Raw genomic sequence first — 57,671 nt, 5'->3', positions numbered from 1 at the left:
GCGCCTCAAGGACCACCCGGAGTTGCTGGAGCAGGTTGTGGAATGCCAGTCACCTTTGTTCCTCACGATCGAATCCGAGAAAAACAAGGACAATGCCGAAGGCCCCCGCGCCTACCGGTTGTTTTTCAAAGCGCCTCCGGAGGCTCCCACCACGCGTGGATTCGCCGGGGTACTGCACGAAGGACTCGATGGGTTGACGGCCCGGGAAATTCTGGACGTACCGGATGACATGCCGGAGTTGCTGGGATTGACCAGGGCCATCACTCCCCTGCGTATGCGCGGCATGACCGCCATGCTGGGCAGGATCAAGCGGAAAGTGGCGGCAGCAAGCCGTTTGGAACGCTAAGCCTTTCTGCAAGGCAAAGCCACTTTCTGCACAGCAAAGGTGAGAGGCGTCCTGGCACATGGCCAAGAAGATGGCATCACAGGGAACGCCGGCCACTGCAGCACTAGCTGCGGCCGGCGTTCCCTTCGTGCTGCACCCGTATTCCCATGATCCATCGGCCGCAAGTTATGGGCTGGAAGCTGCCGAAGTCCTGGGCATCGATCCCAAGCGGGTTTTCAAGACTTTGATGGTTGAAGTCGAAGGCAAACTCGCCGTCGGCATCGTCCCCGTTTCAGGAACCCTGGACCTCAAGTCCGTGGCGGCAGCCCTGGGTTCGAAGAAGGCAGCCATGGCGGACCCCAAGGCGGCCGAGCGCCGGACCGGCTACGTCTTGGGCGGAATCTCCCCTTTGGGCCAGCGCCAGCCCTCCCCTACAGTCCTGGATGATTCCGCGTTGTCCTTTGACACCATCCTGGTGTCCGGCGGGCGACGCGGTCTCGACATCGAACTTGCCCCAAAGGACCTGGTCCGGCTGACCAAGGCCGTGACCGCCCCGATCGGCGCCAAGGGCTAGCGTCACCTTGGGGTGACGTCACCCTCTGATTGCCCAGCACCCTCGGGCTGACCACCAACCTCTGTTTGCCCGGGATTGTTCCGTGGAGCCAATTGACGCTGAAGCCACGAGCGAACCAGCCGCTCCCATTTCTCCGGGTCAACATTCCACTCCTTCGTGTGCCGCGCGCCGTGGAACGGTTCGAACGTCACCATTTCCGGGTTCTTCTCCGCAAGGCTGGCAGAAGGCTCAAAGGGGACGTAGTCATCATCGACACTGTGGATCAGCAAGGTTGGGGTTCGTAGCTCAACGGCTCGTGCTTCCCAGTCCATCGCTTTGAAATCCAAGGGAGCGGATAGCCCGGTGAGCCGGCGGCCCAGTGGATGTCCGAGCATCAGCTGTCCGTATCGGCCTACGTTGTACGGGATCCTGTTCATCTCTGCATGGTGGGCCATCACGTTGACCCAATTGATCACTGGCGCGTCCAGCACCAATGCACGGATCAGGTGCCTGTGCTTGGACAGATCGGCTGTTTGGAGGCTGATGGCTCCACCCATGGACCACCCGAACAGGACCACTTCCCGGGCGCCGTGTGCCATCGCATATTCGATGGCGGCTTCCACGTCGCGCCACTCCGTGGAGCCCAGGCCGTACCGCCCGTCAAGTGCCGAGGGCGCAAGTCCGTCATTGCGGTATGAAATCAGCAGGCTGTCCAGTCCCAACTCCCGCGCGGTCCGTACAGCCCTGAGGCCTTCAAGCCTGGTGGCACCGCGGCCGTGCACCATGATCGCCCAGATTGGAGCGTGGGTAGCTGCATCCGCCCGGACCAACCACGCTGGCGCCTTTCCGACGTCGAGGTCAATCTCCACGTCCTCGGCGGTCAGGCCGATGGCAGCGGGATCCGGGTAGGTCGCGCCGCTCCACCATCCCCGGCGGGCTTCAGCCAGATTGCCGCTGTAGACCTCTTCGACCTCGCGCAGCACCGTTTGTTCAGCCGGTGAGTAGGACACGATCCTGCCAATCCTGGCATGGCCTTTACCGCCCTCGAAGAAGAGGCTGAACACGCCGTCGATGGTGGTGTCCGGGGTGGCCGCAAGGATGACCTGCAGTCCTTTGTCTCCACGGATGACGGCGAGAACCTCCTGGTCCTCATGACGGGCAGCGGGCGTAATGACGCGCCGGGCAAAATACACTGCGAGCGCTGAAGATCCGGCACCGACGAATCCTGCGAGTGTCCCTCCGGTGAGGATTCCTGCGATGGCCCATTTAGTGCGCAGGGACATTTTCTTCTCTGCAGCGTCGCTCGCTGACCGGGTATTCAATGCCATGGCTCCATTGTCGCCGTTCAGTGGCCGTGGTCCATGCACGTGGAGGCAGCGCGGCGGATTGCTTGCGGGAATGGGCTGGGAGAATTGAGGGCCGAAAATCTGCGTCGTGCTGTTCGGCGGGACTACGCTGTAGCCATGAGCGATCCCATCGTCATCCTGACAGAAGAGCCCCTTGGTCCCGACGACCGCGTCAACATCGCCAAATTGGTCGACGGCGGCGACGCACCCTTGGTTGTCCTGGTCCCGGCCAATACCGAGCGACATCTCCTGGTTGATTTCCTGGAGAACCTTTCCATGCTCGATATTGCCAAAGCGTTCCGGGAACTTGGTGGCCAGTCCCCCAACCCGGATGCTGAGAGGGCGGAGGCGTCGGAAACACTGGCCACTTCGTTGGCTGCGCTGGAAGGTTTGGGCGGGGGTGTCACGGGCGAGATCGTCGACGGCGGTGCCGTGGCCGGCTTGGTAGCGAAGGTCCGGGCACTGGATGCCGCGCAAGCTGTGGTGGTAACACGTCCGCACGCAATCGCGGATACTTTCCACACGGATTGGGCCAACAAGGCGCAGGACCAGTTGGGGCTTCCAGTTCTTCACTTGTATGCGGGTTCGGGATTTATCGGCGACTCGTGAGCGTTGCATAAGACATGAACACTCCTGAGAACACCAGCAAGACCACGGCCGTGCCCATGGAGAAGTCCGATGCCCAGTGGCGTGAAGAGCTGACTCCGGATGAGTACCGCGTGCTGCGCCAGGCCGGTACTGAGCGGCCTTACACCGGCGAGTACTGGGACACTCATACCGAAGGCGTTTATCAGTGCCGCGCTTGTGGCAGCCAGTTGTTCACCAGCCACGAAAAGTTTGATTCCCATTGTGGTTGGCCGTCCTTCTGGGCACCGTTGGCCGAGGGCACGGTGCGTTACCTCCATGACCGCACGATGGGGATGGACCGGGTGGAAGTCCGGTGTGCCAACTGCGACTCGCATTTGGGCCACGTGTTTGAAGGTGAGGGCTACGGCACTCCCACGGACCAGCGCTTCTGCATCAACTCGATCTCGCTGCGGCTTGTGGAGTCGAAAGAGCCGGCTGGACCCGAAAAGAAGTAGGCCCTTCCGGGGCGGTCTCGCGTGCGATGCCCGTCCCGGAAAGCGCAGCTGCTGCATCTCGGACGCTTTGAAACAACCGTTTCCACCAGAGTTTCTTATGCTCAACCGTTTTTTGGATTAGCTAAACTTTTCGGTTGCTACGCTCACATCAGAAGCATGAACGACTTCTGAAAGGACGAGCATCAATGACTATCACCGCCACCGCCGCCCTCCCGCGTGTCACTGCCGACAACGCGGAGTGGACTGCACTCAAGGCCGCTGCCACCGCACTCCAGGCCTACCAGGAGCAGGACGGTTCCATTAAGGATCCGGCTGCCCACGCTGAAGCCGCCCAACTGGTGGCAAGGATTTCGGACGCCATCAACACGCTGGCCCCTCATTTCCCCCACGACGCCCGATACCTTGAATTGTTGGTGGAAGACTTCAGCCGCTGGGTTCAGGACGGCTTTGGAGTTCCGGATTTCCTGGACTCCCTCCAGGCCTTCCAGCCGCAGGAACAGCGGGTGGATGGACTCCAGCATCTGGTGGTTTTCCCGATGTACACCCAGAACGGCAGCACCAACCGGCTGGTGGAGGCTGTCTTGATCGAGGTTATTTGGCCGGAGTTCATTGGGGGACTGGAAGCTGGCGAGTACTCCAACAAGCTGTTCGTTCCGATCCGTTTTGTGGATTTCACACCGGGCTACGACACCAACTCGGCAGTCCTCTTCCCGGAGACAGTGGCTGTCCGGGAGACGCCGACATTCACGTGGGGCGCCATCTTTGCAGACCGCGAAGCGGCCCGCTTCCGGCGCGTACTCAAGGCTGCGGCGGCCACCACGTCACTTGAGCTCCCTGCGGACGCCGCGGAGCTCCTTGAAGACCAGGAACTCACCCAGCGCACCTTCGTCATGTGGGATTTGATCCACGACCGCACGCACATGCGCGGCGACCTTCCCTTTGATCCGTTCATGATCAAGCAGCGCATGCCGTTCTTCCTCTACTCTTTGGAGGAGCTCCGATGCGACCTGACGGCCTTCCGGGAGTCCGTTCGCATCGAAAAGGACGAGAACGCCGATCCTGATGCCCGCAAGCACGCCAAGCTCGTGCAGTACGCGGTGATTTTTGACCGGATCTTCCGGTTCGCGATCACAGGCAGCCGGGTCCGCAATTACGACGGCCTTGGTGGCCAGCTCCTGTTCGCGTGGATGCACCAACACCACGTGCTGCACTGGACGGACAGCAAGCTCCGCATCGACTGGGACGAAGCGGCAGATGTAGTCATCGAACTCGGTGCCAGGATCGAAGAGCTGTACTGGCGTTCCATCGACCGCCCGAAGGCTGCCCACTGGCTTGCGGCCTACGAACTCATTTCCGGTACAGTGACTCCACACCCGGCATCGATCTGGGCCAAGGGCCCTGATGCCTTGCCTTTGAACGGTGCCCCCCGCGCCCTTACCGATCAAGTCCTGGACGATGAGTTCCCGCTGTCCATGTTCTACGAAGCATTGGAGAAGAAAATGCGCCCTGTTATCGAATCCACTACCGGCATCACTGGCGCGATGGCGGCCTGATGAGCCCACTGACAGTCCTCGTGACCGGCGGCAGCAGCGCGTCCGGCGTCGCCGCGGCGCGCGCTTTGGCGGCTGCCGGTCACAGGGTTTTCACCATCGGTTCAGACGACGTCCGCATCAAGACCGCAGCTTTGGAGGCCGGAGATGGCGTGACTCCGCTGGTTTGCGACCTCGCGAGCCTTGACGCCGTCCGCGAACTTGCAGAGACGATTCGTCAGCTCGGCATCGACCGGGTAGACGGCGTCATCCATCTTGTGGGTGGCTGGCGCAGTGCGACCGGCATCGAGGACCAGTCCGACGACGACTGGGCCTCCCTTGAAGAGGGCGCGATCACCACCCTGCGCAATGTCTCCCGCGTCTTCTATCGCCAGTTGGAAGAATCACCATATGGCCGTTTTGCCATGGTCTCGTCCACTACTGCGTCTGCTCCCACAGCCGCTACCGCCAGCTATGCGGCTGCCAAGGCCGCTGCGGAAGCCTGGACACTCGCGGTAGCGGACGGTTTCCGGCAAGCGCAGGCCGGAGACGCGCAAGACCCCGCACCGCAGCAAGCCGCCGCACCGCAGCAACACAGCGCCGCTGTTATCTTCGTGGTCAAATCCCTCGTCGATGCCGGAATGCGGCGCGAGCATCCGGAGCGGCGTTTCCCCGGCTATACCGACGTCGAAGAACTGGCCGCTGCCGTCGTCGGGCTCTTCGACAAACCTGCGGCCACCATCAACGGCCAGCGCATCGTGTTGGCCAAATAGACTTGAAAGCGTGAACGAACCAGTGACGAGCACAACAGAGGCAATCCCCAGCGCCACCGCAGCATCGGGGCAACTCCACGATCCTTCGGTCCGGGGGTTTGCCTCGGACAATTACTCCGGGGTCCACCCGGAGATCCTCTCTGCCCTGGCTACAGCCAACGGAGGCCACCAGGTCTCTTATGGTGAGGACGTTTACACCGCCCGGCTCCAGGAGGTCCTGGAACAGCAGTTCGGCAGTGGCATCGAAACCTTCCCGGTCTTCAATGGCACAGGGGCCAACGTCCTGTCCCTGCAGTCTCTCCTCCCCCGCTGGGGCGCCGTCATTTGCGCTTCCACGGCGCACATCAACATGGACGAGAATGGGGCGCCCGAGCGCGTGGGCGGCATCAAGCTCCTGCAGGTTCCCACGGAAGACGGAAAGCTCACGCCCGCGTTGATCGACCGTGAAGCCTGGGGCTGGGGCGATGAGCATCGCGCGCAACCCTTGGTTGTCTCCATCACCCAGACCACCGAGTTGGGCACCTGCTACACGCCTGAAGAAGTGCGCGCCATCGCCGATCACGCCCATGCCAAGGGCATGAAGTTGCACATGGACGGAGCGCGGCTGGCAAACGCTGCAGCTCACCTTGGCGTCCCCCTGCGTACGTTCACGCGCGACGCCGGTGTGGACATCCTGTCATTCGGCGGTACCAAGAACGGACTGCTTTTTGGTGAAGTCGTGGTTGCCCTCAACCCTGAAGCCGCCGACGGCCTGAAATTCCTTCGGAAAATGAACATGCAGCTGGCTTCGAAGATGCGCTTCATTTCGGCGCAGTTCATAGCCTTGCTGGAGGACGGACTGTGGCTGCGGTCAGCGGCCCACGCCAACGCGATGGCGGCACGCCTGCGCTCGGCGATCGAGGGTATCGACGGCGTGGAGCCCACCCAGGCGACACAATCGAACGGCGTCTTTGCGATCCTGCCCGCCGGAGTCGCAGACCGCCTGCGCTCATCCTTCGCCTTTTACGATTGGGACGCTGCCCGTGGTGAAGTCAGGTGGATGTGTTCCTTCGATACCACGGAGGAAGATATCGATGCCTTCGTCGCCGCCATTAAGCGGGAGCTGGCCAGCGATTTGGCGGCCAGCTAACAAGTGAACAAGGAATTGTCCGGGGCGGCGAGCCTACAGGGATTCGCCGCCCCGGACGCATAATCTGCGATGGTGAACGCCCTCGCCCAGGTTCCCTCGGAATTTCTTTTCGCCTTGGGAACGCTACGAAAAGCACAATGCCGCAGCGAACTGCGGTTGGACGAAATCCCCGCGCCTGCCCGTCTGGCACCATATGCCGTGGCCCTTGGAGCGGAAGTCTTCAGCCCCACGGCCGCCACCCGGCAGGTACCGGTCCACGGCCCTGCAGCCAAAGCCTTCGCCGAAAAGCAGAACGCCGGCATTCCGGATGAAGAGGACGAGGAATTGGCGACGGGCCGTTTCATCCTGCTGTACGATCCCGATGGATCCGCCGTATGGGAAGGCGAATTCAGGATTGTCACCTATATCCGCGCCCAGATGGATGCCGAAATGGGAAACGACACCATGCTGGGTTCCGTCGCCTGGACCTGGCTGGTGGAAGCCCTTGAAAACCATGCTGCCCAGTACCGCGCTGCCGGAGGGACCGCCACGAGGATTCTCTCCGAGAGCTTCGGCACCCTCTCCGATCGCCCCGACACAATAGATATCGAATTGCGGGCCTCCTGGACGCCTGCCACGGCCAATGTGCAAGCACACCTGGAAGCCTGGTCTGACATGGTTTGTACGTTCGCCGGACTGCCGCCCCTTCCACCAGGCGTCACTGGACTACCCAACAGGAGGCTCAATTGAATGCCCTGAATTCGTCCGCGAGGGCCTGCAGCAGCAGGAATCGGTAAGCTTAAGCCACCATGACCCCTGAAAACCTGGATAAAACCACAACCGGCGATCCGGTTGCTGATCCCACGACCCACATCAAAGTTGAAGGCTTCGACAGCCACATCCCTGAAGTCATCGATCTCGATACCCCGCGCGAAGGCGTGCCGCTGGTCATCGATACCTTGGCAGGACTGGAGCGCTGCGCCGCGGCCATCGCCGCCGGAACAGGGCCCGCCGGTGTCGACGCTGAACGCGCTTCCGGATTCCGCTACGGCCAACGCGCTTTCCTGGTCCAAATCCGGCGCGAAGGAGCCGGCACCTGGTTGATCGACCCCGAGCCCTTTGACAACCTGGACATCGTCAATGACGCCCTGCGGGGCGTCGAATGGATCCTGCATGCTGCCACCCAGGACCTGCCGTGCCTTTCCGAACTGGGCATGTGGCCGGACAAACTCTTCGATACCGAACTCGCGGCCCGTCTCGCCGGGCTTCCCCGCGTGGGGCTCGCTGCCGTCATCGAACAACTCCTTGGGTTCGGTCTCGCCAAAGAACATTCCGCCGCAGACTGGTCCACCCGGCCGTTGCCGGAACCCTGGCTGCGCTACGCTGCCCTCGACGTCGAAGTCCTGGCCGAACTACGCGAGGAACTTATCGAACTTCTGGAGGCCGACGGCAAGCTCGGATTCGCCGAGGAAGAATTCGCGGGAATCCTGGCTGCGGGCATCGCACCCCCGCGGGTGGATCCATGGCGGAAGACATCCGGACTCCACCAGATCCGTGACCGCCGCCAGCTGGCCGCCGTTCGGGAACTGTGGCAGGAACGGGATCAACTAGCTCGCAAGCGAGATGTCGCTCCCGGCCGGCTCATCCCGGATTCCGCCCTCGTCGCAGCAGCCAAGGCTCTTCCCACGACCGTTCCACAGCTCCTGGCCACCAAGGGCTTCCATGGCAGGTCCGCCCAGCGCGAAGCCCCCAGATGGCTGCGGTGCATAACGACTGCCCGCACGCTCACCGAACTGCCTCCCCTGCACTTGGCTACCAACGCCCCACCCCCGCCACGCGTGTGGGTGGACCGGGATCCGGCCGCTGCGGCACGCCTCGCCACGGCCCGCCCCGCGCTGCAGGAAAAGGCCGACGAACTGAAACTTCCCATTGAGAACCTGCTCACCCCGGACTACCTGCGGCGCGTGGCGTGGCGCCCGCCGTCGGACGTTTCTTTGGAATCAGTGGCCGAAGAGCTACGCACCCTTGGTGCGCGGGAATGGCAAATCTCCTTCGCCGCACCCATCCTGACCGAGGCGTGCCTGAACCCAAAGCCACTCCCCGGCAAGGAGTCCAAGCCGAGGGAAGCACAGCAGTCCAAGGACTCTGACTGAACCACTACCTTGCCTCCGGGCCCGTCACGCGAACTCCGGTTCGAGGTGGCGGGCCTTTTGCGTCCCAGGACCCCCTGGCATTCCCTTGCATATTCCAAGCCCAGCACCTTGCAGACCCAGCACCTTGCAGACTCAGCACCTTGCACCCTAAGTTACTGGCGAGTAACATTGCATCAATGCCAGCCGGAGATCCGCTCTGCGGGATCCGGCACCATGTCTCAACGAGGAGTTAACACATGAGTCCATCACGCAACGCCCAGAGGAGCGTCCGCGACGTCGTGTTCGTGGATGGTGTGCGGACACCCTTCGGTAAAGCCGGCGAGAAAGGCATCTATGCGGGTACGCGGGCTGATGACCTGGTAGTGAAATGCATCCGGGAACTGATGCGCCGCAATCCGTCATTGCCTGCTGACCGCATTGATGAGGTAGCCATCGCCGCAACAACCCAGACAGGCGATCAAGGGCTAACCATCGGCAGGACGGCTGCCCTCCTGGCGGGCCTTCCCCGCACGGTGCCCGGCTTCGCAATAGACCGTATGTGCGCCGGAGCCATGACGGCAGTGACGACGACGGCGAGTGGCATCGGCTTTGGCGCGTACGACGTCGTCATTGCCGGCGGCGTGGAGCACATGGGCAACCACCCCATGGGCTCAGGCGCTGATCCCAATCCTCGGTTCATGTCCGAGCGGCTCGTAGATCCAGCAGCGCTGAACATGGGCAACACGGCCGAGAATTTGCACGACCGCTTCCCGGCCATCACCAAGGACCGAACGGACGCCTACGCGGCCGCGTCGCAGGCGAAACTGGCCGAAGCCTATTCCCGCCAGCAGATCCAGGACGACCTCGTCCCGGTCGCCACCATGAAGCCAGGGCAGGGTTGGGCACTTCACACCCAGGATGAGCCGCCCCGCCCGGGAACCACAGTGGAGGATCTCGCCGAACTGCGTACGCCCTTCCGGGCCCATGGGCGGGTTACGGCGGGCAACGCAGCAGGCTTGAACGACGGCGCGACGGCTGCGGTGCTCGCTTCGGCAGAAGCCGCGGCGGAATTGGGCCTACCGGTCAAGATGCGTTTGGTTTCCTATGCCTTCGCGGGAGTAGAACCTGAAGTCATGGGAATCGGTCCCGTGCCAGCCACGGAAAAGGCCCTCAAGAACGCGGGCCTCGCTATCGAAGACATCGGGTTGTTCGAGATCAACGAGGCCTTCGCCGTGCAGGTCCTGAGCTTCCTTGACCACTTCGGCATCGCGGATGACGACACCCGGGTCAACCGCTACGGCGGGGCGATCGCCGTCGGACATCCGCTCGCTTCCTCGGGCGTTCGGTTGATGAACCAACTGGCGCGGCAATTCCAGGAAGACCCCACTGTCCGTTATGGCATCACCACCATGTGCATCGGCCTGGGCATGGGTGCCACAGTGATCTGGGAGAATCCGAACCACGCTGATTTCGAATCCTCCGTCCCGGCTTCAAGCCACGCCACCACAGAAGGAGCCGCCGCATGAGCGCCGCAGAATTCCAGAAGCTCGCCTCCCTCTTCCCTGACGAGATCGTGACGCATTCCTATGTCCAGGACATCCAGCTTCCAGGCGGTGCAGGCACCTTCGCCCTCATCACCCTGGACAACGGACTGGACCACTCCAAACCCACCACCCTGGGTCCAAACACCCTGGTGGAATTGGGACAGGTCCTGGAAGGGCTCAAGGACCGCGCCGCCAAGGGCGAGATCGTCGGCGTCGGCGTAACCGGCAAACCCTACTTCCTGGTGGCCGGCGCAGACCTCTCTGCAGTGAAGACCCTCAAGGAACGCGAACATGGCTTGTGGATGGCCCAGCTTGGACACGCGGTGTACTCCACCCTGGCCAACCTCGGGGTGCCCAGCTTCGCCTTCATCAATGGCCTGGCCCTTGGCGGAGGACTGGAGATCGCCCTGCAATCCACCTATCGGACCGTCTCCACCGGCGCCGGCGCCCTCGCACTGCCTGAGGCGTTTATTGGCCTTGTTCCGGGCTGGGGCGGCGTATACATTCTCCCCCGCTTGATCGGACCCGAAAATGCCGTCAAGGTAATGATCGAGAACCCGCTCAGCAACAACCGCACACTCACCGGCCCGGAGGCCTTTGAGCTCGGCATTGCCGATGCCCTCTTCGAGCCGGCCGACTTCGTGGAGCAGTCTCTGGCATGGGCTGCCCGTGTCATTGCCGGCGAAGAAACACCAGCACGGAAGAACGCCGTCGACCCCTCGGACGAGGACACCGCCCGCCGCTGGGCTGAAGCGGTCTCAGCAGGCCGTGCGTTTGTGGAGGCGAAGACGTCCAATGCCTCTCCCGCGCCTGCCAAGGTGCTGGACATCATGGAAGCAAACCGCACCATGAGCCAAGGCGAATCGGCCGAACTGGAATGTGAAACCCTTGCCGGCCTGATGCAGACGGATGAGTTCCGCTCCACCGTGTACGCCTTCCTGGACCTCGTCCAGAAGCGCTCCAAGCGGCCTGCAGGCGCACCGGACCGCAAGCTGGCGCGACCGGTCACCAAAGTGGGCGTGGTAGGTGCAGGGCTCATGGCAAGCCAGTTGGCGCTACTTTTCGCGCGCCAACTCAAGGTGCCTGTCGTGATGACAGACATCGATCAGGCCAGGGTGGACAAGGGCGTTGCGTACGTCCACGCAGAAGTCGACAAATTGCTGGCAAAGAAGCGGATCAAGGCCGACGCCGCCAACCGGACCAAGGCGCTGGTCACCGGTTCGGTATCCAAGGAAGTCTTCGCTGATGCGGACTTCGTCATCGAAGCCGTGTTTGAAGAACTGAACATCAAGAAGCAGGTATTCGCGGAAGTCGAAGAGATCGTCTCCCCCGAGTGCATCCTCGCCACCAACACTTCCTCGCTGTCTGTTACCGCCATGGCCGAGGACCTCCGTTACCCGGAGCGGCTGGTGGGCTTCCATTTCTTCAACCCTGTTGCCGTCATGCCCCTCGTGGAAATTGTCAGGGCGCCGAAGACTGACGACGCCGTTCTTGCCACGGCTTTTGAACTCGCCAAGGGCCTGAAGAAGACCGCGGTCCTCGTTAAGGACGCGCCGGCGTTCGTCGTGAACCGCATCCTGCTCCGCCTCATGGGCGAAGTTATCGCGGCCTTCGACGAAGGCACCCCCGCCGAAGTGGCAGACACCGCTTTGCGGCCCATGGGTCTGCCGATGACTCCCTTCACCTTGAGCGCCATGGTGGGACTGCCGGTCGCACAGCATGTGCAGGAGTCCCTCCACAATGCCTTCGGAGACCGTTTCCCCGTTTCACAGAACCTGCAGAAGCTCATCGACAACGGCGTAAAGTCCCTCTGGGTCCCAGGTCCGGATGGACAGCCAATCATCCCGGCTGAGACCCTGGCCATCATGTCCTTCGGCAACACTCCCTCCACACGCGAGGACGTGCTGCGGCGAACCCAGGATGCACTGGCCGAAGAAATCGGACTGATGCTCGAGGAAGGCGTAGTTGCCGGGCCTGAGGACATCGACCTCTGCGTCATCCTGGGAGCGGGCTGGCCCATGTTCCTGGGTGGCATCACTCCATATCTGGACCGTGTTGGTGCCTCCGAACGCGTCAATGGCAAGCGTTTCCTGGCACCGGGCGTCGCCTCCGCCCCAGCCTAAATCGGCATCGGGGCCCCAGCCTGAATCGGCATCAGGGAGGGCAGTGGCCGGAGCGAAAGCCCCCGCCACTGCCCTTTCCTGTTTGAGCCTTTTGCCGTCTAGAAGAGTGCCACTTTGGGAGCACGCGGGAAGATGTCGTCCAGTTCCTCGCGCTCCTCCTGGCTCGGGACCCAGCACACTGCTTCAGCGTTCTCACGAATCTGCTCCGGACGCGTCGCCCCGGCAATAACACTGCTGACGCCGGGTTGGGCTGCCAACCACGAGAATGCCAGCTGGAGTTCGGTGATGCCCCGCTCCTTGGCGAACTGGCCAAAGCGGCCCAGCTGCTGCCAGTCGGCGTCATGCACCAGATTGGTTCGCGTGTGGCTCAGGCGGGAGCCCTTGGGGGCATGACCGGCGGAGTACTTGCCGGTGAGCAGGCCGTTGGCCAGGGGGAAGTAAGGAAGCACGCCAAGCGAGAAGGCGCCCGCGGCAGGAAGTACTTCGAGCTCGGCGCGGCGGTCCAGGAGGTTGTAGTGGTTCTGGGTTGAAATGAAGCGAACCCCTCCAGACTGCCGCCCAACGTACTCGGCCTCGGCGATCTGCCATCCGGCGAAGTTCGAGTGTCCGATGTAGCGGACCTTGCCGCTGCTGACCAGGACATCCAGCGCTGCAAGGGTTTCCTCGATGGGCGTCTGTGGGTCCGGGGTGTGGAACTGGTAGAGGTCGATCCACTCCGTGCCCAGCCTGCGTAGCGAGGCTTCCACCGCGTTGAGGATGTAGCGCCTGGAACCGCGCGCGCCAAAGTCATTGCCATTGGCCCCGCGCATATCCATACCAAACTTGGTACCGATGACGACGTCGTCGCGATGCCCCTTCAGCGCTTTGCCAAGCATGGTCTCGCTGAGGCCAGGTTCCCGGCCGTAGACATCCGCGACGTCGAAGAACGTCACCCCGGCATCGATCGCGGCGTGGACAACGGCATCCGTGCCTTCCTGCGACTCCGTGGGAGTGTTGGCGCGCCCCAGATTGTTACAACCCAGCCCTACAGCTGAGACGGTCAGTCCGGAATGGCCAAGGCGTCGATATTCAGTCATGGAACCCAGCCTATAACGCCACTCCGGGGCCCATGGCCGACGTTTAGCGCAAGCCGAAAGTGATGCCGGATTCCTCCATTGCCTCCTCGAGCTGGGCTATGGCCACCGGTCCCATGCCGTGGAGCTTGGAGGCTTTCTGTTCGCCGAACTCGGCCAGCTGTTCCAAAGTTTCGATGCCTTCGTGGGCCAGGGCGCGTTTTGCCGGCGCCGCAAGACCCTTGGGCAGCGGCGTATGTCCGGGCCAGTTGCTCTTGGACGACATGGAACATCCCTCCTGAGTGCGTTAGGTCCTACTTAGAGGGTAAAGCCCACACCTTGCTTGGGCGAGTGCTTCAGGCGGAATGCCGTGGGGTCGCTGTGCGGAGCCGCTGCGATGGAGAGCTTGGTGAAATCCAGGTCCTCATTGCGAACGCAGATCTTGATGGCATTGACGGCCTTGTTGACATCCGGGCAAAGGCAAAAGACGTTCAGGCGCGAGTTCCCAATCTCCGTGCGGTCCACGATTCCCAGTCCCCGCCAAGCCAGTTCACCGGTCAGGGCCGCCTTGGCCTTGCGCTCGAAGTGACGGTCACGTTCTGTGCCGTCCTTGGTCTTCAGAGCGAATTGTGCCACTACCCAAAACTGCTCGGACTCGGGGATCTCAGCGAATCCGTCCTCTTCACACTGGGCAGCGAAAGCCGCCATCAAGCCGTCTACGGAAGAGTCGTCGTCGACCCCTGTTTCATCAGTCTTGCTTTGATGGCCCACCACCCCGTGATTGATCACGAACTGGTGGTCGTCGTCGTCGTACCAGGCTTCACGGAAGTGAAGTACTCCCTCGTCGTCGCGCTTGTATGCGCGGATAATGCCGCTCATGTTCGTCCTTTCCTGAACCACTCTGCACTGGTGTTGCTGGTGCCCTCGACGTCGAATGGAGCCTTCATGGCGTCCACTGCTTCACGAAGGGCTGCGCACTCCGCACGCATGGTTTCCACGGTTTCTGCGGGATATCCCATGCTTACCCTGTGGTCCTCAAACTCATCCTCGTCATCGACGAACACACCGTGAAGGGTGGATCGGATGACGTCCAGGTCCATATCGATCATGTGGAACTCGGTGACGCCTGGCCTGATCGTGTTCCACCCATGGCCGGTTGCCAGGTCTACGTAGATCCGGAAGTCACCCGGGTAGGTGTCGTCATAGAACGTGGCTACGAATTCGCCGGTCCGCGGTACCAGCAGGACGGCATCCGAAGCTGTGTAGAAGGCAGCACCGGGACGCGAACAGAACTCGCCCGCGCCCTGGAAAATCCACCACCCGTGGATGTCCTCACCCAGGTAGCGGCCGGGCACAACCCAGTGGGCCTTGCCGTTCCATTTCCTGTTTCTCGCCACCACGAGGTCACCGGGCTGCAGGGAGCCCGGCTCGCGATCGGGACTCACAGCTTGGGCAGACTGCCGGTGGTGGGGTGTTCCTGACCTGGCAGGGGTCGCGCAAAGGGGACCTTTGTACCCAGGACCTGGGCTACGACGTCGTGGGCTATTTTCTGGGCCGTCAGTCCGACGCGTTCCAGGACCTGGCTCCTGGATCCGTGCACCAGGAACTCAACAGGCAAGCCCACCTCGTTCAAAGCCGTATCAACACCGGCTGCGCGCATTTCCTGGCGGATGCGCGAACCCACGCCGCCGGCCCGGACGCCGTCTTCGATGCAGATGACCAGACGATGCCTGGCGGCAAGGGCGATGATTGACCTGCGGACAGGCAGGAGCCAACGGGGATCAACCACCGTTGAGCTGATTCCCTGGGCGCCAAGCCGGCCGGCGACATCCAGGGCGAGTTCGGACATGGCGCCAACGCTGATGATGAGGACGTCGTTTTCGCTGGAACCCTCGGGACGTCGTGCGAGGATATCCACGCCATCGTGGAGCCGCTCAATAGCCTCCACTTCAGAACCGACGCTGCCCTTGGAGAAACGCACCACCGTGGGGGCGTCATTGATGGCGACCGCCTCGCGCAGTTCTTCCCTGAGCCGGGTGGCGTCGCGCGGTGCGGCCAAATGGAGTCCGGGGACAATCTGGACCATTGCCATGTCCCACATACCGTGATGGCTGGGACCGTCCGGCCCTGTAACGCCTGCACGGTCCAGGACGATCGTGACCCCTGCCTTGTGGAGTGCCACATCCATCAGGAGCTGATCGAAGGCACGGTTCAGGAAGGTTGCGTAAACCGCCACCACCGGGTGCAGGCCACCGTAGGCCATCCCCGCAGCAGACGTGAGTGCATGCTGTTCGGCGATACCGACGTCGATAACGCGTTCAGGATGGCGCTCCGCGAATTTATGCAGACCGACCGGTATCAGCATTGCCCCGGTGATACCGACAATGTCAGGACGCTCGTCAGCGATGTCGGCGATTTCCTCGGCGAAGACCGAGGTCCAGGATCTGGCACCGGGCCTTTCGGTCGGCTCACCCGTCTCTGGATCAATGATTCCCACAGCGTGGAATTGATCGGCCTCGTTGGCAAGGGCGGGGGCATAGCCGTGGCCCTTTTCGGTCATCGCATGCACGATCACGGGGCCACCGTAGGCCTTGGCCGTTGTGAGGGCGTGCTCCATGGCCTGGAGGTTGTGGCCGTCCACCGGACCGATGTACTTCATGCCCAGGTCTTCAAACATTCCCTGGGGCGCCCACCAGTCCTTGATGCCCTTCTTCATGGCGTGCAGGCTCTTGTAGGTGAACTGGCCTACGGGACCACCGTTCTGGAGCTTCTTCTTCCACCAGTCAAGCATCCGCTCATAGGCCGGCGTCGTCCGCAAAGTGTCGATGGTGGGACGCAGCGATGCCAGATAGTCGGCAAAACCGCCCACAGTAGGTGCATAGGAGCGGCCGTTGTCGTTGACAACAATCACCACGCGGCGCCGCTTATCAGCGGCAATATTATTGATTGCTTCCCAGGTCATGCCACCCGTGAGGGCACCGTCCCCTACAACCGCGACGACGAACCGGTCGCCTTCGCCGGTCAGCTGCCGGGCGCGGGAAATGCCGTCCGCCCAGGACAAAGACGACGATGCATGGGAGCTTTCGACGATGTCATGCTCGGATTCGGCGCGGTCAGGGTAACCGGAGAGGCCACCCTGCTGCCGGAGCGTACTGAAGTCCTGCCTGCCCGTGAGGAGCTTGTGGACATAGGACTGGTGCCCGGTGTCAAAGACAATGCTGTCCCGGGGAGACTCGAAGATGCGATGCACGGCAAGCGTGAGCTCGACGACGCCGAGGTTGGGACCCAGGTGTCCACCCGTAGCGGCGACGTTGGTAATCAGGAAATTCCTGATCTCGCCGGCCAGCTGTTCCAGCTCTTGGCCGGACAGTTTTGCCAGGTCCTGTGGATCCTTGATGGTTTCCAAGAGTCCCAACGGCCCTCCTTAGGGTGAATGACGTGCTTGTTAACTCTAGCGCGTGCCCGGGGCAGGCGTTTTCGCGCCTGTGGAGGATGAATAGTCATCCACAGACGCAGCAGCCCCGGCTGGTCGGGCGACCAGCCGGGGCTGCCTGCATTGGAGAATCAGCTGGAAACCAGCAGGTTCACTATGCTGCGGAGATCTGACGCAGGACGTACTGCAGGATGCCGCCGTTGCGGTAGTAGTCCGCTTCACCCGGGGTATCGATGCGCAGGACAGCGTCGAAGGACTTGGACGTGCCGTCCTCGGCCTTTGCCGTGACCTTGAGCGTCTTGGGCGTGGTGCCGTTGTTCAGCGCCGTGACGCCTTCAACCGAGAACGTCTCCGTACCGGTCAGGCCCAGGGTTGCCGCAGACTCGCCAGCGGGGAACTGCAGGGGAAGAACGCCCATGCCGATGAGGTTGGAGCGGTGGATGCGCTCGTAGCTCTCGGCAATGACGGCCTTGACACCCAGGAGGGCCGTGCCCTTGGCTGCCCAGTCACGGGATGATCCGGAACCGTATTCCTTGCCTGCAAGGACAACCAGCGGCGTTCCCGCAGCCTGGTAGTTCTGCGCAGCATCGTAAACGTACGCCTGGGGTGCACCTTCCTGGCTGAAGTCGCGGGTGAAGCCACCTTCGACGCCGTCCAGGAGCTGGTTCTTGATGCGGATGTTGGCAAACGTACCGCGGATCATGACTTCGTGGTTGCCACGGCGCGAGCCGTAGGAGTTGAAGTCCTTGCGCTCCACGCCATTGGACAGGAGGTACTGCCCTGCCGGCGTGTCGGACTTGAAGGAGCCGGCTGGCGAGATGTGGTCGGTGGTGACGGAATCGCCGAGCTTGAGCAACACGCGGGCACCCTGGATGTCCTTGACGGGGTCCGGCTGTGCCTTCATGCCCTCGAAGTATGGGGGCTTGCGGACATACGTGGAGTCCTCGGCCCAGGCGAAGGTGTCGCCTGCAGGAGTGTCCAGTGCCTTCCAGCGCTCGTCGCCGTCGAAGACGCCCTCGTAACCCTTGGCGAACATGGCCTTGTCGATGGAGGAGTCAATGACTTCCTGCACCTCGATGGGGTTGGGCCAGATGTCCTTCAGGAAGACTTCGTTGCCCTCGGAGTCCGTGCCCAGGGCATCGGTATCGAAATCGAAGTCCATGGAACCGGCCAGGGCGTAAGCGATGACCAACGGCGGGGAGGCCAGGTAGTTCATCTTGACGTCCGGGTTGATACGGCCTTCGAAGTTGCGGTTGCCCGAGAGGACAGCCGTCACGGAGAGGTCGTTGGCCTGGATGGCTTCCGAGATTTCCGGCTCCAGAGGGCCGGAGTTGCCGATGCACGTCGCGCAGCCGTAGCCAACGATGTAGAACCCCAGCTTTTCCAGGTACGGGGTCAGGCCGGACTTCTCGTAGTAGTCCGTAACGACCTTCGAACCCGGAGCCACGGAAGTCTTGACCCACGGCTTGGACGTCAGGCCCTTGTCAACGGCGTTGCGTGCAAGGAGGGCTGCAGCCAACATGACGGACGGGTTGGAGGTGTTGGTGCAGGAAGTGATCGAGGCGATCGATACTGCACCGTGGTCCAACTCAAACTCACGGCCGTCAGCGGTCTTGATGTGCACCGGAGCGGACGGGCGGCCCTGCGCGCCGTTGGCGGCGGAAGCAACGCGTGCGGTCTCCGTGGTGTGCGAATCCGCGTGCGTGAAGGAAGGAGCATCCGAAGCCGGGAACGATTCGTCCAATGCCTCGTCAACGCTGCCGTCTTCAATGGCGACGTAGTTGTGGATGTCCTTGCGGAACTGCTCCTTGGCATCGGTCAGCTCGATGCGGTCCTGGGGACGCTTCGGGCCGGAGATGGAGGGAACAACCGTTGAAAGGTCCAGCTCGAGGAACTCGGAGAAGCGCAGCTCGCGGGAAGGATCGTGCCAGAGGCCCTGTTCCTTGGTGTATGCCTCCACCAGGGCGACATTCTCTTCGGAACGGCCGGTCAGGCGCAGGTAGTCCAAGGTGACATCGTCAATCGGGAACATGGCAGCCGTGGAACCGAACTCCGGGCTCATGTTTCCGATGGTTGCACGGTTTGCCAGCGGCACAGCGGCAACGCCTTCACCGTAGAATTCGACGAACTTGCCAACAACACCGTGCTTGCGCAGCATCTCGGTGATGGTCAGCACAACGTCCGTTGCGGTGGCACCGGCCGGGATGCTGCCGTTGAGCTTGAAGCCCACCACGCGGGGAATCAGCATGGAGACGGGCTGGCCAAGCATGGCAGCCTCGGCTTCGATGCCGCCGACGCCCCAGCCCAGGATGCCCAGACCGTTGACCATGGTGGTGTGGGAGTCGGTTCCGACGCAGGTGTCCGGGTAGGCACGAAGCACGCCGTCGACCTCACGGGTCATGACTGTGCGGGCCAAGTACTCGATGTTGACCTGGTGGACAATGCCGGTTCCCGGAGGAACAACCTTGAAGTCATCGAAGGCCGTCTGGCCCCACCGCAGGAATTGGTAGCGCTCACCATTGCGCTGGTATTCGATCTCCATGTTGCGCTCCAGTGCGCCGGAGTTACCGAAGGCGTCGATCTGGACGGAGTGGTCGATGACCATTTCGGCGGGTGCCAGGGGGTTGACGCGCTTGGGGTCGCCGCCAAGTTCTTTCACGGCCTCGCGCATGGTGGCGAGGTCTACAACGCAGGGTACGCCGGTGAAGTCCTGCATGATGACCCGGGCAGGGGTGAACTGGATTTCCGTGTCGGGCTCCGCATTGGGGTCCCAACCGGCCAGGGCGCGGACGTGGTCAGCCGTTATATTGGCGCCATCCTCAGTCCGCAGGAGGTTTTCAAGCAATACCTTGAGGCTGAACGGAAGGCTGTCTGCGCCCTCTACGGAGTTCAACCGGAAAATTTCATAATCGGTGCCGGCTACATTCAGTACGCCTTTGGAACCGAAGCTGTCCACAGTGCTCATGGCAGGACTCCTCTCGCAACAGTTTCATCTTTGTCGCGTGGTTGGCCGCTAGCCAGTTAGGCGCACCTTACTTAGCCGGGCGGCACTCTCAGTTGGTCAACCCCTGCCCCCGCGCGGAACTATGCGGAGCGGGGCTGCTATGTGGGACTACTATGCCCATCGTAGTGGCATCGATCACGTTCAAGCACCGCTGTCAGGCAGCTCCATCAAACGCGGCAACCCACGCATCGCCCGCCATCGGTGGCGTGACGGGCGATAACCGGCCTAACCGGCGGGAACGATGAGGCTGACGGTTTCCAGGTGATGGGTGTGGGGGTACAGGTCAAAGGCCCTCAATGACTCCAAGCGCCAACCCCCTTGCTGGAAGTAACCCAGATCACGTGCAAAAGAAGCCGGATCACAGGACACATAGGCAATTGCCCTGGGATGTGAGGCCATGAGTTGGTTTACCACTGCTTTTCCAGCACCCACGCGCGGTGGGTCCAGGACCAGGGAATCGAAGTTCCGTGGTCGCTGGTGCAATACCCGCTCCACTCGTCCCTGGACGATCTCGACATGGGATTCTCCATGCAGGTTCTTGCGCGCATCACGGCTGGTGCCAGGTGATCCTTCAACGGACAAAACCGAACCAGTAACGCCCACCGCATCAGCCAAAGGAGCAGTAAAAAGTCCGGCACCGGCATAGAGGTCGGCCACCGCCGCACCGGGTTGGAGATACCCTCCGCCTGCGAGGTAGCCGGTCACCGCGTCCACAAGGGTATCGGGCGCGTCCTTATGAATCTGCCAGAACCCTTCGCCCGTCACACGGTATTCATGCCCTGCCGCCGATTCCTGCACCCAGGTCCTCCCCCGAAGCTGCAGCACCTGGCCCTTGCCGGGATCGAAGCTGGCTACGGAGACATCATGCGGCAACTGCGAAAGGACGCTGTGTAGCCGCTTGGGACTGGTCGTTTCCTCCGGCGCCAGCAACACCAGCGGCCTGGAGCCATTGGCAGGTGTCGCCACTTCCACACGCGCTATCCCGCTGAGATCGAGGTCCCACAACCTGAGGTCGTTGATTCCGGGAAGTGCCAAGGGCATCTCCCGGATCGGCACCACGACGTCGGAACGGTGGGCATGCATACCCAGCCGCCCCTTGGAGGTCACGGCAAAGCTGGCGCGCGTACGCCAGCCGAGTCCGCCGTCGTCGTTGGCACCTACGCCCTCAACCTCGACCGCAAGGTCCAGGCCGGCGAGTCTCTTGAGCTGCTCCGACAACACTTCAGCCTTCAGGGCGCGCTGCCGCTGCAGGGAAATGTGGCCGAGCTCGGCACCTCCCACGGGCGGATTTCCGTGCTGCCAGGCCGCCAGCGAATCTGCCGGCTTCCAGAAGTGCGGCACGCGGTCCGGCGAGGCTTCCAGGACCTCCACGACGTCGGCACGCCAGAAGCGCGACGAGTCGCCGGAGTCGGTCAACCGGATCCCGACCTTCTCCCCCGGAATGCCGTGGCGTACGAAGATGACGCGGCCCTCATGGCGTGCGACGAAATGCCCGCCATGCGCGACGGGGCCAACGTCAACGGTCAGTTCGGTGCCGGCTGTACCTTGGCCTCCGCTGTTGTCAGTAAGGGGTGAAATGCTGTGGGAGGTCATTGGGTATCCTGCAGTGCCTTTGCTTCTTCGGAGGACTTCAGCTGCCACGGAACGCTGGCAACCATGACTCCAGGTTCAAAGTGGAGCCGCGTCTTGATTCTGAGGGCCGTCTGGTTGTGGACCAACTGCTCCCACCATTTGCCCACGACGTACTCGGGGATGTACACCACGATCAAGTCGCGGGGAGAGTCGCGTCTCATGTTCTTGATGTACTCCATGATGGGAGTCACGGTCTCACGGTAGGGGCTGGCCAGTACGGTGAGGGGTACTGGAATTTCCAGCTTCTCCCAATCCCGGACGGTATGTTCTGTCTCTTCGGAGTTGATATCCACGGTGACCGCGTCGAGTCGCGAAGGCCGCGACGCCCGGGCGTAGGCCAGGGCACGCAATACAGGCTTGCGGACGTGGGACACAAGCAAAACGGCGTGGACCCGGGTGGGCAATGCGCGCGGCGATGAATCCTCGTCAACTGCCAACTCCTTGGCAACATTGTCATAGTGCGCCCGGATACTCCACATGATGAGGAACAGCACGAACATTGCCAGGAGTGCGATCCAGGCACCTTGCTCGAACTTGGTGATGAGGACGATGACCAAGACCAACCCCGTCATGCCGAAGCCCACCATGTTGATGGTCCGGGACTTGATGATCCTGCGGCGTACCGACTTGTCCCTGGCCAGTTTCAGTTCCCGGCCCCAGTGGCGGACCATGCCGAGTTGGCTGGCGGTGAAGGAAATGAAGACACCCACGATGTACAGCTGGATGAGCTTGGTGACGTCGGCGTTGAACGAAAGGATGAGGACCAGCGCTCCGGCGGCCAGGGCCAGCACGCCGTTGCTGAAGGCCAACCTGTCGCCGCGGGTTCGGAGCTGGCGGGGCAGGTAGCCGTCCTGCGCAAGGATGGATCCCAGCACGGGGAAGCCGTTGAAGGCGGTGTTGGAAGCGAAGACAAGGATGACGCCAGTGGCGGCCACCACCACGTAAAAGGGAATGGAACCGGCCCCAAAAATGGTGTCTGCGATCTGGCTGATGGCCGGGTTCTGGATATAGCCCTCGGGCAACGGCTTGCCGTCAAGTAGGAATTCCTTGGCGGGATCCAGAACAATGTGGACCTTGGTGGCGTTGGCGAGGTAAAGGATGCCGGCCAGCATGGCCGCCGCGATCGCGCCCAGCAACAGCAGTGTTGTGGCAGCGTTCTTGCTCTTGGGCTTCTGGAAATTGGGCACCCCGTTGCTGATCGCCTCCACACCCGTCAATGCCGCGGCGCCCGAGGAAAAGGCACGCAGCAACAGGAATGCACCGGCAAGTCCAACGAGGCCTTCATCGAAGCCGGCTTCGGGCACGATGGTGAAGTTGGCGGATGGCGCCTGGCCAAGTTGTCCCGTCAGCGCCTGGAAGATGCCCACGAGGGTCATGCCCAGGATGGACGCCATGAAGATATAGGTGGGAACGGCGAAGACCGTGCCGGCCTCCTTGATGCCCCGCAGGTTGACCAGGGCGAGAATGATCACGCCCACAGTCGCGATCATCGCCTGTTGGCCGTGCAATGAAGGGATCGCCGTGGTGAGGTAGGCGGCTGCGGAAGACATCGATACCGCAACGGTCAGGACGTAGTCCACCAAGAGCGCGGAAGCAACGGTGAGCCCGGCATATTTGCCCAGGTTGACGTTGGCGATCTCATAGTCGCCCCCGCCCGATGGGTAGGCGTGCACATTCTGCCGATAGGAGGCAACCACTGTGAGCAAAACCACCATCACGGCCAAGCCGACGAACGGGGAGAAGGCCACGGCGCTGACACCGGCGAGAGCCAGGGTCAGCAGGATTTCATCCGGCGCGTAGGCCACTGAAGACAGGGCGTCCGAGGCGAAGATCGGCAAAGCGATGCGTTTGGGCAAGAGGGTGTGGGATAAGCGGTCATTCCGGACTGGCCGGCCCACAACCACACGCTTCGCAGCATTCAGTATTGTCAACACTTTCGCAAAACTACTCTGAATCCCCGGCGATGTCATGACGGCGGTCGCCGCCTTACGTCCGCCGCACCGGTAAAGTCATACGCAGCGGCACGGTAAACACACATAAGGAGACACGGTGGCTCACTTCGTGATCATGGGTTGCGGCCGTGTTGGCGCAACCCTGGCACACACTTTGGAAGACGCCGGCCATTCGGTGGCCATCATCGACCAGGACGAGCGGGCGTTCCGTCGGCTTCGCAACACGTTTACCGGCCGCAAGGTCACCGGCGTAGGTTTCGACAGGGACACGCTCAAGCAGGCCGGAGTGGAAGAGGCTTACGCCTTCGCCGCAGTTTCCAGTGGTGACAATTCCAATATCCTGGCCACCCGGGTAGCACGTGAGACATTCCATGTGGCACACGTCGTGGCCCGTATTTACGATCCCGGACGCGCCGAAATTTACCAACGCCTCGGCATTCCCACCGTGGCCGCCGTGCGCTGGAGCGCCGACCAGGTCCTCAGGCGCATTCTCCCCGAACAGCATCTCGCCGGCGATTACCGGGAGCCATCAGGGCGGCTCGTCCTGGCAGAAGTGGACCTGCATGAAGGATGGATTGGCCACAGCCTGACGTCCATTGAAGCTGCCGCGGGCATTCGCATAGCCTTCCTGACGCGTTTTGGTGAAGGCCTCCTGCCCCTGCCGGGAACGGCGTACCAGGAAGGCGATACCGTCCACGCAATGTTGAGCCTGGACAGGACCTCGGAGATCAGCCGGGTCCTCGCCAAAGCACCGGCCAAGGAGTCTTAGTGAAAGTTGTCATCGTTGGCGCAGGCAGCGTCGGCTCGTCCATTGCCCGTGAGCTCCTGGCCCACAACCATCAAATCCTGCTCATCGACCTCAAGCCTGAAGTCATTGGCCGCAGCGGCCTTCGGGGTGCGCGCTGGCTGGTGGGCGATGCCTGCGAACTCAGCACGCTGCAGGACGCCAAACTTGAGGATGCCGACGTCGTGGTTTCAGCGACGGGTGATGACAAAGTGAACCTGGTGGTTTCCCTGCTGGCCAAGACGGAATTCGCCGTGGGCCGCACTGTTGGGCGCGTCAACAACCCCAAGAACGACTGGATGTTCAACGACTCGTGGGGTGTGGACGTCGCCGTCAACACTCCCCAACTCATGACTGCGCTGGTTGAGGAAGCCGTAGAAATCGGCGACATCGTCCGGCTGTTGACCTTGCAGACCGGCGTCGCCTCGATCGTGGAATTTACCGTTCCGCACGACTCCCACGTCATTGGGAGCACAGTGGGCGCCATTGAGTGGCCGGAAGACGCCACCTTGGTAGCCATCCTGCGCGACCAGGCACCCATCACCCCAAGCCGGGACGATGTCCTCGATGGTGGCGACGAACTGTTCTTCGTCACCACCATCCAGGCAGAGGACGGCCTGCGGGCACTGTTGTCGCCGGCGTCGATGGCAGGCCAGGGACCCCGCGACGGCGATGCCGGCGTTGCGGATCAGGCCGAGGACGACGGCTTCGACGGCTGAGGTGCCGGCTTGGTCACAAGCCAGGCCACCCAAAGGCCAAGGATGTACAGCGGTGCACCCATGAGGAGCCGGGTAGTCGCCAACGCCGTCAAGCCTGGTTCACCCAGGAAGTACAGGGGCACCTGCACCACCAGCCGCAGCGCAAGCACGGCCACAACAATCCAAGTACCAAGCTGGTACGCCCGCAGGCGTTCGGGATCCTTGCGCCATTCGAGACCCTCGTTGCGGACGAATCCGAACAGCAACCCTGCAATGGGCCATTTGAGGACGATGGAAAGTACCATGCCCGCGATGTAGGCAATGTTGGTGAAGAAGCCGAGAACGTAGAAGTCCTCGGCCTTCCCTGTGGTGTTGGCCAACCAAGCAGAAATCCCGACGCCGACCACACCGGCAAGTGCCTGCGTCAACGGGCGTCGTTGGATCAGGCGGACAACAGTGAAGATTGCTGCCGTCGCCAACGCCGCGACCAGGGAAACCGTCAAGTCCCGGCTTATGGTGAAGGCCACGAGGAAAACGAGGCCCGGCAGGATACTCTCCGCGATGCCTTGCACTCCCCCGGCAGACTTCAACATGTCTACATGGCCGGCACTGTTGCGCTGAAGCCCTGCCTTTTCTGCATAGCCCGCAGCCAACTCCGCCACCCCCGGGGTTTCGGCTGCCGGGGTCTTGGCTGACCCAGTGGCCGGGGTTTCAGTCCCGCCTGGCTTCGGCTGTGCGGAATCCTTCGGCTCTGATCCGTTGGCCACGGTCATAGGTGCTCCTGACGGGAAAGTATTTCGTAGCGTGGATTGAACATCGCAGGCAAGCCGTCCAGTTGCGTCACCATGCCGTTCAGGCGCAGCTCAACTCCTGCTTCAATCCCAGGTACACGGTTCCTGCCCAACCAGATGACGCGCAACCGCGCATAGGGCCTTTTCACTCCCCCGCCACCAACCGACGGCTGGAAACTGTGCTCCAACGCGTCCACCACCACTGCTGAAAAGAAAGGTTGCTCACTTGGCGGCTGATGCGTGACGGACTCGATGAACCCAGTGCAGGTGGCCCTGCCGCGGGAAGGGAGATCACGGATAGCGACTTGCTGGGACTGCTGGCTGGACGGTCCTGTAGAGCCGGGCGTATCAGCCAATCTGGGTGATCTCCGGTCCCCGCTCCGGCTGCTGCATGGCAGGACCGGCCTGCTGCGCATCGGGATCGGGAACCTGGGCTTGGGCTGGGGCTTGGGCGGCAGCGTCCTTGGGCAGGCGCAGCTGCAACAGTTCCCGCGGCGGCATCGGGTTGTCGCCGCGGACAACAACTACGCGCCGGAAGAGCTCCTCCAGGGCGGCGGCGGCCTCCCGGTCCAGTGCGGCTTCGCCACCGAGGACTCCCCGCAGGAACCAGCGGGGGCCGTCCACACCCATGAAGCGGGCGGCGCGGAAACCCCGGCTGCCGTCGGTAGCTTCCGCGGGAAGCTTGGCGATGAGCTCTGTGCCAAATGTTCCGGATACTTCTTCTGTCTCGCCACCCTGGCTGGCTACCGATTGGCCGATCTGCTCGCGGATCTCGTCCCACAGGCCCTCCGAACGCGGAGCGGCGAACGCCTGGAGCTGAAGGCTTGAGCCAGCCAGGTCCATGGTCACTGCCACCACGCGCTGGGTAGCTTCTTCCACTTCCAGCCGCAGCTGGAGTCCGTGGGCAGGTGCGATCAGCAGTGCGCCGAGATCCACATATCCGTCGCGGTCCTCGATCTCATCGATGTCCCAGGGACCTTTGCCAAGCCGGAAATCACCCTTGGTACCGGACGCGCCGGTTGCAGGGGCTGTTGCCTCAACGGCGTCGTTTTCCTCGACGGTGCCAGCGGTTTCCAGCCGCTCGGCCTTGGACTTTTTGCCGCGCCCAAAAAGCATTGGGTTGTCTCCTTAGTAGTGGTCTATCCCCAAGTAAACCGCAACCCCGTGGGTTATCAGGCCACCGGTGCGTTGAATCCGCCAGTGGAACCAAAGCCGCCCGTACCGCGGGCGGAGTCGGATAGATCATCAACCATCACGAAGCGCGCGTACTCGACGCGCTGAATCACCATTTGGGCAATTCTATCGCCGCGCTTGAGCTCAATGGCGTGGTTCAGGTCAGTGTTCAACAAGGTGACCGCGATTTCGCCGCGGTAACCTGCGTCCACAGTCCCGGGTGCATTGACAACGGTGAGGCCATGTTTGGTGGCGAGCCCGGACCGCGGGTGGATCAGTGCCACAAAGCCATCCGGGAGGGCAATCGAAACGCCCGTAGGAACCAATTTCCGTTCACCCGGGGCAAGTTTCACGTCCTCGCGGGCCCGCAGGTCCGCGCCGGCATCGCCCGGGTGCGCGTAGGACGGTGCTTCCAGCCCGGCGTCGAGCATTTTCAGCTGAACGTCCAAAGTGGGCGCGCCATACGCTGCGGTGGTGTCATTACTGAATACTGCGGTCTCGTTGCTCACAGTGGACCATTCTACGTGGGGCACATCCCTGCGGGCACTCCGGGCAGTTAGCCGGCCCAAGGGCCGATAAGCTGGACCCATGCCTACGCCTGACCAGTCCGTCCCCATGCCTGCCCGGAACAGTCCCTCCGCCTCCGAGGTGCTTTTCACCGAGAAATTATGGCCGACCATCTGGATCTGGGTTGTCGTCGTGGGCCTCTCGAGCGCCGGAATCCTGATGTTCGCACCCATCAGTGCCGCCGCGGGCATCACCGCCGCCCTGGTGCTTCTGGCCGTCATGACCACCCTGCTGGTGGTTTCAACACCCACCATCACCGTTACGCGGGACAGCCTTAGGGTGGGACGGGCAACTATCGACCGTAAATTTGTCGGCAGCGTCGAGGCCTTCAAAAAAGAGGCGGCCACCGCCGAACGTGGAACCCGCCTCAATGGCCTCGCCTACATGTGCTTCCGCGGGTGGATCGATGCCGTCGTGAAAATCGAGATCACCGATCCCGCCGATCGAACACCCTACTGGCTGGTGTCTTCGCGCCGCCCGGACGAACTCGTCGCTGCGCTGGGCGCGCGCTAGCTGCTAGCTCTCGCATTCCGTGCAGTACAGGTGCCCGTTCCTCTCAGCTGCAATCTGGGAGCGGTGCTTCACAAGGAAGCAGTTGTAGCACGTGAATTCGTCAGGCTGTGGTGGCATGACTTGAATAAGGAGCTCTTCTCCGGAGAGGTCCGCTCCGGGGAGCTCGAAGCCATCGGCAAGATCGGTCTCATCGACATCCACCGCAGAGGATTGCTTCCCCGACTGGCGCGTCTTGAGTTCCTCAATCGAGTCCTCACTGACGTCTTCCTCGGTCTTTCGAGGGGCATCGTAATCCGTGGCCATGGTCCTTCTTCGTCCTGTCGTACTTGCTCCGGGTAGGATTCCGGCCTGGCGGATTTCCTGCCCGCCGCCGGTCTAAGGGTGTAACGCCGGACGCCCCGGATTTGTGCCCGATATCGGCCAGATTGTCCTCCCCTGTCCAGCGATTGTCCAGAGGCAGCAATTTGAGCTCGGATTGCAGGGACGGAACCGGCCGGCATTCTGCCATTTTCGCCGGAATATCACGGCACGCCCTTTGTCCTAGTAGGAAAAGGGCAACGGGGGTGGCAGAGTTTCGAATGTCAGTTATGCCATGTGGTGGAGGGTGTTATGCAGGATCTACGGCTGGTAGGCGTCCACGACGACGGCGGGCATCTGCTCCTGAGCGGACCCGGCGGTGCGATGTTCCAGCTTCCGATCGACGAGGCACTTCGTGCCGCGACGAGCAGGACCCCCGCCCAGGTTGCTGCGCGGGCGTCAAACACCCCGATTGCCATGTCCCCCAGGGATATTCAGTCCAGAATCCGCAGTGGAGCGACGGCGGCCGAGGTAGCGGAGCTGTCCGGGCTGCCCCTTGCCAACGTGCAACGCTACGAGGGCCCGGTCCTGGCCGAGCGTGAGTACGTTGCGCAGCAGGCCAGGAACATTGAAGTAGCTTCCCCGGCCCCGGGCCAGGACATCTATCGTTCCGCCTTTGGCGACAATCCGGCGACACTCGGCGAAATGGTAGCCCACCGCCTGTCCGCGCACGGCATCGATTCTTCAACGGTTGAATGGGACTCGTGGCGCCGTTCGGATGGTTCCTGGACCGTCGTCGCGCGCTTTGAGGCGGTCCCCGGTACGCACGGCAGCATCGGCGAGGAGCCGCCCGCGATGTGGACGTTCAGTCCGCAGCGGAAATCCCTGCAGAACGCCAACCGCTGGGCCCAGCAGCTCAGTGAACTGGAGCCCCTGGACGGGCCCGTTCCTACGCGCCGGCTTGCCGCCGTCTCGGATCGTCCTTTCGACTTTGAGACGGACGCCGAAACCGCGGCACGCGCGTCTGCGAAAGAGTCCGACAGCCTCCTGGAAATGCTCCGCTCACGCCGCGGGCAGCGCCTGGGCGTGGACGAAGACGGCGATGACGCCCTGGCCGTCCTGCTCAGCAACGTCCCCGCAGCCCACCCGCGTTCAGCCGGTGAAGATCAACACCCGGCCGAGGAACCCGCCGCAGATCAACCGGAACCGGAAGCTTCCCCCGTTGCCGAGCCTGCGCGCAAGGACGGACGCCCGTCCATGCTGTCCCGGCTTAGCCTCGCGCCCCGGAACCATGACTCAAACGACGACGACTCACTGAAGCTCCACGATGGCGTCAGCACGGAGACGCGGGAAATAACCGTTGTCGCCAGCCCACTGAGGCCCGTGACGTCCTTAACCGACCGCAAGCCGGGGGCGGCCGGCGCTCATGATCCCAAGGATGCGGATCGAATTGATTCCGGGGCCAACCAAACGCAACGGGCGGGGCTGGACGAACTGCTTGGCGGCGCCACGACCCCCCAAACACAGTCCGATCGTGCTGCCTCGCGCCCAGAGACAGCCGCGCAGGACAAGGCAAGCGTTGAGGCCGGGGACCATAACACCCACAAGGATGCTGAGGCACCCGTAGAGCGCCAGCCCTCCCGTCCAAAACGGTCAAGCATCCCCAGTTGGGACGAGATCGTCTTCGGCGCCCGCGGCGACTAGCATCCAGCGCGGCAACTAGCACCCAGCGCGGCGACCAGCATCCAGCGCGGCGACCAGCACTTAGCTTGGCTTCAGGCCGGAGCCAGTGCCGGAGCCCGCTCCGGGCCACAGGCAGGCATCGACGTCGAACGGCAAAGTTTGGTCTCCGCCGGCCATCAGGTTGGCCCCGTGGGCTGTCACGCGGCGCATGTAATGGCGTCGGCACAACGTCTCATAGCCAACCACCGGTTCATGGCCGGCAGCTTCCCCTGTCCGAACTTCATTGCTCATGGCCTGGGCGTCGCCGGCGGTCTGGGGAGCGACATCGCCAACCATGACCTGGTCCCCTTCCACCACCATGATGCCGTCCACGGTTCGGGCATTTTGAGTTGCCCGGCGCCCGCACCAGCACAATGCCTCGACCTGTAGCACCTGTACTTTGTCAGCGAGTTCGATCAGACGTTGGGAGCCGGGAAACAGGGTGGTTCGAAAGTCCGAGGTGATCCCGAACGCGAAGACGTCCACCTCCATCTCATCCACCAGGCGTGCCAGTTGCTCCACCTGGGCAGCGGAATAGAACTGGGCTTCATCGCAGATCAGATAGTCCACACGGAGCCCACTGGTCCGGCGTACAACCACTTCGTCCCAGAAGTCCGTGTCCGTACGGACTTCAACGGCGTCTGTCCGGAGGCCCAACCTGCTGGAAATCGTCGAATCACCTGCGCGGTCGTTGCAGCTGAAACGTACCCCGCCCCTGCCCCGCGCGCGGTGGTTGTAGTCCATTTGCAAAGCCAAGGTGGACTTACCGCAGTCCATGGTGCCCGGGAAGAAGACGAGTTCAGCCACGTTTGCCCTTTTTGCCGGCCGCCGGGAAGTAAAGGAATGGCACTTCGCGCTCCGCCTTCGTCAAGGACCCATGTTGGCCGACTACTTCCAACGATGCCGGACGGACCCTGCGGGTGTCGTAAAGGGCAAGGGTATCCCGGGCGGCGATCATGACATCGCCGATGCGCGGCGCCACCTCCGGCTGGACGTCACCGAACAACCCGGCGCCTATCGCCTGCTCACGGGTGAAAGCCCAGATGCGTTCGCCAAACCTTGCCCGCCAGGCAGAGATCAGTAGCTCGCGCTGGGTTTCAGGAAGGCCGGGCTCAAGGTAGAGATGCACCATGCGGGGCTCGCCTGCAGTGTGGCGGACCCCGGCGACGAGTGAGGCATCAGCTGAGAAGTCAATGCGCTGGGACTCGGGGACGTCCAGCATTCCGTGATCCCCGGTCAGCACGATAGTGGTTCCCGGGGGCAGCGTTGCGGACAGCCTCTTGACGGTGGCGTCGAGCTCTTCAAGTTGGTGTTCCCAGCGGTCGGACTGGCAGCCGTAGCGGTGACCGGCTTTGTCCAACTCGTTGACGTAGAAGTACATCAGGGATGGGCCGCCGCCGGACATTGCCTCTGCTGCGGCGGCTGTGCGCGCATGCAGGCTTGTGCCGCCCACGAAACGGCTGCCCCGGAGGGCTGCTTGGGTCATGGGGGAATTGCCGAACTGCGGGAGGCTCACGGTAACGACGTCGGCTTCGGCACCAATGCGTTCGAACACGGTAGCGTGCGGCTGCCAAAGCGCAGGGTCCACGTGGGCGTCCCAGTTGCCAAGCAGGTTCACTACTTTGTCCTGGGAAGGATCCAGGACGTCATAGCCCACCATGCCGTGCTGCCCGGCAGGCAGCCCGGTGCCCAGGCTGGCGAGGGAAGCCGCTGTGGTGCTGGGAAAAGCGGAATCAATCCAGTTGGGGACGCTGCCCTGTCCGCTGGACAGGATGGACCGCAGGAACGGCGTGTGCGAGGCCTTTTGTTTGAGCAGACTGCGGCCCAGCCCATCGGCGAGGACCACACAGACACGCTGCGCGGCAGGCAGGTGAAGCTGGTTGGCAAATCCGGGGATGCCCATGCTCGCGGCCGCACTGGTGAAGACTTCGGCGATCGATCTGCTCCCAAAGAGCGGGGGCGAAGGGAGGTCCAGGGCCGGGGCCGTACCGGACGTTGGCTGCGTGTGCTCCTGTGCAGTCACCCTCAACGCTGGTGTCCGCGGCTCAAGCGGTTGCTGAAGACCCCCGAACGTGGCCGCGGCGCGGGGATGCCGGTGTGTGGGACGGGTGTGGGATTTGCCGTGTTCACGGCACGAAGGGCGCGTGCGAAGACCTTGGCATCCTGGACCGCTTGGAGGCCGTCCGCTTCGGCACTGATGCGCAGGACGATGTCCTCCTGGGCAATGGTTCCGCTGTAGCCGTGGTCCGCTTCGCACTGCGGATCACCGCAGCTTGCCGGGCCCATATCCAGGCGCTGTCCGCCGGACCAGGCAATGGACACCGTCATTTCCCGAACGGGATCCGACGGCTTGTAGTCCTGCGGCTGCGAATACATGTAACTAAGGACCACGGAACGGATCTGTGCCACGGGTACGGACTCCGTGGAAATCTGGGCGACGATCTGCTCCCCGGCTTCATCCAGTTGCTGATCGTCAACGTGGGTGATCACCAGCATGTCTTCGGTGAGCACCAGCACTGTGATGTGGCGGCGAACCTCGGCGCGATCGAAGTGCGTCTCAAGGTGCACCAGGTGTGACAGGCAGTCGCGGCCATCCAAGGCGTCATCCACGACGTCGGCCACCAGCCGGGGGTAGAAACCAGCCTGTTGCAGCGCCTGGTCCAGGCTCTGTCCCTGCAAGCTGTGGTTATGGGCGCTGTGGTGCCCGGCGTTGGACGGACGGGACTGAGGCGTCGGAGACTGGGTGCTCATTCCCCCATTTTCACAGATCCACTGGGGACTTCCTAACTGCGTGCCCGGCCACTGGGCCTGTCGCCGGCGTGCACGAAGCGCCTAACCGCGCATTGCCCTGCGAGCGCTGTCGGTGCGCCTGGCCGCGTTACCGATCCACACATCGGCACCCAGAATCGTTGCACCTTCAGGGCCTCCGAGCACAGGGTTGAACTCCACCAGGGCAATTCCGGGGTGGTCATCCTTGAGTTTGGCCAGCCTGGCGGCGATGTCCTCAAGGGCAGGAACATCCACGGCGGGGAGCCCCTGATAGCCGAACAGTTTCCTCGAAGCCCGCGGTGAGCGGATGAGGTCGTGCAGGTCTGCCGCGGACAACGGGGGGACCCGGTGTGCCCAATCGTCCAGCAGATTCACTGCGTCCCCTGCCAAGCCGAAGGACACCACTGGACCCAGCAAGGGGTCCTCCATTGCGCGGAAGGTGCACGCCTGGCCTACCGGGGCCATTGCCTGGACTTCGAGGGACGGCGAACCGTAGGGTTCCAGTGCCCGCTTCATTTGCGCGATGTTCTGCAGCAAGGACTCCGCATCCTGGATGTCCAGCCGGACGCCGCCAAGGTCCAGGCGGTGCCTCAGGGTGGGGTCAGTGGTCTTCAGAACCACTGGCCAGCCCACGCGTTCGGCTGCTTCAACAGCTTCCTCCGGTGTCCCGAAGCCGATTGTCGGCACCACGGCGATACCGTAGCCGGCGAGTAGTTCCGCGGCAGCACCGGCGTCGAGCTTGCGGAGTTTCTCGCCCGTCACGCCGGTCAGCATCCTGGCCAGTGTTGCCTTGGTCCCTTCGACGTCGCAGCCACCGGGCTCGACGAAAAGACCTTGGTCGCGATCCAGCCATTGGGCGTAGCGGACGATCGCGGCCAGGGCGCTGACTGCGGCACCTGCATTGGAATAGCAGGGCAGTAACGGACCATCGGAGCCGCCTACCATTCCTTCCACGGGGATGGAGGGGTCCAGAATGCCTGTGAATACAGCTACCACGGGCTTGCCGGCCTCCGCCGCACACTCGGCCAGGACACCGGCGAGCGCTTCTACCGTGAGTCCGCGTGCAGGCAGGAGTGCGGCCACGATGGCGTTGACGGATTCGTCCGCGAGGCTTGCCTGCAGGCTGGCCCGAAGCGCTGGAAGGGCGATTGACATGCCGGCGTCGAGGTCGACGTCCGTTACCAACCGGTTGACATCCAGCCCAAGGGGCCCGGCACTGTCCGCGACGACTTTCGCCAAGGCGACTGAGTTGGAGTAGACAGCCAGGCCGGGGCCTGCGGGCAATGCCTGGGAGGAGACGATCTGGGCGATGTCCATCAATTGCTCAATGGTTCCCACCCTGATGACCCCTGCCTGCCTCATCATTGCGTCCACTGCTGCGGCGGGTGCTTGGGTGGTCCGGACTTCATGTCCGGGCGGAAGGCGGAGGCCCGTGACGTCGGATTTGGCGACGATCACCGGTTTGCTCCGGGACAACCTGCGGGCAAGCCGGGAGAATTTACGGGGATTCCCGATTGACTCCAGGTAGAGCCCTACGGCGGAAGTATCGGCGTCGTCCTCCCAGTACTGCATGGCGTCGTTGCCCGAGACATCTGCGCGGTTCCCGGCGGAGAGAAATGTGGACAGGCCCAACCGGCGCCGCCTGGCCGCGGCATAGACGGCCACGCCCACGGCCGCTGACTGGCTGAAAAGGCCCAGGCCTCCTCGGGGCGGCATGCTCGGCGCCATGGAGGCGTTGAGGGATACGGCTGGATGGGTGTTCAGTATTCCCAGTGACTCTGGCCCGATAACCCGCATGCCATTGGCCCGGGCGCGCCGCACCAACTCGTGTTGGCGCGCGAGGCCCCTTTCGCCGTCGTCGGCAAATCCGGCGGTTGCCACCACGATGCCCTTGACGCCTGCTGCTGCGCAGTCATCCACTACTTTGGGCACTTCCTCGTAAGGCACTGCGATGATCGCCAGTTGAACGGGCCCGGGGATTTCCGATAAGCGGGCAAAGGAGATCATGCCGGCGAGCTCGAAGGCCTCAGGGTTCACCGCATAGACCGGGCCCTCAAAGCCACCCTCAATAATGTGTTCCAGGAGTTGGTAGCCTACTGTCCCCCATTTGCGGCTGGCACCGATCACCGCCACCGACGCCGGCGCCAGCAGGTCGCGCACACTGCGGGCCTCTGCGCGGTGTTCGCGGGACTCCATCACCGCCCGCGATTTTTCGGTGGGGTCGATATTGAACTCGACGCTCACAACGCCGTCGTCAAACCCGCGCTTGAGGTCATAGCCGGCATCGGCGAACACCATGAGCATCTTGCGGTTTTCGGGGAGGACCTCGGCGATGAACCGACGAATACCGTTCTCGCGGGCGGCTGCGGCGAGATGCTCCAGGAGGATTGAGCCAATGCCGCGGCCTTGATGGGCGTCTGAAATGTTGAAGGCCACCTCGGCTTCGTCGGGGTCCTCCAGCCGGTCGTAGCGGCCCACTCCCATGATTTCGCCACCGATAGTGATGACGAACGCCACCCGGTTCACATGGTCGACTTCAGTGAAGCGCCGCACTTCTTTTCCGGACAGTTTGGGCTTGAAGGAGAAAAACCGCATGTAGATGGAAGCCTGGGATTGACCGGCGTGGAAGGCCTGCAGCGCATCTGCGTCCTGGGGGCGGATGGGGCGGAGATGGGCTGTCCCGCCGTCACGCAGGACGACATCGGCCTCCCAATATTCCGGATAAATGCCGACGCCGGGCTGATCCACCATAGGCTTAGCCTAGCTAAAACATCCGCAGTACATCTTTAAGGATCCACCGACCCCATGGCCCGCAGCCAAACTCCCGCACGCAAAGGCGAGCCTCTCGGCGATTTCACCGAGAACATCGTCGACATCGACGTCACTTCCGAGATGGAGGGCTCCTTCCTGGAGTACGCCTACTCGGTGATCTATTCGCGAGCCCTTCCTGACGCACGTGATGGCCTCAAACCGGTTCAGCGCCGCATCCTCTACATGATGGCGGACATGGGCTTGCGCCCGGACCGGGGGCACGTCAAGAGTGCGCGCGTCGTGGGCGAAGTCATGGGAAAACTCCATCCGCATGGCGATGCCGCGATCTATGACGCCATGGTCCGCATGGCCCAGGACTTTTCCCTGCGCCTGCCGTTGATCGATGGCCACGGTAACTTTGGATCGCTCGACGACGGTCCTGCCGCCCCGCGTTACACCGAGGCGCGCCTGGCAGCGGCTGCGCTGACCATGACGGACCACCTCGACGAAGACGTTGTGGATTTCGTTCCCAACTACGACAACCAGTTGACCCAGCCTGACGTCCTTCCGGCAGCGTTTCCCAACCTGTTGGTCAACGGCACTACGGGCATTGCAGTCGGCATGGCAACGAACATGGCTCCGCACAACCTCGTTGAGGTCATTGCCGCCGCACGCCATCTGATCGCGAATCCGGACGCCACTCTGGATGACATCATGAAGTATGTCCCGGGCCCGGACCTTCCCACGGGTGGCCGCATCGTGGGCCTGGACGGCATCCGCGATGCCTATGCCACGGGCCGCGGTTCCTTCAAGACGCGCGCCAAGGTGGAAGTGGAGCAGCTGTCTGCCCGCCGGACCGGCCTGGTGGTGACCGAGCTGCCTTACATGGTTGGCCCGGAAAAGGTCATCGAAAAGATCAAGGACGCCGTCAACGCCAAGAAGTTGACCGGCATCAGCGACGTCGTGGACCTCACGGACCGCAACCATGGCCTGCGCCTGGTCATTGAGCTGAAGAACGGGTTCAACCCCAACGCCGTCCTTCAGCAGCTGTACCGCTATTCGCCCATGGAAGATTCGTTCGGCATCAACAATGTCACCTTGGTTGACGGCCAGCCGCAGACTCTTGGCCTGCTGCAGCTCCTGCAGGTTTACGTGGACCACCGCCTCAATGTGGTCCGACGTCGGACGGCTTTCCGGCTGGGCAAGAAGAAGGACCGCCTGCACCTGGTGGAAGGCCTGCTGATCGCGATCGTCGATATCGACGAAGTCATCCAGATCATTCGTTCCTCCGATGAAGCTTCCGCAGCCCGTGAGCGGCTGATGTCCATCTATGACCTCACCGAGATCCAGGCCAACTACATCCTGGAACTGCGCCTGCGGCAGCTGACCAAGTACTCCCGCCTTGAATTGGAGAAGGAGCAGGACGAGCTGCGCCGCGAGATCGAAGCCCTGGAGGCCATCCTTGGCTCCGACGAGCTGCTCCGCGACCTCGTTTCCGGTGAGCTGGCCGAAATCGCCACGAAGTACGGTACTCCCCGGCGCACCGTGCTCCTGGAGTCCGAGGCAGTCTCCCCCACTGTCGCCGCAGCCCTTGCCGCTGCGGTACCTGGACCCAAGGGCAAGGCCGCGGCCCTTCCCCTGGAAATCCCGGACGACCCCTGCTGGGCCCTCCTCAGCGTGTCGGGACAGATCGCACGGACAACCAACCAGGAACCGCTGGCCGAGGCTGGTCCGCGGGCGAAGCACGACGTCTTCCGTTCAGTGGTGAAGACCACGGCCCGTGGTGAGATCGGCGCCGTCACTTCCCTGGGCCGGATGTTGCGCCTGCAGGTCATGGATATGCCCGCCCTGCCCCCTGTCGGCGGCCTTCCAAACCTGGCCGGTGGAGTGCCGGCCAAGGACTTCATCACTCTGGTCAAGGGCGAGACGTTGGTTGCGTTGGTTCCGCTGGATGCCATTCTTGCCGTTGGTACCGTGCAGGGCGTAGTGAAGCGTGTTCAGCCGGAGTATCCGCTGAACCGTGAGGACTGGGAAATCATTTCGCTCAAGGACAAGGACACCGTTCTGGCCGTGGAACCCGCACAGGAGGACGACGTCGAACTCGTCTTCGTGACAAAGCAGGCCCAATTGCTGCGGTTCAGTGCGTCCAACGTGCGTCCGCAGGGACGAACGGCGGGCGGTATGGCGGGGATCAAGCTCGCCGCTGACGACGAGGTGATTCACTTCGGCACCGTGCGCGCCGACGATCCTGCCGCCGTCGTGGTGACCATTGCCGGTACCAACGGCGCCCTGCCAGGCACCGCGCCCGGAACCGCGAAGGTGACGGCTTTCGACGAGTATCCCGCGAAGGGCCGGGCCACCGGCGGCGTCCGCGTCCACCGATTCCTCAAGGGTGAAGACACACTGCTCCTTGCATGGGCCGGGCACGGTCCAGCAAAGGCGTCATCGGCTGCCGGTGTAGCCAGGGCACTGCCCCACGAGCACGGCCGCAGGGACGGCTCCGGCGTGCCGCTGTCCCAGCCGGTTGAGGCGATCGGGCCGAGCATGGCCTGGGACGAAATGGCTGTGTCCACCGAGTAGGCCACCGCCGAAAATAGCACAAGGAACAACAGGCAGGGCCGGCGGTTGCAGACCGCCGGCCCTGCCTGTTGCCCTGGCTTGGCAGGCTGCCCCTGTCAGGCCATGTCCGGCTGGATTAGCCGTTTTGGTTGATGCTCAGAATGTTTCCCTCTGAGTCCAGGAACCAGGCTGCTGCGGTTCCGTCCGGCATCGTTGCAATGCCGTTTTCAGTCTTCAGGCCTGGGAAATCGTAGTCCTCGAACTTGACACCCTTCCCGCGGAGTTCCTCCATCGTGGCGGCGACGTCACTGACCATCCAGCCCATCTGGGTATTCTTGGCGGTCCCTGCATTGGATGTTTGGTAGATGAAGAATCCGGTCCCGTCTCCGCACCTGTACTGAAGGTTGTCGTCGGCGTCTGGATTTTCTGGTTCGAGTCCGAGTTTCTCGCTGTAGTACGCGCGGGCCCGGGCAATATCCGATGCCGGAAGAACGGCACCCACTTGCTGATCCTTGAGCATGTTTTTCTCTTTCCGACTCTCTCCCCGGAGCGAACTTTACTCCTGGGCGGCAACGAAGTCAGTGGCAAACAGACGCAGGTTTTAGCCCTTGCCTGAGATTGCCGGCGGAGACCCCTTAGACTGGCGGCATGCCGATCATCCCTGACGAAAAAGACTGGACGTGGGTGCTTTCAAAGCCCTGCCCCGAATGCGGCTTTGACGCCTCCACCGTGACGCCGTCCACGGTCCCGGGCACTGTGCTCAACATGCTTCCGAGGTGGCGCGCCGTTCTGCGCCGCGAGGACGTCGCGGTACGCCCGAATGATCACACGTGGTCGCCCTTGGAATATGCATGCCACGTGCGCGATGTCTTCAGCCTTTTCGACAAGAGGCTGAACCTGATGCTGAGTGATGACAACGCCGAATTTGCCAATTGGGACCAGGACCAAGCGGCCATCGATGGCGAATATGGACGTTCGGACCCCCGCACCGTCGCTGACGAGTTGATCGCGGAAGGGGAACAGATCGCTGAGTCCTTCGCACGGGTGGTGCAGGATGAATGGCAGCGTACAGGGCGGCGAAGCAACGGTTCTGAATTCACCGTGCTCACGTTCTCGCAGTACTTCCTGCACGATGTTGTCCATCACCTCCACGACGTTGACGGCTAGGCGCGCCTGGCTATAGCGTCTTTTCCCACGTCATGCTCCGGTTCACGGGGCTGTATCCCATGCCGAGGTAGAGTGCCAGGGCCCCTGTCGGATTTGCAGAATCGACGTCCAGGGATGCAATGTCCATCCCGGCGGCGGTGAATCGCCGAAGGGCGTCTGCCAGCAGTGCTTGCGCTATTCCCCGGCTGCGATAGGCCCGCCGGACTCCAAGCAGCTCGGTGTAGCCCTCCTTGTAGCCGCGGACGGCTGCTGAGTCGGGATCATGGCTGGCCAGCTGGTATCCAGCCACTTCACCCGTGGCGGCGTCAACCACCACGGCGCTCCAATCAGGCCTTGCCGTGGGTTCCTCAACGGTGAACCGCCAGGTCTCTTCGTCGCGTGGCTCGCTTCCCCAGTGGTCCCTGAAGGCATCGTTGTGGGCCAGGCGAACAGCCTCGTGCAGGGATGGGTCAAACGTGGATAGTTCCAGTCCGGGCTCAAGCGGTGCTGCTGGAGCAGGCATTGAAGCAGGCCCTGACAACGGCCGATGCATTTCGTTGAACCAGCGCACAATGTCATAGCCCCTGGCCCGGAGCAGCGCCGCCTGGTGCGGGTGTTGTTCTTCCGTTTGGATGCGGAGGCGGGGCGGCGCAGTACTGCGCCCTGCTGCGTTGTCGGCGTGAAACCTTCTCCGGGTCTGCGCTTCCTGCCACGCGAGCACAGCCGACCCCACGCCGCGGCGTTGCCAGTCCGGGTCTACGCAGCCCATGCCTGTGGCCTTGTCCCCTTCGGGGTTTTTTGTGATTCTTCCGTACGCGCGGGCAACTCCATCCGCATCGAATCCCAGAAGCGTGTTGGTCCCGGGATCATTTTTGGTTGACTCCAGGACGTGGACAAGGTCGCCACGCTTTTCGAACCAGACGGGATGCTCGACGGCGGCAGTCCGGGCGATCAGTTCCGCCCAGTTGTCAAGGTCCGCAGTTGTGGCAGGCCGCCACTGCAGGCCCGTTTGGCTGGCATCGGGTTGGAACAGGGGTGGAACCTCAGAAGGCATGCCAACAGGCTACTGGGGAGTAGGCACTCTCACCAGCCCAGCCGCGCTGGGGAGCTCCAGCCTGGCATCTGCTGGATCGATGTCCTCCGGGTTGTGCGTCACCAAGACCACCGTGACGTTCCGCAAACCCCGGCGAAGGGTGGCCATCATTTCGCGTGCGGCAGCAGCGTCCAGGTGCGCCGTGGGCTCATCCAGCAACAGTACCCGCGCGCCCGTCAGGAGTGTCCTGGCCATGGCGAGGCGCTGCCGCTCACCACCGCTGAGGAATGCCCCGGCTGATCCAATACGCGTGTCGAGCCCCTCCGGCAAAGTCTCCACCAGCACGTCAAGCCCCACGTCCCGCAAGGCCTCATGCATTTCCTGTTCGTTGGGCTTCTTCCCCGCGGGCCTCGCCAGGAGGAGATTGCCCCGGATGGTGGAGTCGAAGAGGTGGGCTTCCTGCGGGCACCACGCCGCTGTCCCCGTGAGCAGGGCCCTGCCTTCCTTCACGGGAAGGAAGCCAAGGAGGACGGAAAGCAGCGTTGATTTGCCGGCTCCCGACGGGCCGGTGACTGCCAGCCATCGGCCTGGCGCTGCCTCAGCGGTAACCCTTGAGAACACCGTGGGGCCACCGGGCCATGCAGCCGCAATTCCGTTCAACTCCAGCCCCGCCTTGCCATCGCGGTCAGGCAAAGGGTGCGTACCGGCGTCGTGATCTGCGTTGACCGCATCGGCGGAGGCGGACAACGCCCCGGTAGCTGCCACGCGACCCAGGATGTCTGCGAGCGCAGGGCCTTGGCGGACGGCGGAAACGGTTGCCGAAAAAGGCTCCACGAGGGCCAGTTGCATGAGCACGATCACGGCAACCAAGGCAGGAGCGGCGGAACCATCCTGAACAGATTCAGCGCCCAGGAGCGCCGCCCACAGGGCGGCGAGCGAGCAGGCGAGGACGGTGACGGCCTGGCCGAGACCTTCGGCCCAGGCAGAACGTTGCGCCGAAACAGTAGCGGCACGATCCTTGTCGCTGAGTGCGGTCAGGATGCGTCCGGCCACGCCGTTGGCGGTTAGTTCGGCGCGGGCATCGAGGGCGGCCGCAACACCGCGGAGCACCACCGAGCGCAGCTGGTGCTCAGCCTTGGCGGCGTTCCGGTCAGCAAGTACGGCAAGGACCGGCGCAACAATGAGTCCCACCAAGGTCGCAAAGGCAACGGCGGGCACGGCAACGGGCAACACCATGGCAGTTGCAGTGATGGCCGCAGCGCCAACGCCCAAGGCAGTAAACGGAGGGAGGGCGACCCTCGGGAGGAGGTCCCTGAGTGTGTCAACGTCGTCCACGATCGAGCCCAGGACGTTGCCGCCCTGCAAAAGCCGGCGAAGTGAGAGTGCACGGCGGCTCAGCGTGGCCCAGAGCGCCCCGCGCAGGCATGTCATCGCAGCAAAGATGGCGTCGTGGGTCAGGAGCCGCTCGCAGTAGCGAAGGACGGCCCTGCCGATGCCGAAGAAGCGCACACCAACGATCGCTCCCAGGAGGTAGAGGATGGGTGGCTGTTCGCTGGCCCGGATGATGAGCCAGCCTGACAGGCCGGAAAGGGCGACTGCGAAGAGTGCGGCGAGGACTCCGACCACGCCTGCCGCGGCGAACTTGGCCTGGACCGGTCGGAGGACGAGCGCGAGGCGTTGCACGTTGGGAAGCCATCCCTGGTTCAAGGATGTGTGGAGGGCCGCGTTCTGCGCTTCCGGATTGGGTGCGTTCGCCCCGGCTTTGACAGCAGAGGCGGACTGGTAGGCGGGGGTTGAAACGACGGTGGCGGTAGAGGCAGCACTTGGTTCCGCCACGGCGGCGGGCTGCTTCGCTGCAGGTAAGTGCTCCACCCGGACTACATGGTCGGCGAGCGCCCTGGTGCCGGAGTCGTGTGCTATCAGGATTACGGTGGCAGAGCCTCGAAGGGACGTGATGGTCGAGCGGACAACGCTGGCTGAGTAGTGGTCCAAATGTGCGGTGGGCTCGTCCAGGAGCAGCACGGTGGCACCGGACTCGAGCCGGGCCAGACCCCGCGCAAGAGCCACACGGCGCAACTCCCCCGGGCTGAGCTCGGCAGGGTGCTTGGCGGCGAGGTGGTCAGCCGAGACTCTCCGCAGGATGTTGACTACAGTATCCGCTGTCCCTTCCCCGCCAAGGTACAGCTCCATCTCCTCCTGCACGGTGTCGGCCACCATCACGGGGTGTTGCGGTACCCACGCCACGGTACCCGTTGATACGCCAGTTACGGTGCCGGTCACGGATGCGCCGGGGCCAGGCCCGATAAGGCCCGCGAGGACACCCAGGATTGTGCTTTTTCCGGCGCCGCTCTCTCCGTCCAGCGCCGTAACGGAGCCTGCCGGCGCGGTAAAGCCCAAACGTTCGACGGCGGGTGCGGACCGTCCGGTGTAGGTCACCGTGAGGCCTGCGACCACAATGTCAGCCAGCCCGGCCCGGTAGGCCTGGTTCTCGCTAAGTAGCTCGGTATCGATAAGACGCTGGTGCGTGGGCGCCTTCAATACGGTGTTGGCAGTTTCCAAGGCTGCCCTGCCGTCATCGCTGGCATGGTGGGCGGTACCGAGTTCACGCAGTGGCAAGTAGCAGTCAGGAGCAAGGATCAGTGCCAAAAGCCCGGCTTCCAGGGCCATGTCTCCGGCAACCAGCCGCACGCCGATGAAGACCGCTACGACAGCCACTGAGATGGTTGCTATGAGTTCCAGGGCAAGGGCGGAGAGGAATGCCGTCCGGAGCGTGACCATGGTTCGGCTGCGGTATTGCTCGGAAATGTCCTCAAGTGCTGCGCGTTGCTCGCTGGCCCGTCCCAAACCCACCAGCACAGGCAGGCCTTTGGCAAGTTCAAGGATGTGCCCGGACAATCTGCGCAGCATGGTTTGGGCGTCCCTGACGCTATCTTCCGTGTGGCGGCCTATCAGGATCATGAACAGCGGCACCAAGGGAACGGTCAATACGATGACCACGGCGCTCACCCAGTCGGCAATCAGTATCCGGGCACCGATGAGCAGCGGAACGGTGGCGCAGTTCACCAGGGCCGGCAGGTATTGGGTGTAGTAGTCATCCAGTGCGTCCAGGCCCCGTGTGGCGAGGATAGCCAGCCCGCCGTCGTTCGTGCCCTCAACCGCCGTTGTTCCGCCCTCGGCCAGTGAGCGTTTGAGGAGCTGCGCCCGCAGTTCCTCCTTGACCCCCAGCGCGGCACGCCGCGACGCAACGCCCTGGCCCCAGACAGCCAGGGACCGCAGCACCGCGCCGACGGCGCCCCACACTAGCCCGCTGGTCCAATCGGACGGACTTCCGGCCAACCCGGCCAGCGCACCCGCCACCGCCTGCGCCATGAGAACCAGCGAAAGTGCCTTGAGGGCTGAGAGCAGGCCTATTCCGTAGAGGGCGGATCGAGTGGCCGGGCCGGAGGGGAACACGGGCTTCATGGCGCGGCTATGCTCCCGGGTTGGAAGGGCCGGTGTTTTCCTTGGCAACCAGCACCTTGGCGGCGATGGCCGGAAGGAAACCGTGGGCTTGGGGAATGTGCGCTGCGCTGACACGGCGCCGGAACACCCAGTATGTCCAGGCCTGGTAGGCGATAACCAAGGGAAGGCCGACCGCCGCCACGATGCTCATCAGGCCCAGCGTGTAGTCGGAGGAGGAAGCATTGGAAATAGTCAGGCTGAACGCGGGATCCATGGTTGAGGGGATAACTACCGGGAACGCGGCCCCGAAGATCGATGCCGTGGCGCACAGCACGAAAGCTCCGATCGCAGCGAAAGCCCGGCCCTCGGAACCGTTGCGGGCCCACTGCCAGGCCAAAACAACTGCCGCGACTCCAGCCACCACAATGACCCAGGTCCAGGCTTTGCCGCTCAGGAACTGCACTGCAACCATCCAGGCGAGCATGGGCAGGACGGCAACCGGCACCAGCCGCACAAACCAGCGGCGGGCACGCAGCCGCACCTCGCCGTCGGTCTTCAACGCAAGGAAGGCCAGGGCATGAACCAAGGCGAAGGCGACAACACCGAAACCGCCCAGGAGAGCGTAACCGCTGAACCAGGCGAACGGTCCACCGCTTCGGTCCCCGTTGGCGTCCAGCGGCAACCCCGTGGTGGTGAGCGCCAGCGCTGCGCCGATGCCAAAGGCGGCCACGAAGGATCCAACAGCGATTGCCCAGTCCCACGTGGTGCGCCAGCGTTCAGTGTCCACCTTGCCCCGGTATTCGAAGGCAACTGCCCTGAAGATCAACGCCACCAGGACGCACAGGAGCGGTAGGTAGAGCGCCGAGAACAAGGAGGCGTACCAGAGGGGGAAAGCTGCGAACGTGGCTCCGGCTGCGGTGAGAAGCCAAACCTCGTTGCCGTCCCAGACAGGGCCGATGGTATTGAGCAGTACGCGCCTGTCCGTGTTGTTACGCGCAAACAGCTTCATGAGCATGCCAACCCCGAGGTCAAAGCCCTCAAGGAAGAGATAGCCGGTCCACAGCACTGCGATGGCCACGAACCAGATGGTTGGCAACAAATCCATTGTCTATTCCTCTGTTTCTAGTAGGCGAACGCCAGGACGTCGTCGGCTTTGTCGGGGCCGGGTGCGCCGTCGTCGTTCTTGTCGCGGGGCTGCTTCTCCTGGCCGTGCGCAAGTTCGGGCATGGCGGAGGCAACGCCACCACGGACGTACTTGACCAGGAGCTTGACTTCCACCACCAGCAGGACGGCGTAGATTGCGGTCAGGACAACCAGGGAGGTCATGAGCTCGCCGGCACTGACACCGGGTGAAACGGCAGCGGCGGTGAACATGAAGACCTGGTCAATGCCGTTCATGTCAGGGTTTGGGGCTACGACGAAGGGTTGCCTGCCCATCTCCGTGAAGATCCAGCCGGCGGCGTTGGCCCCGAACGGTGCCAGGATTCCGAAGACGGCAAGGCGCATGAGCCACTTTGACCCAGGGACGACGCCCTTGCGGGTGACCCACAGGGCTATCAACGCGGCCAAGGCGGCGACGCCCCCGAAGCCGATCATCATCCGGAAGCCCCAGTAGGTGACCTCCATGACGGGCACGTACTGGATTTCCTGGCCGGCGCGGTCGCCGTACAGCGGGTTGTCCGGCAAGTGCGTGCCGTACTTCTCCTTGTACTCCCCAAGCAGGCTGTTCACGCCCTTCACCTCGGTGGTGAAGTCGCCCTTGGCGAGGAAGGAAAGGATCCCGGGCACTTCGATGACCGCCACGATGTCGTCGCAGTTCTTGGCACCCAGGTTGCCGACGCTCAGTACGGAAAACCCGGTGCCATCGTGGCACGCTGCCTCCGCTGCAGCCATTTTCATGGGCTGCTGTTCGAACATGAGCTTGCCTTGCAGGTCTCCCGTGAGGGCGGTGCCGGCAAAGGAGATCATCGCCACCACAGCGCCGATCCGGAGGGAACGCATCCATACGGTGTAGTCGCCCTTGTCGCGGCCCGGGATGTCGGCCTCGCCTGCGACCAGCCGGCCGTCCGCGCCAACCACGTCAATGCCGTCATGGCGGCGGCGCCACAGGTGATACCAGGCGATGCCGAGCAGGAAGGCACCGGCAACACCAAGGGCGCCGAAGAGGGTGTGTGGTACGGCAACCAGTGCAGTGTTGTTGGTGAAGACCGCCCAGGCGTCCGTCATGACGGGCCGGCCGTCCACCATCTCAACGCCCACCGGGTGCTGCATCCACGAATTGGCCACGATGATGAAGTAGGCGGAGAAGACGGAACCAATCACGGCAATCCATAGGCATGCCAGGTGGACACCGCGCTTCAGTTGCTTCCAGCCAAAGATCCAGAGCCCAAGGAAGGTGGACTCGACGAAGAAGGCGAGAAGGGCTTCGAGGGCCAGCGGTGCACCAAAGACATCGCCAACGAACCGGCTGTATTCGCTCCAGGCCATGCCGAATTGGAATTCCTGAACGATGCCGGTTGCCACACCCATGATGAAGTTGATGAGGAAGAGCTTGCCCCAGAACTTGGTCATCCGGAGATACTCCGGCTTTCCCGTGCGGTACCACAGGGTCTGGATCACCGCCACCACCAGGCCGAGGCCGATAGTAAGGGGCACCATCATGAAGTGATAGACGGTGGTGATCCCGAATTGCCAGCGTGCGATTTCCAAGGCGTCCATGGCTGTCCTTTGTCCGGCGGCCCGAAGTGCGGTGTACTTACTTCTACGTTGTGTAGAAATCTATTCTTCTACACAGTGTAGAACAAATAGCCCAGCCACATGCCCATTCTTCAAGTGGCGTTACGCACCTGCAAGGGTGAATCGGCATCCGCGGCGCGCCGATAGTTCTACCTCACGTAGAATGAAGGGCTGAAAAGCGGTAGATTTATTGTGGAATGTTGGATCATCGCTCCCGGGTTGCGGCTTATGCCACCGGGACGCGGAAGGTAGGGACGTATTGATGGCGAGTCTTGGGGAACTGGAACGGGCAGTGATGGACCTGCTCTGGGCGGGCCAAGAGGCTGCAACTGCCAACACTCTGCGTGATCTTCTCGCGCAGGACTCCGAAGCCGGCGACGGCACAGCAGGACACCAGGGCAAAGACCTGGCAGTGACCACAGTCCTGACCGTGCTCTCCAGGCTGGAGAAGAAGGGCCTGGTGGAACGCGAACGCGGAACCCGGCCGCACCGCTACCAGGCTGTTTCGAGCCGCGCTGACCACACTGCGGAACTGATGCACGAAGTCCTTGGCTCGGCTCCCGACCGCGAAGCGGTCCTGGCCCGCTTCATTGGCTCCGTCTCCGAAAGTGAAGCCGCTACCCTGCGCAAACTGCTCGGCTACAATTAGCCAGTATGTTCTGGACCTCATACTTCCTGGCGGTCCTGGCATTGATACTGGCGTGGCCGGTACCCGTTCTTCTCTCGCGTGCGCAATGGCCTGCCCGGTCCCCCTTCACGGCCATGGTCCTGTGGCAGGCGATTGCCCTCGCGGGTGGTTTGTCCATGATCGGCGCCATGCTCGTCTACGGACTGGAACCGATCGGCGACAACCTGATCGCGGGGCTCAGGAGCCTGGCGGGAATGGTTTTCAACAACGAGCCAACCACCGCGCTTGGCTTCTGGCACCTTTTTGCCCTCTCCGCGGCCGCACTCCTGACGGCGCACTTGGTGTTCACGCTGCTTTTGACTTACTACAAGATTGAACGGCAACGCAGGCGACACCGCGAACTGCTCACGCTTCTGGCATCACCCTCCGACGACGGCCCGGGCACCGTAGTGATCAACCACGACTCCCCTGTGGCTTACTGCCTGCCCGGCGGCGCACGTTCGGTAACAGTCTTGTCCGACGGCCTCATGGCTGCACTGGAACCTGCAGAACTGCGGGCGGTGCTCATCCATGAAAATGCCCACCTGTCGCAGCGTCACGATCTCCTGCTCTGGGCGTTCGCTGCATGGCGGCAGGCACTCCCCTGGTTCCCCACCACACGACTTGCCCAGACAGCCGTGAACTCCCTGATCGAAATGCTGGCGGACGACGTCGCGCTCAGGACCGAAAGCAAAGGCACGCTGATCAAGGCCATCGCCATAGTCTCCAGCGGGTCCTCAACGCCAGAGCCTGGCGGCCATTCACTCAGCCCACGGGCCCTCAGCGGCGGGGGCGCCGTCGTCGAGGGCGGCAGCATAAGCGCCACCGGCGGGGCAGATTCACCGCGCACGACGGCGTCACGCGTCAGCCGCCTGCTCTCACCACAGCCCCCACTCGCCACCGCTCTTCGCGCCCTGGTCCTGGCCACCTCAGCCTTGCTCCTCGCCGTACCCACAGGGCTACTCATTGTCCCCGGGTTGCTCGGCTAGAGTCCCTTGGCTTGGCTAAGGCCGAAAGTTGCCCGGGGAACGTGCTGATCCTTTAGGGAAGAGTGGCGTCATAGACCAAGGACGAATACTCCTCCAAAGCGGTCACGCAGCGGGCCAGGCGCTCTGAAGCTTCACTGGCTTGCGGGAGTCGGAGTACATCCCTGGATTTCAACCCGCGATACCAACGTCGCAAGCGCTCCAGGCTTTGTTCTTCCTCCTCCAGCTCTGCGAACGTGAACTTCTTCCGCGAAATCTCCTTGGCTATCTCCTGCTCAAACTTTGCGCAATCCGCCATGAATTCCGCCCACTCCTCGGCGCGGGCCGTCTCGAACGCCGCGCGGAAGGTGTCCGCGCCATCTCGAGGCGAAGCATCTATCAAGGTCCACTTGCCCTCGCTTTTGGCAACAAGGGAACGGGCTTTGGCCAGGCCGGCGTCAAAAGCGGGGTGGGCCGGAACCAGCCATGTCCCGGGGGACAACGGAACCGCTCCGGTCCGCCGAAGCTCCCGCCACACGGCAACACGGTGCTTGGAGGGTTGCGATGGCACGTGGACCAGGATCAGCAACCATCCCAATTCGTCATCAGTCACAAGATTGAATGTAGCAGCTGTTACATTGAGAAGCGTGAACGACCACAAGTCACGCTTGAGTGCAGACATCTCCCCCAGCCGCCGATGGCCCCTCTATGCGGCCGGCTTCACCACCGCATTTGGAGCCCACGCAGTAGCCGCCGGACTTGGCGCCGAAAGCGCGGACATCGGCCTGAGCCTGCTTGGCCTGGGCATCCTGTTGGCCCTGTACGACATCGCGGAAGTCTTCCTCAAGCCGGTGTTTGGGGCTGTCAGCGACCGCATCGGGCCCAAACCGGTGATCATCGGAGGGCTCCTTGCCTTCTCCGGTGCGTCCCTGATCGGACTGTGGGCCGATGAACCCTTCATGCTGGCCGCAGCGCGTCTTGGCCAAGGCATGGCTGCCTCGGCATTCTCGCCGGCATCTTCTGCCGGCGTTGCCAGACTGGCAGGCAAACATACCGGGCGCTACTTTGGCCGTTACGGCTCATGGAAAGGTCTTGGCTACGCGATCGGTCCCCTTTTGGGAGCTGTCGCGATCATCGCAGGCGGATTCAGCCTGCTCTTCCTCATCCTCTCCTTGTTGGGCTTGGCAGTAGCCGTCTGGGCGGCCATCTCGGTGCCGCGACTGGCTCCCCTGCCCCGGCCCAGGTACACCATCGTTGATGTCTGGAAGCAAAGTACCGAGCGATCATTCCTTGGACCTACCGTGGTGCTGGCTGCGTCGACCGGCGCCTTGGGCGCGGCAGTGGGCTTCCTCCCTGCGCTGGCGGCAAGGGAAGGGCTGGGCACCGCCGGCAGTGTCGCCGTCGTAACGGTATTGGCCGTGGCGTCTTCCCTCGTCCAGCCAAGGATCGGACGATTGCGGGATCGCGGAGTCCTGGCAGACCGGCCCGGCATGGTGGCCGGTTTGCTGGCCATAGTCCTTGGCGTACTCATCGCGGGCCTTCTTCCCGCAGCATTGGCCATGGACGGCGCCGTTTCCATCTATGGCGCCGTGCCGATCTACTGTGCTGCCATTTTTGTCGGCTTGGGAATTGGCGTTGCCACCCCACTGGCCTTCGCGCACTTGGCCGATGCGACTCCCGCCGAACGCCTCGGCCGCACGATGGGATCAGCTGAACTTGGCCGGGAGCTTGGCGACGCCGGCGGCCCATTGTTGGTGGGCGGGGTTGCCGTAGCGGCGGGTCTCCCGTGGGGCCTGGGCGCGCTGGCCCTCGCCGTAGGAGCAGCGGCCTTTGCTGCACCAGCTTCCGCGGCTTCCGGCTCCGTTACGAAGCCAGGCCGGAAACCGCGGGTCTGAACGCTATTACGCAGTCTCCTAGGCGTCGATGCGTTCCCGGTCCAGGGTCGCTGCCCCTGCGATGATGAATTCCTTACGGGGCGCGACGTCCGAGCCCATGAGGAGATCGAAAACCTCTTCGGCACGCTGGGCGCTGTCGATGCCGACCTTCCGAAGGGTACGGTGACGCGGGTCCATGGTGGTCTCGGCGAGCTGCTGTGCATCCATTTCGCCCAGGCCCTTGTAACGCTGGATGGGCTCCTTGTAGCGCTTGCCTTCCTTGGCCAGGTTGGCCAGGAGAACATGCAATTCTGCCTCGGAGTACGTATAGATCATCTCGTTGGCCTTCTGCCCCGGATTGATGACCTCCACGCGGTGCAGGGGCGGAACTGCGGCGAACACCCGGCCCGCCTCGACCATGGGCCGCATGTAGCGGAAGAAGAGCGTCAGCAGCAGCGTGCGGATGTGCGCGCCGTCGACGTCGGCATCCGTCATCAGGATGACCTTGCCGTAACGCGCCGCATCAAGGTCGAAACTCCGGCCTGAGCCTGCGCCGACAACCTGGATGAGTGCAGCACATTCTGCGTTGGAGAGCATGTCCCCTACCGACGCCTTCTGGACATTAAGGATCTTGCCCCGGATAGGAAGCAGGGCCTGGAAATCCGAAGACCGGGCGAGCTTGGCGGTACCGAGGGCGGAATCACCCTCAACGATGAAGAGCTCGGATCGCGCCACATCATCAGTACGGCAGTCGGCAAGCTTGGTGGGCATCGAGGAGGTTTCCAGTGCGTTCTTCCGGCGCTGGGTCTCCTTGTGCACCCTGGCCGAAATGCGCGACTTCATCTCCGCAACGATCTTTTCCAGCAACAACGCCGACTGCGCTTTGTCATTGCGGTTGGCCGAGGACAACCTGCTGGAAATTTCCTGCTCGACCACCTTTGCGACGATGGCGCGAACAGCGGACGTGCCAAGGATTTCCTTGGTCTGGCCTTCGAACTGTGGCTCGGCCAAGCGGACGGTGAGCACAGCGGTGAGGCCGGCCAGGACGTCGTCTTTCTCGATTTTGTCGTTGCCTGCCTTCAGCTTCCTGGCATTCGTTTCAACGGCCTTGCGGAAGGTTTTCAGCAGGGCTGCCTCGAAGCCCGCCTGGTGCGTGCCACCCTTGGGCGTGGCGATGATGTTGACGAAGCTGCGCATCGTGGTCTCGTAACCGATCCCCCAGCGCAAGGCGATATCGACTTCGCAATCGCGTTCAACTTCGGCGATCTTGCTGTGCCCGTTTTCGTCCAGGACCGGGACGGTTTCCTTGAACTTCCCAGAACCGTGGAGACGCCACACGTCAGTGACTCCGGAGTCGGCTGCGAGGAACTCCACGAATTCCGAAATACCGCCGTCGTGGTGGAAGACTTCCTCGTGCACACCGTTCTCGCCAGGGGTGCCCGCGAGCTTGCGCTCGTCGCGGACAGTGATCTTCAACCCGGGGACCAGGAACGACGTCTGGCGTGCACGCGAGGCGAGGTCATCGTACGAGAATCTGGCGTCTGGCGTGAAGATCTGGCGGTCGGCCCAGTAACGCACCCTGGTGCCGGTGACCCCGCGTTTGGCCTTGCCAACCACGTCCAATACAGAGTCTTCGACGAAAGGCTCGAAGGGCGCGTTGGGGCTGGGCTTGGCGCCGGCATCAATGAAACGTCCCGGCTCACCACGGCGGAAGGACATCTGGTACGTCTTGCTGCCGCGGTCGACCTGGACATCCAGCCGGCTGGACAAAGCGTTGACCACGGAGGCGCCCACACCATGGAGGCCACCGGAGGCGGTGTAAGAACCGCCGCCGAACTTGCCGCCTGCGTGCAGCTTCGTGAAGACAACCTCGACGCCGGAAAGTCCCGTCTTCGGTTCGACGTCTACAGGGATGCCCCTGCCGTCGTCATGGATTTCGACCGAATTATCCGCATGCAGGATGACTTTGATGTCATGGCCGAAGCCCGCAAGGGCCTCATCAACAGCGTTGTCGATGATCTCCCACAGGCAGTGCATAAGGCCACGGGAGTCGGTGGAACCGATGTACATGCCCGGGCGCTTGCGAACGGCCTCCAGGCCCTCCAGGACAGATAGATGCCGGGCGTTGTATTCAGAACTCGGTGCCACTCGCGGTGTGCTCCTTCGGGGTATATCTCAAGGCAAACACTGCCCATCTTAGGCTAGTCGCGGTCCCCTATCGGCACCGGTTGCCACTCCCGGAAACCGGCATTCTACTTCGTTACGTTACGCACATGTGATACGCGGACAGCGAAAGTGATCCATCCTTGCCATGGTTCTGCTCCGAATACTGGTTATATGGATGTACAGAACTACTAAGGAGGCCGACATGACAACAGCAGTTGCAGACCGCACACTGAACGCAGCTGACCGATGCGATCGTTGCGGGGCTCAAGCATATGTCCGCGTTGTACTCGAGTCCTCCGGCGGTGAGCTGCTGTTTTGCGGCCACCACGCACGCGCAGTTGAGGCCACGCTCCGGCCCCTGACCTCCGACTGGCACGACGAGACCGAGCGCCTCAACGAGAAGGCACCTGTCCCGGTCGATTAGACAGGACTGGCGGTAAGGCCGGACACTATCCAGCCACATCACTTCGAGCAAGAACAGGGCTCCTCCCATCCGGGAGGGGCCCTGTCTAGTTTGAAAGCCATTGATCCGCTTTGAGTGACAAAGTACCCGAAACAGCATTGGCCCGGTCGGATACTCCGACCGGGCCAATACCGTTGTCAGTGGACCTCTTTAGTCCACCAGGACCTCTTTTTAGTCCAGGTAGTCCCGCAGGACCTGCGAGCGGGACGGGTGCCGCAGCTTGGACATGGTCTTGGATTCGATCTGGCGGATGCGCTCACGGGTAACGCCGTAGACCTTGCCGATTTCGTCTAAAGTCTTAGGCTGGCCATCGGTCAAGCCAAAGCGCATTGCTACGACCCCGGCCTCACGCTCGGACAGGGTGTCCAGAACCGAGTGCAACTGCTCCTGGAGGAGCGTAAAGCTCACGGCATCAGCCGGAACAACAGCTTCAGAGTCCTCGATGAGGTCACCGAACTCGGAGTCGCCATCCTCCCCCAGCGGCGTGTGGAGCGAAATCGGTTCACGGCCGTACTTCTGGACCTCCACGACCTTCTCAGGCGTCATGTCCAGTTCCAGCGCCAATTCTTCCGGCGTAGGTTCACGGCCCAGGTCCTGGAGCATCTGGCGCTGGACACGGGCGAGCTTGTTGATGACTTCCACCATGTGCACCGGGATGCGGATGGTGCGGGCCTGGTCAGCCATGGCGCGGGTAATGGCCTGGCGGATCCACCACGTTGCGTACGTGGAGAATTTGAAGCCCTTGGTGTAGTCAAACTTCTCCACGGCGCGGATGAGGCCCAGGTTGCCTTCCTGAATGAGGTCCAGGAAGAGCATGCCACGGCCGGTGTAGCGCTTGGCCAAGGAAACAACGAGGCGAAGGTTGGCTTCGAGCAGGTGGTTCTTGGCCCGCTTGCCATCGTGGATAACGAATTCAAGTTCACGCTTGAGCTTCGGGTCCATGGAACCGTCGTCGGCGTTGATCTTTTCTTCGGCAAACAGGCCGGCTTCGATGCGAAGCGCCAGATCGACTTCCTGTTCAGCATTCAGCAGGGCGACCTTACCGATTTGCTTCAGGTAGTCCTTCACGGGGTCAGCCGTGGCACCGGCCGACATGACCTGCTGGACAGGGGCGTCGTCGTCATCGGCGTCCGAGTAGACGAATCCGGATCCGGAGGGCGCTGCCTTGTCCTTGCCGGTTCCGGCGCCGTCCTCGACATCGTCGTCTCCGACTTCAACTTCCTCAGCTGCTGCGGGATCGAAATCTTCGTCCTCGACAACCACTTCTTCGGCGTCGGCCTCGGGGTCCGAAGACTGGTTCGCGGCTTCGGCCGCGGCCTTGGCGCCGGGCTTGGGTCCACGCTTCTTTGGTGCCGGCTTGTCAGAGGTGTCCTCTGAGGCCTTGGTGGCAACACGTGTCGCCGCACGCTTTGCCGAAGTGGCCGCCTTGTTTTCCTCAGCGGACAGTTCGGCCTGGGCGGCGGGTTCCTTCTCGACGGAAGACGGGGTCACAGAAAACCTTTCTAGCGGCGGTCTGTGGAATCACCATGCGGGCAACACCACTATGACCCTGTCAAGTCCGCGATCAATTTCAAATGCGATCGCCGTCTGCAGAGTCACTATGTACAACTGCCAACGACACCGTAATGTTCCCGGATTCCGGGCTCATTACAGGCATTCAAACGCGGACCCAACCGGGTCTCGGCATCCATTGTCTCACGGTTTTATGAATCCCACGCTTGATGAAGCGGAATGGCTACCGAAGGGATCCTTTGTAGGTTCCCCATGCGGACTCGGGACGGCTTGCCCAGGCGCAGATGCTTCCTTGCCCGAGAACCTCGTCCAGCAATTCGGCGAGCCTGTAGCCAGGGCTGGCCGAATTGGCGCGCGTCAGGCAGGCGTGTGCAACGGATCCACTGCCCTTGCACCAGGCAATCCAGCCTTGCAGGGTCAAGGCAGCAGCAGCTACGTCCCCCATTTCTCCCTGGACACACAAGTACGACAGGACGCGCTGCAGGGCATCAAGCTGCCCCCAGTCGGGAACAGCTGGTTCAACACCTAGTAGGACGTCTGCGTAGGCAAAGATGCTGAGCACCCCTTTTGCTTCATAGGCCTTGCCAGCCCCTTCCCGGGTGTCCGTCGGCGGCAATGCCAGCTCTCCGGCGTCGAAAGGAAGTGGGTCGGAATCATCGTTCCTGCTGCACAATCCGAACGCTGCTGCCCCGGCCTTCGCGGAACCGATGCCAGCAGCCGCCATGATCATGACGGCGTCCCGCCATCCGGGGACGCCGAGGGTCGACCTGAGGAAACCCGCGAGTTGCGGGGTTGGCAAATCTGCCGGTTCACTGTCGGGATGGATCCGGGCGTCATCCAGCACCTGGCTCCACACCTCCAGTACGGCATCAAGGCATTTCCCACTTCGCCAGGACGTCCTCATCCGCTTGGCAAAATCCGATTCGGCTTCCGACACTGCGGGGTCCAGGGCACCGGGACGTCCGGGAACGGGTGGATTTTGCCTGCTCCTCGGAGAAGCCCCGATGGTGCTGCCTCGATAGACCATCTCTGCACTGAGCCGGCTGCTCCTGATGCGTTCTATCGGCAGGCCCGGCACCGGGCAGCACTCCTGGTCGGCGCAGAATGCGCCGCGCCAATACTCAGGACCAACCAACCACGCATCCCGGACAGGCAAATAAGCGTGGTCAAGTGTTTCGTGAAGTTCAGCCAGCAGCGGGAGTGTTCTGTGGACAACCATGCCGTCGTCCCAACCGTCGTCGGTGTAAAGGGCAAGCACCACGCCGTCGGCAAGGGTGTCCGACGTCAGGTAACGACGTACATGCTCCGCAAAGGCAGCAAGCACGCGGCCCGAAGCCCGGGCCGGCAGGTCGACGCGGAGAGCGGCTCCGAGCGTATTCCCCTGCATCGTGATAGCCACAAGGCTGTCCTCGGGCCAATAGCCCAACAAATGCGGGATGTAACCCAGGATGTCCTCTGGTTGATGGATGCTCAGCGTCTCTTTGGTGGTCATGGTTCAAGCTTGGGCAACGCCAATGGTTGAAAACAGGGACCATCACGCTTATGTGGATAAAGGTGGCCACATCCGGGCAAACACAAAGCTGCCCCGTACCGAAGTTTGGTCCTTGCCGTTATCCCTTGTTTCCTTCATCCGGCTGTGCACGGGCGGCACGCCGGCGCTCAATCCTTTCGCGGCGCTGCCGGGCCAGGGTTGCAGCCAACGGGGGCACATGGACGCCCTGCTCGGCCATCTGCAACCGCACCTTCCGGCGGGTCAGCATAATGAGGACCGTCCCGATGCCCAGCAGGACAAACTGGACGCTGAGGGCTACACGAAATGGATCAAGGCCGTACAAATCCCCGCCTGAGAATCCGCTCGCGTTCAGGACGTCCAGGACCAGGCCAATAAGGTAGATCGCCACCAAGGCAGCGATGAACCCGCCCACGTTGACGATCCCTGTCGCGGTACCAATACGGTGGGAAGGATTGAAGGTCCGCGCGAAGTCGAAGCCAATCATGGAGCCCGGGCCGCCAACTGCCAACACCACCACCAGGATCACGAGGAGCCACAGCGGCGCCCGGTCAGGAAGGATGAGGACTGCCGCCCAAGCCAGCGCAGTGGACGCAGTGATCAGCAGGACCATGGCTGAGCGGCGCATTGGGTGTTTGGAGACAAACCGCCCAAATCCGGGCCCCGAGACGATAGCGGTTGCCACGAACAAAGCCATCAAAGCTGAGACCGTTCCCGCATCAAGTCCCTGGGCGGAGAGAAGGAACGGATAACCCCATGTCATCGCAAAGAGGTTGCCACTGAACTGGACGGTGAAATGGCTCCACAAGCCAAGCCGGGTGCCTGGCTGTTTCCAAGCGCGGGAAAGGGAAACTCCGGTAGCCCGAAGACCCTGCCCGGTTTCCCGCGGCGGATGACCGGGAGGCTGGTCCCGCAACAGCACGAGGACCAGGATGACAGCCAGCACGGACATCGCCGCGAGTGACATGAATGCCGGCGTCCAGCCGGCAGAGTGTAGAAGCAAGGCGAAAGGCACCACGCTGAAGAGCTGGCCCAACTGCCCGCACATTCCGGTCAGCTGGGTAACCACGGGGACCCTGGCCGGACTGAACCACAAGGGAACCAGACGGATGACGGAGATGAATGTCATAGCGTCCCCGGCTCCCACCAGGACACGCCCCAAAACACCTCCAGGGATGCTGTCGGCGAAAGCGAGCTGCAATTGCCCCAGCCCCATCAGGATGGCACCGCCGGCAATCATGACCCGTGATCCAAACCTGTCCACCAGGACGCCCACCGGAATTTGCAAGCCGGCGTAGACAAGCAACTGCAATACGGTGAAAAAGGAGATGGCCGAAGCACTGGCATGGAAGCGTTCTGTTGCTTCCAAACCCGCGACACCAAATGAGGTTCGCTGTGCTACGGCCACCAGATAGGCAAAGACGCCGATCGTCCAGATGAGCCAGGCGCGGGGAGCAGTCACTCCTCAATTATGCCCGCCAACGGTTCAAAGCTGATTTATTGAGGCGAGTCTTTACGCGCCAGGTATGCCTCCACTGCCGCCCCGATGTCCTCCGCGTTGGGCAGTTCGTCGTTCTCATCGGCGAGCAGCGAACGCCGGACGATGCCCTCGGATTTCTCGTCGTACCGGGCCTCCAGGTTGGCGACGACAGCCTGCACTTCCTCCGAGGCTTCAATCTGTTCCGCAATCTGGCGGCCTACTTCCCTGCCGGCCTCCCGGAGCCGGTCAGTGGGAAGCATCAGGGAGGTTGCCGCCCCCAGGTACTCCAGCCCCGCCACCGCCGCTGGAGGATATTCGGCCTCGGCGAGGTAGTGGGGCACGTGAATGACGTAACCAGCCACATGGCGTTCGGCCTCGGTGAGCCGGAGTTCGAGGATATGGCCAATGGCGGCCGGAACTTCGACCGTTGGCTTCCAACTCGAAATGCCTTCGATAAGTTCGGGCC

Annotated in this window: 50 protein-coding genes (2 of these 50 only partly in view); 21 read left to right on the top strand and 29 right to left on the bottom strand. The window is 62.7% G+C overall.

Annotated features, from left to right (window positions below):
* Nucleotides 1-346: the 3' portion of a SufE family protein gene (locus J2Y41_RS18805; RefSeq protein WP_224089641.1), read on the top strand. Its footprint begins 122 nt before the window's first position; 346 of the gene's 468 nt are visible here — the last part of the coding sequence; its start codon lies off the left edge, out of view; its stop codon occupies nucleotides 344-346.
* 58 nt (nucleotides 347-404) lie between these two features.
* A complete protein-coding gene (gene ybaK / locus J2Y41_RS18800) occupies nucleotides 405-899 on the top strand; it encodes a Cys-tRNA(Pro) deacylase (protein WP_224167106.1) in 495 nt (164 codons plus the stop codon).
* Between the two features lie 2 nt (nucleotides 900-901).
* Here the strand turns inward: ybaK and J2Y41_RS18795 are convergent, their stop codons facing one another.
* Nucleotides 902-2,206 carry an alpha/beta fold hydrolase gene (locus J2Y41_RS18795; RefSeq protein WP_309930709.1) on the bottom strand — a complete coding sequence of 435 codons (1,305 nt, stop codon included), beginning with the start codon at nucleotides 2,204-2,206 and terminating at the stop codon, nucleotides 902-904.
* Between the two features lie 135 nt (nucleotides 2,207-2,341).
* On the opposite strand from J2Y41_RS18795, the gene J2Y41_RS18790 reads away from it, so the two are divergent.
* From J2Y41_RS18790 to J2Y41_RS18750, 9 genes are all read left to right on the top strand, one after another.
* Nucleotides 2,342-2,833, top strand: a complete 492-nt coding sequence (locus tag J2Y41_RS18790) for a hypothetical protein (RefSeq protein ID WP_216923124.1) — start codon at nucleotides 2,342-2,344, stop codon at nucleotides 2,831-2,833.
* 14 nt (nucleotides 2,834-2,847) lie between these two features.
* A complete protein-coding gene (gene msrB, locus J2Y41_RS18785) occupies nucleotides 2,848-3,306 on the top strand; it encodes a peptide-methionine (R)-S-oxide reductase MsrB (RefSeq protein ID WP_309930706.1) in 459 nt (152 codons plus the stop codon).
* Between the two features lie 185 nt (nucleotides 3,307-3,491).
* A complete protein-coding gene (locus J2Y41_RS18780) occupies nucleotides 3,492-4,859 on the top strand; it encodes a DUF6421 family protein (RefSeq protein ID WP_309930704.1) in 1,368 nt (455 codons plus the stop codon).
* The gene (locus tag J2Y41_RS18775; protein ID WP_309930702.1) at nucleotides 4,859-5,608 is read left to right on the top strand and encodes an SDR family NAD(P)-dependent oxidoreductase; all 750 of its coding nucleotides are present in this window, start codon (nucleotides 4,859-4,861) and stop codon (nucleotides 5,606-5,608) included. Before J2Y41_RS18780 ends, J2Y41_RS18775 begins: the two co-directional genes overlap by 1 nt.
* Before the next feature lie 10 nt (nucleotides 5,609-5,618).
* Complete coding sequence (locus J2Y41_RS18770; RefSeq protein ID WP_309930699.1) at nucleotides 5,619-6,737, top strand: low specificity L-threonine aldolase; 1,119 nt, start codon at nucleotides 5,619-5,621, stop codon at nucleotides 6,735-6,737.
* 69 nt (nucleotides 6,738-6,806) lie between these two features.
* The gene (locus J2Y41_RS18765; protein ID WP_309930697.1) at nucleotides 6,807-7,466 is read left to right on the top strand and encodes a DUF3000 domain-containing protein; all 660 of its coding nucleotides are present in this window, start codon (nucleotides 6,807-6,809) and stop codon (nucleotides 7,464-7,466) included.
* A 59-nt stretch (nucleotides 7,467-7,525) separates the two neighbouring features.
* Entirely contained in the window at nucleotides 7,526-8,869 is a 1,344-nt protein-coding gene (locus J2Y41_RS18760) for an HRDC domain-containing protein (RefSeq protein ID WP_224089632.1), read from the top strand.
* Between the two features lie 236 nt (nucleotides 8,870-9,105).
* Entirely contained in the window at nucleotides 9,106-10,374 is a 1,269-nt protein-coding gene (locus J2Y41_RS18755) for an acetyl-CoA C-acyltransferase (protein WP_309930694.1), read from the top strand.
* On the top strand, nucleotides 10,371-12,515 hold the full coding sequence (locus J2Y41_RS18750; RefSeq protein WP_309930692.1) for a 3-hydroxyacyl-CoA dehydrogenase NAD-binding domain-containing protein: 2,145 nt from the start codon (nucleotides 10,371-10,373) through the stop codon (nucleotides 12,513-12,515). Before J2Y41_RS18755 ends, J2Y41_RS18750 begins: the two co-directional genes overlap by 4 nt.
* A 98-nt stretch (nucleotides 12,516-12,613) precedes the next feature.
* Here J2Y41_RS18750 and J2Y41_RS18745 read toward each other — a convergent pair whose 3' ends face one another.
* From J2Y41_RS18745 to J2Y41_RS18710, 8 genes are all read right to left on the bottom strand, one after another.
* Nucleotides 12,614-13,591, bottom strand: a complete 978-nt coding sequence (locus tag J2Y41_RS18745; RefSeq protein WP_309930690.1) for an aldo/keto reductase — start codon at nucleotides 13,589-13,591, stop codon at nucleotides 12,614-12,616.
* A gap of 43 nt (nucleotides 13,592-13,634) precedes the next feature.
* Complete coding sequence (locus J2Y41_RS18740) at nucleotides 13,635-13,853, bottom strand: hypothetical protein (RefSeq protein WP_224089628.1); 219 nt, start codon at nucleotides 13,851-13,853, stop codon at nucleotides 13,635-13,637.
* A gap of 32 nt (nucleotides 13,854-13,885) precedes the next feature.
* Nucleotides 13,886-14,446, bottom strand: coding sequence for a hypothetical protein (locus J2Y41_RS18735; RefSeq protein WP_224089626.1), 561 nt, complete (start codon nucleotides 14,444-14,446; stop codon nucleotides 13,886-13,888).
* Nucleotides 14,443-15,012, bottom strand: a complete 570-nt coding sequence (locus tag J2Y41_RS18730; protein WP_309930687.1) for a DUF402 domain-containing protein — start codon at nucleotides 15,010-15,012, stop codon at nucleotides 14,443-14,445. The genes J2Y41_RS18735 and J2Y41_RS18730 overlap by 4 nt, the downstream gene beginning before the upstream one ends.
* Nucleotides 15,009-16,982, bottom strand: coding sequence for a 1-deoxy-D-xylulose-5-phosphate synthase (gene dxs / locus J2Y41_RS18725; RefSeq protein WP_224089624.1), 1,974 nt, complete (start codon nucleotides 16,980-16,982; stop codon nucleotides 15,009-15,011). Before dxs ends, J2Y41_RS18730 begins: the two co-directional genes overlap by 4 nt.
* A 172-nt stretch (nucleotides 16,983-17,154) precedes the next feature.
* On the bottom strand, nucleotides 17,155-19,965 hold the full coding sequence (gene acnA / locus J2Y41_RS18720) for an aconitate hydratase AcnA (RefSeq protein WP_224167096.1): 2,811 nt from the start codon (nucleotides 19,963-19,965) through the stop codon (nucleotides 17,155-17,157).
* A gap of 264 nt (nucleotides 19,966-20,229) precedes the next feature.
* On the bottom strand, nucleotides 20,230-21,597 hold the full coding sequence (locus J2Y41_RS18715; RefSeq protein ID WP_309930685.1) for a TRAM domain-containing protein: 1,368 nt from the start codon (nucleotides 21,595-21,597) through the stop codon (nucleotides 20,230-20,232).
* Complete coding sequence (locus J2Y41_RS18710) at nucleotides 21,594-23,570, bottom strand: APC family permease (protein ID WP_224089621.1); 1,977 nt, start codon at nucleotides 23,568-23,570, stop codon at nucleotides 21,594-21,596. Before J2Y41_RS18710 ends, J2Y41_RS18715 begins: the two co-directional genes overlap by 4 nt.
* Nucleotides 23,571-23,685: 115 nt before the next feature.
* On the opposite strand from J2Y41_RS18710, the gene J2Y41_RS18705 reads away from it, so the two are divergent.
* Complete coding sequence (locus tag J2Y41_RS18705; protein ID WP_224167094.1) at nucleotides 23,686-24,357, top strand: TrkA family potassium uptake protein; 672 nt, start codon at nucleotides 23,686-23,688, stop codon at nucleotides 24,355-24,357.
* A complete protein-coding gene (locus J2Y41_RS18700) occupies nucleotides 24,357-25,091 on the top strand; it encodes a TrkA family potassium uptake protein (protein ID WP_224089620.1) in 735 nt (244 codons plus the stop codon). Before J2Y41_RS18705 ends, J2Y41_RS18700 begins: the two co-directional genes overlap by 1 nt.
* Here the strand turns inward: J2Y41_RS18700 and J2Y41_RS18695 are convergent.
* From J2Y41_RS18695 to dut, 4 genes are read right to left on the bottom strand one after another with little or no spacing between them, the layout of a single operon-like run.
* Nucleotides 25,061-25,843, bottom strand: coding sequence for a DUF3159 domain-containing protein (locus J2Y41_RS18695; RefSeq protein ID WP_309930681.1), 783 nt, complete (start codon nucleotides 25,841-25,843; stop codon nucleotides 25,061-25,063). The genes J2Y41_RS18700 and J2Y41_RS18695 overlap by 31 nt on opposite strands.
* On the bottom strand, nucleotides 25,840-26,217 hold the full coding sequence (locus J2Y41_RS18690; protein ID WP_224089618.1) for a hypothetical protein: 378 nt from the start codon (nucleotides 26,215-26,217) through the stop codon (nucleotides 25,840-25,842). Before J2Y41_RS18690 ends, J2Y41_RS18695 begins: the two co-directional genes overlap by 4 nt.
* Nucleotides 26,210-26,977: a DUF3710 domain-containing protein gene (locus J2Y41_RS18685; protein WP_309930679.1), complete on the bottom strand. Its 768-nt coding sequence runs from the start codon at nucleotides 26,975-26,977 to the stop codon at nucleotides 26,210-26,212. Before J2Y41_RS18685 ends, J2Y41_RS18690 begins: the two co-directional genes overlap by 8 nt.
* 56 nt (nucleotides 26,978-27,033) lie before the next feature.
* Nucleotides 27,034-27,543 carry a dUTP diphosphatase gene (dut, locus tag J2Y41_RS18680; RefSeq protein WP_224089615.1) on the bottom strand — a complete coding sequence of 170 codons (510 nt, stop codon included), beginning with the start codon at nucleotides 27,541-27,543 and terminating at the stop codon, nucleotides 27,034-27,036.
* Between the two features lie 79 nt (nucleotides 27,544-27,622).
* Here dut and J2Y41_RS18675 point away from each other — a divergent pair, with 79 nt between their 5' ends.
* Nucleotides 27,623-28,114 carry a DUF3093 domain-containing protein gene (locus J2Y41_RS18675; RefSeq protein ID WP_396133568.1) on the top strand — a complete coding sequence of 164 codons (492 nt, stop codon included), beginning with the start codon at nucleotides 27,623-27,625 and terminating at the stop codon, nucleotides 28,112-28,114.
* 3 nt (nucleotides 28,115-28,117) lie between these two features.
* Here the strand turns inward: J2Y41_RS18675 and J2Y41_RS18670 are convergent, their stop codons facing one another.
* A complete protein-coding gene (locus J2Y41_RS18670; protein ID WP_224089614.1) occupies nucleotides 28,118-28,417 on the bottom strand; it encodes a DUF4193 domain-containing protein in 300 nt (99 codons plus the stop codon).
* A gap of 306 nt (nucleotides 28,418-28,723) precedes the next feature.
* On the opposite strand from J2Y41_RS18670, the gene sepH reads away from it, so the two are divergent.
* A complete protein-coding gene (sepH, locus tag J2Y41_RS18665; protein ID WP_309930675.1) occupies nucleotides 28,724-30,115 on the top strand; it encodes a septation protein SepH in 1,392 nt (463 codons plus the stop codon).
* Nucleotides 30,116-30,175: 60 nt separating this feature from the next.
* On the opposite strand, the gene J2Y41_RS18660 is transcribed toward sepH, so the two are convergent.
* The 4 genes from J2Y41_RS18660 to J2Y41_RS18645 all read right to left on the bottom strand — a co-directional run bounded on the left by J2Y41_RS18660 (nucleotide 30,176) and on the right by J2Y41_RS18645 (nucleotide 35,653).
* Nucleotides 30,176-30,940 (bottom strand): thymidine kinase, encoded by a 765-nt coding sequence (locus tag J2Y41_RS18660; RefSeq protein WP_309930674.1) that lies wholly within the window; start codon nucleotides 30,938-30,940, stop codon nucleotides 30,176-30,178.
* Nucleotides 30,933-32,162, bottom strand: coding sequence for an alkaline phosphatase family protein (locus J2Y41_RS18655; protein ID WP_396133567.1), 1,230 nt, complete (start codon nucleotides 32,160-32,162; stop codon nucleotides 30,933-30,935). The genes J2Y41_RS18660 and J2Y41_RS18655 overlap by 8 nt, the downstream gene beginning before the upstream one ends.
* Entirely contained in the window at nucleotides 32,159-32,884 is a 726-nt protein-coding gene (locus tag J2Y41_RS18650; protein WP_224089611.1) for a DUF5998 family protein, read from the bottom strand. Before J2Y41_RS18650 ends, J2Y41_RS18655 begins: the two co-directional genes overlap by 4 nt.
* A gap of 81 nt (nucleotides 32,885-32,965) precedes the next feature.
* The gene (locus tag J2Y41_RS18645) at nucleotides 32,966-35,653 is read right to left on the bottom strand and encodes a GNAT family N-acetyltransferase (protein WP_309930670.1); all 2,688 of its coding nucleotides are present in this window, start codon (nucleotides 35,651-35,653) and stop codon (nucleotides 32,966-32,968) included.
* A gap of 54 nt (nucleotides 35,654-35,707) precedes the next feature.
* On the opposite strand from J2Y41_RS18645, the gene J2Y41_RS18640 reads away from it, so the two are divergent.
* Nucleotides 35,708-38,233: a DNA topoisomerase IV subunit A gene (locus tag J2Y41_RS18640; protein ID WP_309930668.1), complete on the top strand. Its 2,526-nt coding sequence runs from the start codon at nucleotides 35,708-35,710 to the stop codon at nucleotides 38,231-38,233.
* Nucleotides 38,234-38,348: 115 nt separating this feature from the next.
* Here the strand turns inward: J2Y41_RS18640 and J2Y41_RS18635 are convergent, their stop codons facing one another.
* On the bottom strand, nucleotides 38,349-38,732 hold the full coding sequence (locus tag J2Y41_RS18635) for a VOC family protein (protein ID WP_224089609.1): 384 nt from the start codon (nucleotides 38,730-38,732) through the stop codon (nucleotides 38,349-38,351).
* A gap of 128 nt (nucleotides 38,733-38,860) precedes the next feature.
* Here J2Y41_RS18635 and J2Y41_RS18630 point away from each other — a divergent pair, with 128 nt between their 5' ends.
* Nucleotides 38,861-39,379, top strand: a complete 519-nt coding sequence (locus J2Y41_RS18630; protein WP_224089607.1) for a DinB family protein — start codon at nucleotides 38,861-38,863, stop codon at nucleotides 39,377-39,379.
* Between the two features lie 10 nt (nucleotides 39,380-39,389).
* Here J2Y41_RS18630 and J2Y41_RS18625 read toward each other — a convergent pair whose 3' ends face one another.
* Genes J2Y41_RS18625 through J2Y41_RS18610 form a run of 4 tightly spaced genes read right to left on the bottom strand, consistent with a single transcriptional unit; the run spans nucleotide 39,390 to nucleotide 46,550 of the window.
* Nucleotides 39,390-40,412 carry a GNAT family N-acetyltransferase gene (locus J2Y41_RS18625; RefSeq protein WP_309930665.1) on the bottom strand — a complete coding sequence of 341 codons (1,023 nt, stop codon included), beginning with the start codon at nucleotides 40,410-40,412 and terminating at the stop codon, nucleotides 39,390-39,392.
* A 9-nt stretch (nucleotides 40,413-40,421) separates the two neighbouring features.
* On the bottom strand, nucleotides 40,422-43,853 hold the full coding sequence (cydD, locus tag J2Y41_RS18620; protein ID WP_309930664.1) for a thiol reductant ABC exporter subunit CydD: 3,432 nt from the start codon (nucleotides 43,851-43,853) through the stop codon (nucleotides 40,422-40,424).
* A 7-nt stretch (nucleotides 43,854-43,860) separates the two neighbouring features.
* On the bottom strand, nucleotides 43,861-44,937 hold the full coding sequence (gene cydB, locus J2Y41_RS18615; RefSeq protein ID WP_224167084.1) for a cytochrome d ubiquinol oxidase subunit II: 1,077 nt from the start codon (nucleotides 44,935-44,937) through the stop codon (nucleotides 43,861-43,863).
* A 17-nt stretch (nucleotides 44,938-44,954) separates the two neighbouring features.
* Nucleotides 44,955-46,550: a cytochrome ubiquinol oxidase subunit I gene (locus tag J2Y41_RS18610; protein WP_309930661.1), complete on the bottom strand. Its 1,596-nt coding sequence runs from the start codon at nucleotides 46,548-46,550 to the stop codon at nucleotides 44,955-44,957.
* A 280-nt stretch (nucleotides 46,551-46,830) separates the two neighbouring features.
* Between J2Y41_RS18610 and J2Y41_RS18605 the strand changes: the two genes are divergently transcribed.
* Together J2Y41_RS18605 and J2Y41_RS18600 are read left to right on the top strand one after the other, a co-directional pair.
* Nucleotides 46,831-47,217, top strand: coding sequence for a BlaI/MecI/CopY family transcriptional regulator (locus tag J2Y41_RS18605; RefSeq protein WP_189016115.1), 387 nt, complete (start codon nucleotides 46,831-46,833; stop codon nucleotides 47,215-47,217).
* A 5-nt stretch (nucleotides 47,218-47,222) separates the two neighbouring features.
* Complete coding sequence (locus J2Y41_RS18600; RefSeq protein ID WP_224089597.1) at nucleotides 47,223-48,224, top strand: M56 family metallopeptidase; 1,002 nt, start codon at nucleotides 47,223-47,225, stop codon at nucleotides 48,222-48,224.
* A 52-nt stretch (nucleotides 48,225-48,276) separates the two neighbouring features.
* Here J2Y41_RS18600 and J2Y41_RS18595 read toward each other — a convergent pair whose 3' ends face one another.
* On the bottom strand, nucleotides 48,277-48,813 hold the full coding sequence (locus J2Y41_RS18595) for a Chromate resistance protein ChrB (protein WP_224089595.1): 537 nt from the start codon (nucleotides 48,811-48,813) through the stop codon (nucleotides 48,277-48,279).
* A 34-nt stretch (nucleotides 48,814-48,847) separates the two neighbouring features.
* Between J2Y41_RS18595 and J2Y41_RS18590 the strand changes: the two genes are divergently transcribed.
* Nucleotides 48,848-50,095 (top strand): MFS transporter, encoded by a 1,248-nt coding sequence (locus tag J2Y41_RS18590; protein ID WP_309930657.1) that lies wholly within the window; start codon nucleotides 48,848-48,850, stop codon nucleotides 50,093-50,095.
* 18 nt (nucleotides 50,096-50,113) lie between these two features.
* Here J2Y41_RS18590 and J2Y41_RS18585 read toward each other — a convergent pair whose 3' ends face one another.
* Nucleotides 50,114-52,222, bottom strand: coding sequence for a type IIA DNA topoisomerase subunit B (locus J2Y41_RS18585; RefSeq protein ID WP_224089593.1), 2,109 nt, complete (start codon nucleotides 52,220-52,222; stop codon nucleotides 50,114-50,116).
* A gap of 220 nt (nucleotides 52,223-52,442) precedes the next feature.
* On the opposite strand from J2Y41_RS18585, the gene J2Y41_RS18580 reads away from it, so the two are divergent.
* Nucleotides 52,443-52,664 (top strand): hypothetical protein, encoded by a 222-nt coding sequence (locus J2Y41_RS18580; RefSeq protein ID WP_021473125.1) that lies wholly within the window; start codon nucleotides 52,443-52,445, stop codon nucleotides 52,662-52,664.
* Between the two features lie 210 nt (nucleotides 52,665-52,874).
* Here J2Y41_RS18580 and J2Y41_RS18575 read toward each other — a convergent pair whose 3' ends face one another.
* From J2Y41_RS18575 to J2Y41_RS18560, 4 genes are all read right to left on the bottom strand, one after another.
* Nucleotides 52,875-54,194 (bottom strand): RNA polymerase sigma factor, encoded by a 1,320-nt coding sequence (locus J2Y41_RS18575; RefSeq protein ID WP_224167079.1) that lies wholly within the window; start codon nucleotides 54,192-54,194, stop codon nucleotides 52,875-52,877.
* A 244-nt stretch (nucleotides 54,195-54,438) separates the two neighbouring features.
* Nucleotides 54,439-55,707, bottom strand: coding sequence for a DUF4192 domain-containing protein (locus J2Y41_RS18570; RefSeq protein WP_309930642.1), 1,269 nt, complete (start codon nucleotides 55,705-55,707; stop codon nucleotides 54,439-54,441).
* A gap of 118 nt (nucleotides 55,708-55,825) precedes the next feature.
* Nucleotides 55,826-57,187: a nitrate/nitrite transporter gene (locus J2Y41_RS18565; protein WP_224167077.1), complete on the bottom strand. Its 1,362-nt coding sequence runs from the start codon at nucleotides 57,185-57,187 to the stop codon at nucleotides 55,826-55,828.
* A 35-nt stretch (nucleotides 57,188-57,222) separates the two neighbouring features.
* On the bottom strand, nucleotides 57,223-57,671 hold the final stretch of the coding sequence (locus tag J2Y41_RS18560) for a PAC2 family protein (RefSeq protein WP_309930640.1). It continues 490 nt past the right edge of the window; the window shows 449 of its 939 coding nt (coding positions 491-939); its start codon lies off the right edge, out of view; the stop codon is at nucleotides 57,223-57,225.

The sequence above is a fragment of the Arthrobacter sp. 1088 genome, from assembly GCF_031455315.1.
In the GTDB taxonomy this organism is placed as follows: Bacteria; Actinomycetota; Actinomycetes; order Actinomycetales; family Micrococcaceae; genus Arthrobacter.
The sequence above is the reverse complement of the archived record's forward strand: the minus strand, read 5'-3'. Positions and strand labels throughout refer to the sequence as shown.

Bases quoted from the DNA above. Each gene is read 5' to 3' on its own strand.
- ybaK (WP_224167106.1), top strand. From the start codon at position 405: ATGGCCAAGAAGATGGCATCACAGGGAACGCCGGCCACTGCAGCACTA.
- J2Y41_RS18795 (WP_309930709.1), bottom strand. From the start codon at position 2,206: ATGGCATTGAATACCCGGTCAGCGAGCGACGCTGCAGAGAAGAAAATG.
- J2Y41_RS18790 (WP_216923124.1), top strand. From the start codon at position 2,342: ATGAGCGATCCCATCGTCATCCTGACAGAAGAGCCCCTTGGTCCCGAC.
- msrB (WP_309930706.1), top strand. From the start codon at position 2,848: ATGAACACTCCTGAGAACACCAGCAAGACCACGGCCGTGCCCATGGAG.
- J2Y41_RS18780 (WP_309930704.1), top strand. From the start codon at position 3,492: ATGACTATCACCGCCACCGCCGCCCTCCCGCGTGTCACTGCCGACAAC.
- J2Y41_RS18775 (WP_309930702.1), top strand. From the start codon at position 4,859: ATGAGCCCACTGACAGTCCTCGTGACCGGCGGCAGCAGCGCGTCCGGC.
- J2Y41_RS18765 (WP_309930697.1), top strand. From the start codon at position 6,807: ATGGTGAACGCCCTCGCCCAGGTTCCCTCGGAATTTCTTTTCGCCTTG.
- J2Y41_RS18760 (WP_224089632.1), top strand. From the start codon at position 7,526: ATGACCCCTGAAAACCTGGATAAAACCACAACCGGCGATCCGGTTGCT.
- J2Y41_RS18755 (WP_309930694.1), top strand. From the start codon at position 9,106: ATGAGTCCATCACGCAACGCCCAGAGGAGCGTCCGCGACGTCGTGTTC.
- J2Y41_RS18750 (WP_309930692.1), top strand. From the start codon at position 10,371: ATGAGCGCCGCAGAATTCCAGAAGCTCGCCTCCCTCTTCCCTGACGAG.
- J2Y41_RS18745 (WP_309930690.1), bottom strand. From the start codon at position 13,591: ATGACTGAATATCGACGCCTTGGCCATTCCGGACTGACCGTCTCAGCT.
- J2Y41_RS18740 (WP_224089628.1), bottom strand. From the start codon at position 13,853: ATGTCGTCCAAGAGCAACTGGCCCGGACATACGCCGCTGCCCAAGGGT.
- J2Y41_RS18735 (WP_224089626.1), bottom strand. From the start codon at position 14,446: ATGAGCGGCATTATCCGCGCATACAAGCGCGACGACGAGGGAGTACTT.
- acnA (WP_224167096.1), bottom strand. From the start codon at position 19,965: ATGAGCACTGTGGACAGCTTCGGTTCCAAAGGCGTACTGAATGTAGCC.
- J2Y41_RS18715 (WP_309930685.1), bottom strand. From the start codon at position 21,597: ATGACCTCCCACAGCATTTCACCCCTTACTGACAACAGCGGAGGCCAA.
- J2Y41_RS18695 (WP_309930681.1), bottom strand. From the start codon at position 25,843: ATGACCGTGGCCAACGGATCAGAGCCGAAGGATTCCGCACAGCCGAAG.
- J2Y41_RS18685 (WP_309930679.1), bottom strand. From the start codon at position 26,977: ATGCTTTTTGGGCGCGGCAAAAAGTCCAAGGCCGAGCGGCTGGAAACC.
- J2Y41_RS18675 (WP_396133568.1), top strand. From the start codon at position 27,623: ATGCCTACGCCTGACCAGTCCGTCCCCATGCCTGCCCGGAACAGTCCC.
- J2Y41_RS18670 (WP_224089614.1), bottom strand. From the start codon at position 28,417: ATGGCCACGGATTACGATGCCCCTCGAAAGACCGAGGAAGACGTCAGT.
- sepH (WP_309930675.1), top strand. From the start codon at position 28,724: ATGCAGGATCTACGGCTGGTAGGCGTCCACGACGACGGCGGGCATCTG.
- J2Y41_RS18650 (WP_224089611.1), bottom strand. From the start codon at position 32,884: ATGAGCACCCAGTCTCCGACGCCTCAGTCCCGTCCGTCCAACGCCGGG.
- J2Y41_RS18645 (WP_309930670.1), bottom strand. From the start codon at position 35,653: ATGGTGGATCAGCCCGGCGTCGGCATTTATCCGGAATATTGGGAGGCC.
- J2Y41_RS18640 (WP_309930668.1), top strand. From the start codon at position 35,708: ATGGCCCGCAGCCAAACTCCCGCACGCAAAGGCGAGCCTCTCGGCGAT.
- J2Y41_RS18635 (WP_224089609.1), bottom strand. From the start codon at position 38,732: ATGCTCAAGGATCAGCAAGTGGGTGCCGTTCTTCCGGCATCGGATATT.
- J2Y41_RS18630 (WP_224089607.1), top strand. From the start codon at position 38,861: ATGCCGATCATCCCTGACGAAAAAGACTGGACGTGGGTGCTTTCAAAG.
- J2Y41_RS18625 (WP_309930665.1), bottom strand. From the start codon at position 40,412: ATGCCTTCTGAGGTTCCACCCCTGTTCCAACCCGATGCCAGCCAAACG.
- cydD (WP_309930664.1), bottom strand. From the start codon at position 43,853: ATGAAGCCCGTGTTCCCCTCCGGCCCGGCCACTCGATCCGCCCTCTAC.
- cydB (WP_224167084.1), bottom strand. From the start codon at position 44,937: ATGGATTTGTTGCCAACCATCTGGTTCGTGGCCATCGCAGTGCTGTGG.
- J2Y41_RS18610 (WP_309930661.1), bottom strand. From the start codon at position 46,550: ATGGACGCCTTGGAAATCGCACGCTGGCAATTCGGGATCACCACCGTC.
- J2Y41_RS18605 (WP_189016115.1), top strand. From the start codon at position 46,831: ATGGCGAGTCTTGGGGAACTGGAACGGGCAGTGATGGACCTGCTCTGG.
- J2Y41_RS18600 (WP_224089597.1), top strand. From the start codon at position 47,223: ATGTTCTGGACCTCATACTTCCTGGCGGTCCTGGCATTGATACTGGCG.
- J2Y41_RS18580 (WP_021473125.1), top strand. From the start codon at position 52,443: ATGACAACAGCAGTTGCAGACCGCACACTGAACGCAGCTGACCGATGC.
- J2Y41_RS18570 (WP_309930642.1), bottom strand. From the start codon at position 55,707: ATGACCACCAAAGAGACGCTGAGCATCCATCAACCAGAGGACATCCTG.